The organism is Microbacterium sp. NPDC056003 (assembly GCF_042274785.1).
GTDB lineage: Bacteria > Actinomycetota > Actinomycetes > Actinomycetales > Microbacteriaceae > Microbacterium.
In genome coordinates this window covers 225,565-283,235 of sequence record NZ_JBHJXQ010000001.1, presented here as the reverse complement: position 1 = coordinate 283,235, position 57,671 = coordinate 225,565, and the positions used below count along the sequence as shown (strand labels likewise).

Below are 57,671 nucleotides of genomic sequence, written 5' to 3'. Positions count from 1 at the left end.
TCGCGATCTAGGTTCTCGGCCAGCGCCCGGGTGTAGGTGGTGAGAACGATGGATGCCTCGCCATCCCTCGACGCGAGCATCCGGGCACGGTGCAGAAGAACGACCGTCTTTCCAGTGCCGGCGCCGCCCGTGAGACGGAATGGTCCTGCAAAGTCCCGCGTGGCGTAGCGCTGCTGTTCCGGGTGCAAGAAGACTCGCCAGGCTCCGAAGTCACCGCCTTCGATGATGCGCTCCAGCGCTTCGTCACTCTCGACGTAAGCGAACTGCATCTTTGCCGCGGGATGACCTAGTGCCCGGAGGATCCGGTCGTCTTCAGTCGCGCTTTGGTCAGGTTCGGGAGCAGCGGCGAATCCGAGTTCGAGTTGAATCTTGCCGAGTTCCTGGCCCACGCCGAGGGATAGCGCGGCATGTTGTTGCCATGCGTTCGGGAACGCGGCAGCGATAGCTAGGAGCTCATCCTCGTCCATCGCGCCCAGCAGCGCGTCCGCTGCGGATGCATCGAACCCAATCACTTCGATGAGGTCGGACCTGCTGTAGTTGAAGCTCGTAGTCAAGAACGACATCGTCGCAGGGTTCGTGCCCGCCGCATATCCGGGCGCCGAGGTGGATTTCGCAACCGAGGTGTCGACGAACTCACCGATCCCGTTGATCGGGTTCCCCTGGAGCAAACGTGACTTCGCAATACGGATGCCCTCGTCGTGTGGCCAGGTGCCCGCGTAAACGTAGGTCCGTACACCGTCGCTGCCGTCCAGACGGAAGAGCACTGCCCGCCACCCCTCGGTTACCCGACCCGTGCGCGCGCGCGAATCGGCCGCACCGTGCAGCGGCTTGATCCGCAACCCGTCGGATGTGTCGTCTACGCGAAGCTTCTTGATGAATGCTGCCTCGCGCATCTCGACCATCTTGTCGAGTTTCGGCGGCTTCAATCCCTTGACATCAGCCCACAAGACGTTCGGCATCGGCTACCTCAGTTCAATGGATGGCGCGGTCGCCATTGAACTCAATGGAGTGGAGCGCCACCGCCAGGCGAGCGTCCGAAGGAAATGGGCTAGAGCGCTGCTGGCTGGGTGCGCCTGCCTAGATCTCAACCGAGTCGAGAAGCTCAGTCAGTAGCCCGGATTCCGGGTCACCCCATGAGCCGATGATCGTGACCCTGTCGAGGAACTGATTGCGGTGTTCGCAACTGGTCTCGGGAAGTAGGAGGCACGCGTGGCAAGCGGCGAGATTTAGCCCGTCGCTACCGGAGGGGCCAGACTCGCCACATACTGGGTCGTTCGAGCACCAGCTCGCACGCGACAACGACCGGATGATTGCGTCCGCCAGCACATCAGATCTCGATAGCGCCGCCAAGCCACCGAGACTGCCTGCGGCGTCCGATGACGCGGTGTAGATGAGCACTCCGGCGTGACCAGAAGCTGCGAACACACGCTCACGAAGGGACCCGACCGGGTACCCTGCATCAAGGCTCAGTTCCTGAAGTAGGGCGTGTGCAAAAGAGTGAATGGCCACGAATCGCGCTGTTGGCGCTTCTGGTTGGGGGAGATCGGACTCTCTAGCCCGCAAGCGTTGTGATTCCACCAGCTTTGCAATCCGTGCCCTAGCGAGCTCCGTTGCCTCCCACCGTGCGACGAAGTCCTCCTCGAGTCGGATGAAAATACCCTCGCCGAGGACTTCGGTGGCGGGCAGCCAAGACGGGGTCTGCTCGCTGAGCTTGGCGGTGCGCGGTGAGACCGACGCCGTCGGGCTCGATGTCACACGGGTGAATCCAAACAGAGCTCGGACCTCCCGGAGGCGCGAAACCTTCGACACCTGTTTGATCACACGATGAAGCCTGTCGTCGACATCGACTTCCACGCAGCGGAATGTGTCAAGGCGCCCACCGTCGTTGCCTCCGATCAGGGCAAAGTACTCTTCCGCGCGCAGCTCAGCTTCGGTCGGTTCGGAATTAGATTGCAGCCCCTTGCGCCGGCGCACCGTGTCGAGGATGCCCGTGACGTCCAGCCCGGGCCTACCCGCGATCATCGCAGGGAGCGCTCGTTCCAGGCCGTCTTCGGGAAAGTGCTGCAGAACAGTCCAGTTCTCTGTCACAAACTGCGAGTTCGGGCTCGACCAGGGCGGGATTGAGATCGTCGACCTCACCTCGGCGAACCACACATTCGACGAGCCGCGTTGGAGAGCCCGTAGCGGCTTCTCGCACGCCTCATCCGGTGAGTCGGGCAGCCATGGACGCTTGCCGCCGCACGATTTGATGGTCCGAAGCGCGTTCCGCCCGAAGGAGCCTTCGAGGGAATGGGGCTTCGCTCCGCATGAACAGGCGATAACGATGTCGGAGAGTGAGGACGAGGCGCCGAGCGACTTTAGCGACAACGTGTGCGTTCCACCCGAAAGGTTCTCCCCACGGTGCACCCACTGGAAGAAGGGAAAATCCTCGATGTGCCCGTCCTCGCAGCATGCGACGAAGCGCGAGGGTGTGATGTCTCGCTCGCAGTCGGCACAAACCATGCGCTTCGAGTCGAACTTCCAGAACGGAGCAAGTTTCCGACACTGCGGGCAATAGTGGTAAGCCGGAAAGCGGACGGCGGGGATGTCACCGGTCTTCCGTCCCGCGGAGGGTGCATAGAAGCCGTTGACTCTCAGCGACCGCGCGAGTCGTGGCTCCTCGACCCGCAGGCTGTCGCTTGTGTACCAGTCGTCAAGTCCGCAGATCATGAAGCTCTGATCTCCGGCTGGAAACAGTGATCCGATCCCGTAGGTGCTTACCAGTTGGCTCTGCCGAGCTCTGGGCCGCTCATTCGTCGCCATGCTGCGTCGCTGCTTTCCTCGTAGGGCTGATGATCTTCAAGGTACTTTCCTGGTCCACATTTCTGAGGCTTGTGAGCGTGGCCCAGGCCACCTCGGTCGGCGGGAACTCCGCGGCGAGACCACCGTCGCCACCGCTGCTCGCCGAAAGGATGCCAGCGGGCACCATCAGCGATCTGACGTTGGAAAGGCCCTTCCAATTCGCGTACACCACAACGTCGTTGTTATCGACTGCGCGACTCCAAGTGAGCACGAGTTCTTCCAGCGCCTCTTGCACTTGCTCGACAGCTTCCGGGCTGACGTCCGCCGCCCGGGCGGAGATGATCTCGACGACCTGCCGCAGGAAATCCGCCTGGACGGGGATCGCGACTGACTTGTCACCTGCGGCTCCGCCGGTCAGGTGTCGAGCCAAGATGATGAGCACCCCGTGCAGGCCTCGGTCCAGTGCTCGCTCGGCGAAGGGAGTTGCACCGGTTGCTTCCACTTGCTTGTAGAGCGCCCGGTGGTAGGTGGTGAAGCCCTCGTAATGCGAGAGATCTCGGGAGCGCTGCGCGTTGAAAAGAGTGAATACGAGTCCCGGGTGGCGGCGGCCGACTCGACTCGTCGATTGGATGTACTCGGCTGTTGTCTGTGGCTGGCCCATCACCGCCATGAGTCCGAGGCGATCGACGTCGACGCCGACGGAAATCATGTTCGTTGCGAGCACGATGTCCGGACTGTCAGGGTCAGGGATTGACTTCTGGAGAATGCCCAGTTCCCGTGGAATATCGCTCGATTTGATTCGAGATGTGAGCTCTCCAGGATCGCGCGTCTGGCGCATCGGGCGACCGCTGCGCTTCGCGACCACCTTGATGCGGTCACGCACGTCGTCGATCGACTGGATGTAGGCGGCGCCGAGGACCCGAAGACTGTTGAAGTAGCCGAGAAGCGTCCAGTACGCGTCCCTCACATCGTCGGGAGCGTCGAGGTCGCTCGCGGCCTGCAGTAGCGCCGCATAGGTCCGGACCAGCAGCGTCGCGTGGCTCGTCGTCGGGGCCAACAATCCGACGTAGCGCCGAGTTCCCTTCTCGTCAGCAGACGCATCCACGGCGAAAAACGAGTCCGTCGCGTCAAGGCCCGGCGGGGGGAACTGCCTTGACTCACGCGCGAACACCGCCTTGACCTGACCAGTTGCTCGGCGGATAGTTGCCGTCGACGCCACCAGCTTGGGTCTCGCGCCGGTCTCGTCGTCGGTCGACAGCCGATCAATTGCGGTCTCGTACAATCCGACCAGCGTGCCGAGCGGCCCGCTGATCAGATGAAGTTCGTCCTGGATGATGAGATCCGGCACGTCATCGCCCGCGGACCCGAAGAGACGTCCGCTGCGTTCGTTCCATGCCAGCATCGCGAACTTGTCGACCGTGCCGATGACCAAAGACGGTCGGACTGCATAGACGTCGGAGTCGATGAGATTCACGGGGAGGCCGCTTCGGAAGCGACAGTCGCTGCTCGGGCATTTGACCAGCATCCGATCTTGCTGTCTGTCGATGTGATAGTCATCGGGGGTCAGTTCGGCGCCACACCACGGACACCTCAGCAGCTGCACCGGATCGCCGTTTTCACCGGCATCCTCGCCGGCCCGGCGCTTCCGCAGTGCAGCTGCAGCCTTGGCCAAGTCGTTCGGCGTCGCACCTTGCCCAACCCAGAGACCGATCGAGAACGGCGCTCTCGAAGCGAGGTCTTTTCCGTCTGGGCTGGCGCGGTAGTCCTCGAGCGCGCAGATCAAGCCAGCCGCGCGCTCGAACTGCTGCAAGGTGAGCAGGCGGAGGGTGTATCGCATGATGACGCCGACGCCGGATCCGCTTTCGACTCCGCGTTCTTCGCGGAGTCGGCGAAGCACGAGGGTGAACGCGATGAGACCCAGATAGGCCTCGGTCTTACCGCCGCCGGTAGGGAACCAGAGCAGGTCAGCAAGATCGCGCTCGGAACTCGACGGATCCACGAGGCCTTCGAGATTGATCAGCACGAACGCGAGCTGGAACGGCCGCCATTCGGGCGTGATGTCCCCGGGCGGCGCGTCCAAGTGTCGGCGGATCATCTCCTGCCGAAGCCGCTGCTGCCGCATGACCGAGTTCATAACACGGAAGGCGCGTTCCGCCTGAGGGTCGGACTCCAGCAATGCGATGCCGCGACGCATGCGGTCTGCAGCGGCCTGGGCGTCGCGGAGGTTTGACGCCGCGGTCGCAACGAACTCCGGCTCAAGATCCGCGGCCTCGTGACCCTTCAGCGCTATCCACGACTCGTACGAATCGACCATCGCGTGAAGAGGTGCGAACTTTCCCGAAACGGAGAGGTCCGCCATTCCGAGCGCTGGCACGTCCGCTCGCTCCGCCTTCGCCAGCTTCAAATCGTGCTGCGGAAAGAAGGTCGTTGTCACCTCTGTGACGACGTCACCCTCAGTCCAGTCCACGGCCACTCCATGACCGATCGCCAGATGCCGCTGCTCCCGGTACAAGAGATCACCGCTTCTCTCGTCTGCGTCGAGATGCATGAAGTAGTCGGTCCGTCGACGGTCAACAAACTCGCCGTCGAACGCTCGCACGCGAAGGACGGGACGGAACCAGCACAAGGCGTCCGTGCCTCCCTTCTCAGGGCGCGGGAAGGTGTTCTGGAGCACCACTGTGCAGCTGATGACACCGTCCTTAGTGGGCCGAAGCAAGACGCGCAGTGCGAGCCCATCCGTGACCTTGAGATGGGCCAACCGACCGTCGTCTATCACGTCGACCTCGGTCGGCGCATGTTGCGTGGGTACTCGCCGCCACGTGCCCTTCGGCGCGCGGGCGCTCCGCGTCACGCTCTCCTCCGCTCTGTCTTCAGATGCGCTTTCGACCAGTTCATACCGGTCTGCCTCAACCTCGATCACCAGGCGCTGGGTCGCGGCCGCCAGTCCGAACGTCATGCCGATCGTGGAGGGATACCGCATATGGGTCAAGGACACGCCCGGGTCGAAGTCAGCGTCGGGAGCTGTGCCCGCCTCATCATCCGGTTGCTCGTTGGCAAGCTCGGCCGGCTCGAGACCTCCTTCGACCGTAGGGTGCAGGATGCCCACGACGAATCGATCGAGCGGCGGTTCCGTGAGCTCGTTGTCGGCTGAGCTGCCGTATAGGTCCGAGATGACCGCTTCGACGATGAGGTCGCGTGCCTCGTACCAGGGGTCAAGCTTTGACATCGTCTGTACCTTTCCAACTCACCTTCAGCATTCCTACGGCGAAGGGCGCCAGCCATAGACCGTGACGACCGACTGTTCCCGACTGTGGAGCGCCCGCGACTGTGCCGACGCTCTCAACCCGCGCTCCCGCCAACGCCGGCCAAGGCGAACGCGACTTGTGTCTTGTGCGCACTCGTCGAGCCAGGGACTCCCCAAACTCGACAGACGTCCGCGCGATGACCAAATCTTGGTGGAGAACGTTGTATGACGGTATGTCGAGGGTCGATCGCATCGAGTCAAGTCGAAACTCAAGTTGATCCCCGATGCCGATCGCGCGATCAAGGTGCGCTTGCACCGCCGCTTGATCCGTGCCTCCTGGCCGGCTCAAGTCAAGGTCATTGACGCCCAACTCGATCCCGAAGGTCTGCCAGGAGGACCTCCCCCTGACGATCCATCGTGACGCTGGACCGCAGCTGACGAGACTGAGAGAACGGTCGTCGGGCCCGTCCGACCGCACGATGAGGTTCTTCGCCCTCGTGATCGCGACAAACCGGCGCCTGCTCTCATCTGCGGGCTCCCCGCGCTCAACCCATGGCTTCGAAGGAAAGTCGACAAGGACGACGTTCTCGAACTCTAGACCCTTCGCTCGGTGCACCGTGGAGACCACGAAGTCCGCGCCGGGGTTGTCCATGAAATCGGGAGGGACGGCGCGCTGAGATTTTAGCTTCGAAGCGAGTCTGAGGACGTCGATCTCCGTCCCCCTCCCGCCCATGAGACGACGAAGACCGAGCCAGGTGCGGTGGGCATCGATGCCCGGTCCAAGCCTGCTGATCATCTCTTCGAAGTCTGGACGAGCGACAGTTCTCTTCGGAGCATCGGCCAGCAGTCGAGCTATCCAGCCCGCAAGTACCCGTTGATCTGCACTCCGACGCAGCTCAACCGACGCGCCAGTCGCGGCGATCTCACCCGCCACCAGCAGTGCCTGACCGTTGTTCTCCGTCAGGAATACGGTCTGACCCGGCCATCGCCTCGCCGCGGCGAGCACATCTCCCACCTGTCCCGCCCGAGCTACGTGGACGAGAAAGTCCTCAATCGCGCTGGGACCTTCGGGTAAGAGCACCTGGTCGCGCAACCGCGCCGCTGCGATCGCGTCTCGGCTTCGAGCCCGGTATTGGCCACGCAATACCCGCGCCGCGGCTCCATGAGAATCGATCAGATTCCTCACGAGTTGCTGCGACGACGTGGCCGACCTCGGCTGCCGCCCGTTCGAGTCAGGCAGTATCTGGAAATCGTAGATTCCTTGGGCTGGATCACCGAGTGCCGTGAACCCGGAATCCTCGGGCAAGGCTTCGATCACGCGGCCCAGAAAGTCCGCACGGACTCCGACCACATCCTGGACTTCATCGACGATCAGATGCTTGATTCGCTCGAGCCGATCCCACCCTTCGTTGGCGATAAGTCGGGCGGCCAGCTCGACTCGCCCGTCAAAGCCCAGCCCCTTCGTCTCGAACTCGGCGAGATCGTGCAGGACTTCGCCAGCAAGGCTGTCCATGGTCTGAACGGCGACGAGGCTCGCCCCTGATTGGCGCAGTCTTCTCTCGACAGCGAACACAGCTGCGTTGGAGAAGCTGAGCACCAGCACGCCATCGTCGGCATCAACCCCCTCTACCTGCACCAGACGCTCGACCAGCGCGGCAACCACCTCCGTCTTTCCCGCACCCGGACCAGCGATGACTACCTGGCGATCGCCGGGACTAATTTCGACGACCTCGCGCTGACTATCGTCGAGATTCACGGGGGTTCCACAGATACTCGAACTGGTTGAACGCGAGCCGGTCCCCGTACTTCGAGAAATTGTCGCGGACATTCACGATGAGGACCTCTTCCGATCCTCCATTACGCGGACCTCGCAGCCCCCGGCCAACCATCTGCTGATAGACGTTCGGGCTGAATGTCGGTCGTGCGAGGACCACCGCCTGCACCTTCGGCGCATCGAAACCCTGCGCGAGGACGCCAAAATTGGTCAGGACGCGAATGCGTCCGGCTTTGAACTCGTCGATGTAGTAGCGGCGGGCTGCGGTTTCGGTGTCGGAGGAGATCGATACGGCCGGGACGCCCCGATGCGAAAGTAGCGCGGCGAGTACTCGCGAGTTCTCCACGGACGGCGCAAAGGCGAGTACCGTCCAGTCGCCTGGCAGTTCGGCGATGGCGTCTGCCACGCGGAGCGTTCGGAGCTCGTTGGCGCCCAGGCTTTCGGCGATGCCGACGGGAATTCGTCCGAGTCGCTCGATCTCCTCAACGTCACCTGGGGACAGGTTCACGTCGACACCATCCAAGATGGTCTGCCGGACGTTCGCCAGCACCCCCATTTCTTGCAACTCCTCGTAGGGGTCCTCGCGCAAAAACGCCCCGCGGTCAAGCCGATTGGAGTCGTAACGGGCCACCAAGCGCTTCGTCTCGACATCCGAATCGACGCCACGGAACGGCGTCGCTGTGAGGCCGATGAGAGGCCGTCGCTCATCCTTGGAGCGCCCCCTCGTCTTCCGGCCGAGCCACTCGAGAACTGACGAATACGAGCTCGTGATCGACGCGTGTGCCTCATCGATCACGACGACGGACGGATCGCGGAGCCAGTCATACTCTGAGCCACCGCGGTCTACGATCGCGTCGAGTTTCTGGATTGTTGCGATGACCAGTTGGTAGACGCCAGGCTCCTCCGGGACCTCGTTGGTGGCCCAGAGGCGGCCCAGCCGCATCGGGAGCTGAGGTCCGATGGCTCGCCATACATAGGTCCACGTCTCCGCGGCTTGCTCGCACAGTTCGTCTGTTTGGGCAATCCACATAAGCGGGACATCGGTAGAAATATCGCCGTCGCGAATTCCGTCGATGAGCGCTTGAACGGTTACTCGAGTCTTTCCAGCGCCGGTCGGCAACGAGACCATGCCTCGATCGGAACCGATGCTCCGGAGCAATGCCGTGATCCGTTCGGTCACGAACTCCTGGTAATTGTGGAGGCCCCCGAGGACAGCTGGCCCGTCGATGAACTCAACCGCTGGCCTCGCGCTACTTGCAAAGCCCGCCCACTCGGGGGGGAACCCCAGGGAGTCGACCCATTGTCGCGTGACGCGTCGCCCTGCCCACTCTTTCGGTGGTTGCAAGCCTTGCTCCTCCAGTGCGGCCCGCAGCTGCTTCAGGATCGTCACACCGTGTACGGAACGAGCAAGTGCCGCGACCTCTGTCGGCGCAATTCCGCCCGGGCGCTGCTCGAGGATGGATAAGGCTTGCGCAGGGACCGTGCGACGGAGGGCCTCAACACCCACTGCCTCGAGCAATCGGTGGTCGTCATCCGCCGCTGCTCTGACCCTTGCCCGGTGCTGATCCACCGCCATCGCGTTCAGGTCCTCGAGAATCTTGCCGATCTGCTGCGTCTCGAGTCCGAGCGCGAGAACCGTCGAGACCTGCTGCAAACGCCCGAAGTCATCGCTCGCAGTGACGAAGATCACATCACCGTCGCGACGTGCGGGTATTGGGCGTGGTACCTGGCCATTCGGTGTCGCGACCATTTTGACGATCCGCGTCGCCGACTGGATTTTGATGTCGGCGTCCGTGAAGTCAATAAAAAGCTTGAGAGGAGGAAACTCGTCCGTGAGGTAACTCGCTTCGCCAAGCGGCTCGACAATAATCTCTTCCTGGAGCAGATCCGTCGCCTTCGGCATTCCCCAGAGCTCGACGAACCGGTCGGCATCTTCGCTTGAGTTCGCGAGGAGTACGGGAATTTGCGCCTCAAGCATCGATTCATACACCGAGGCGTCGGCGGTGACACCGACGTTGAGTGCCTTTACTCGCTGATGTCCGCGTCCGACTCGGACCACGAGCTCGCCTGGCTCGATGTTGCCCGGAAGCCATGAGTAGAACTCGGCGCGGCGCACATCGTCTTCATCGGATCGCGTCCACCTGTCCGCGGTCGACTTGAGGATGTTCCAGTCGTTAACCGTGTAGTCGGACGGGTCTTCCCTGAGGACGAGTGCCTGTGCGACTGCTTCGGAGAGCTCGATCGCCGGAAGCACACGAGGGTCTATCGACTCCTGGGCGCGAAGAACTCGATTCGGCTTCATCAAACCGAACTCGGTCCGCAGCAGTCCATGCTTTCGCAAGAACCAAACCACTGGCGCAACGACCGCGGCCTGACCGTAACTGCGGTTCGTCTCGTGTTTCACGGTCCACTTTGAATCGAGACCTCTGGCGAGAAGGTACTCGGTCACCGCGGCCCGGGCCTCTTCGGACATCGATGTCAGTGGCTGCATCGGCCAGGGAGGCGGTGGGCCGTCGAATACCAGCTTGTTCGGGTCCGGTTTACTGCCCTTCTGCTTGTCGATGAACGCATCGGAGGCCATCTGTCGGAAGTCATCCATCCAACGCTCGCCAGGCGCTCCGTGCCGCCGGCCCGGAGCCTCGACAGCTCCGAGTTCACGAAGCAGTTCGTCGTCTGCGCCATGGGCGACGGGATCGATGAGGAATGCGCGGTCGCGCGTGCCCTCAGCGGGGACGATTATGCCAGCGAGGAAGGCCCGATCTATCGTCACCCAGTCGCCTGAGGCAGCCCTGACCCGAACTGTGGACTCCAGCGGAACGCCCAGATCCTCCCGAAGAATTCGGAGCGCGGTGTCGACCGGCAGCTCCCGCAGGATGGGCCAGATGGTGGCCCATGCGGACGCCAGCGCGGAGGGCGAGGACTTCACGCGGTCCAGCAGGGCGCGAAGTTCGCCAGCCCGGTCCATGACGACGACACCGAGCTTTGCCAAATTCTCGCGGACACCCGGCATGGCCGCGAGCTCCGCATCGACGAACTCCACACCGTCGCGTGTGTCACCGTCGACCCGCACAAAGACCCGTCCTCGGTGAGGGGCCGCGAGAGTGCCGTTCTCCAACCTGATCAACCGAGCCTTCATGACCCCGTTGCGAACGACGGCTTGTCGGTCGAAGTCCCGCGTCTTGTCATTGTCGTCGAGAATCTGCGCCGCGAGTGCGATCGCATTCGCTGACCGCTCCACGGTGCCCTCATGCACGAGCGCGGACAGCCAAACATCGATTCCGACCGCACTCTGCGGCTTATCGGTGCGTTGCCAGTTCGTGCGCTTCAAGCGGTCGACCTTTTGAATACGCTCCGTCGTTCGGTACGCATGCGGGTGTACCCACTTGTCGAGCGGCGCGCCCGGCATTGCAGCCCAAGACTCCAACCAGTTGTTCTCGATCTCGTTCGAGGCGTTGAGGTTGACCCAGTTGAGGGTGCGAGGCACACAAAGGTCATCGTCCCCGTTCGGCAAGGAGGGAATTGAGCGCAGGCGGTCATACACGAGGTCGTTGATGTAGTCGTCGGCCCAGTTCCTGCCCTCGTCTCCGCGCGCGGGATACAGGTCTAGGACGGTCTTGGCATGCTCGCTACCCGTGAACAGCTGAACTGCGTCGCCGACCAGCTCAGGTACGCGGTTGAGCATCTCCATATTGAAGCGGCCTTCGAGAAGCCCGGTCCGATCGTCACTCAGCTTGAACGGCGCATTGATCAGGCCGGACAACGTCGTGGCGAAGCGCGTCGGGAAGTAAGCCCAGAATGATCCCAGTCGGTCTGTGCTTGCAGGAGGAATCCGAGTTGCGTACTGGAGCTCTACCTGAGAACGTCCGGCGACGTATCCGCCGTCCTCAATCTCATCGGGCGACGGGTTGTACGAGCTCCTCGCAACCGCCCAACGAGTCGCCGGATGGCCTTCGACCCGAAGGGTCACCAAACCATCACTCTCGAGGCTTTGCGTAATTTTACGGATGCGCAGTCGAGGCTTCCCGGGCCGCGGTTCACGCCCATCTCCAGTCTCGTTCCTCAGAGTCGCGCTCTTGACGTGCTCGGAAAACAGAACGAACTCGGAGCGGAAGTCGAAGAGCCTGTGGGAGATCTCGGAGTGGCCTGTGGCGAGCGGCGCGACGATGATGGTGCTTGCCCAGCTCATGAGCGGGGGAAGGTTTGGATCCTTCTCCGCCTCCGTATCAGCATCAATCGTCTTCGCGAGTCGCATCGTCGGGTAGGCGTCGAAAGAGTATCCCTCGCCTCGGAGCGTCGCTTGAGCCCAGGACTTATCGAACGCGAACGACACGGATCTGCTCAGCACTTTGGGGTTCTGTGAGATCGCGAGCACCGACTTGAAACCGATTCCGAACTTCCCGATTCGCTCGTCGTCCTTCGTGGACACGTCGGATGCCATGACTGAGCGCACACCGTCTTCGTCGAACGCTGCTCCATCGTTTGCTACGTAGAGTGCCTCCTGTGTCAGTAGCACCTCAATGTGTCCACCGCCTTTGGAAGCAGCGTCGACGGCGTTCTGAATGAGTTCCTCAAGCTGCCGAGTCGCGTAACCGCCCTCGGAAATCCGACGCTCATTGTTTGCGTCCTGGAGCACTCGGCTCGGATCTCTCGCATACACCTTGAGGCAGATGTCAGTCTGATCCCGGACGACTTGAGCCAGTGTGGGATTCGACGGCCCCCACACCTTCACGATCGCCCCGTTCGCGCACGTGGAGCGCGCAAAAGCTCCGGCCAGCTCATTACAAATTCTCCCTGGTCAGCTAGGCGGACTGCTCCGCGCCCGAACTGCTCGGCCCAGCCGACAGACGTTACGAATATCCTCCGACATCGGCGGCGGTCAGCCACGTCGCCGATCCGTGCAGCTTAGAGAATCATGAGGGAAACTTGATCACGCGCAGCGGTGGTGTCTGTCTGACTAGACGAGGGCGGGTGCGGGCGCCTGCGGACACCATGATGAAGACTACTTAGTTCAATGGGCTTCGTCCTGCAATGCCGTGTTACGCGGCACCGCTCGTGGGGGTCGTCGCCGCGTCGACGTATAGCGACACAACCGACCTTCAAGCGGGCGGTCTACACCGATTGCCGTTCATGCATACCGGTTCGCGGGATCACGCTCCGAAAGGGATACGCCCGTCGGCATCGGTCCGGCACCGACACGGGTGCCGCGGGCGCATCTGATGAAGATGCTGGTGTGCTTCATCCGTCTGGGGGTCTCGTTCGTGCGGCGTGTGTTCAAGGTCGCGTATCAAGCGTTCCCCGCGCGGCGGTCACGGTATCGACGATCGACGTGACAACGTCGTCAGGAGCACTGTTCACTTGGTGTTCCCAGAACCGCAACACGGTCCACCCGGACTCGAGGAGCTTGGCGTCGGTCTCCGCATCCCGTGCACGGTTGCGAACTCGCTTTTCAAGCCAGAACCCGCCGTTTCGGACGGGGGCCTGGTAGTGCTCCGGACATCCGTGCCAGAAACACCCGTCGATGAATACAGCAACGCGTGCGCGGAAGAACACGATGTCCGCGGTTCGTCGTAGGTTCGGAACCGGACGAGCCGACACACGATAGCGGAGGCCTAGCGCATGCAGACGACGTCGAATCGCAAACTCGGGGGTGGTATCTCGACCGCGGTTCGACTGCATGGACGCACGCGTGCCCGGTGTGCTAGCCCAAGATTCGTCTCGGCGAGGCGCGGTATTCGACTCGCTGTCCGGCGTCCGCTGAACCTCCACCCCTTCACACTAGATTTGTCACGATGACTTTGCAGGCGCCGGGGCACGTCGAGACCGCGACGACGGGCTCGAGCGCGACCCGTACCATCTCTGTACTCGACCTATTCGCTGGCGCTGGCGGCCTCACCGCCGGGTTCCATTCCGCGTCGAACCGCTATCGGGTAAAGCGTGCGGTCGAGCTCGACACCGCGGCCGCCGCGACTTTCGCCGCCACGTTCGGACCCGATCTCGTCTACCGCGGCGGCATCGAGGTGTGGCTGAAGGAGGAGGCCGTCCCTCAGGTCGACGTCATCATTGGGGGTCCGCCCTGTCAGGGCTTCTCGACGCTCGGCAAGCGTGACGCCGGCGACCAGCGTAACTACCTGTGGCAGGAGTACGCGGCGACCATCTTGCGTGCGCAGCCCAAATACTTCGTCGTGGAGAACGTCGCGGCATTCGCGAAGTCCCAGCAGTTCCGCGACTTCAGCGAGTCGACACAGCCAGACGGACTCTTGAGCGACTACACCTTCGAGTGGGACATCCTCAACGCGGCAGACTACGGCGCCTTTCAGGCGCGCAAGCGCGCGATCCTGATAGGCCGCCACCGCGATCTGCCAGCAATTGGGATGCCCCAGCCGACGCACTCAGGCAGGCACCGCACCGTGGCTGAGGCATTCAAGAACATTCCTCGCAAGGTCACCGAGACCCGTCTCGCCCGGCGAACGAAGTCATTCTTCGGATCGGAGTTGCCCGGCGTTTACCGACCATTCGAGCTCCACGTAGGACGCGACTACTCAGACCTTTCGATGGAGCGGTTCGCCGAGATTCCCGCTGGCGGGAATCGGTTCAATCTGCCCGACCGCCTCCTCGCGCCATGCTGGCGAGGTCACACGAGCGGATCCGGTGACGTGATGGGGCGGCTCCACTGGAACAAGCCGTCGGTAACGATCCGGACCGAGTTCTTCAAGCCCGAGAAGGGCCGCTACTTGCATCCCATCGAGGATCGAGCGATCACGCACTACGAGGCAGCTGTGCTGCAAGGGTTTCCCGACACGCACAGGTTCGTGGGCTCCAAGACGGCGATCGCGCGGCAGATCGGGAACGCCGTCCCCATTCCCCTTGGTAGCGCCATCGGCGGACTATTGCTGCAGGCACTATGAGATTTGTCAGTGAGCGGGCAACACCACTGTTCGACCCGACTTCACTCAACTCGGACACCTGACCCTCACCAGTCCACATCGGTCTCGCCGTTATCGACATCGCGCGGCGTCATGAAGTGTGCGATGTGGGGAACATCCGTATCCGGATCTGAACCGGACGAGTGCTAATCATCGTTTCCTCGGCGCAGCACCGTGGAGAAGTACTCGCGTAGACCCGGATCACAGACGTAGACGTACGTGCCCAGGATTCCTCGCGTGAGTAGGACTCCGTAGATGTTCTGGACAAGGGCGAGGAGATCGTCGTCCGTTGTTGGCCGTCTAAGCTGCGCGAGGTTCTCCTTGCCCTTCTTGTCGCGATATGCGGCGCGGTCGACGAGCACCTCTCGCGTGAGCTCGTCGTAACGGAGGTCCGGGCCGATGATCACGCCGGCGTAGTTGAGGTCGTAGCCCTGCACGGTGTGAATCGAGCCGACCTCATCGATCGAGCCCTTCGAGTTGATCCAGTCCTTGTCGGTGCGGTTCCAGACGAACCCAGTTCCCTCGAGTTCAAAGTCGAAGCCGGGTCTGTTGCCGCGGGTCTTCCAGTCCCAGGCGTAGCCAGCCACAAGCCGGGCCAACCCCACCTCGCGGTCGCGTTCGCGGATGGCCCGCTGCATTTCTCCGACACTCTCGAAGAACCGCAGGTCGTACTCACCGAAGTTCGGGCGGCCCCCTGCGCGAAGTTCACCTCGAAGCAGCTGGCGGACGAATCCCACGTAGTCTGCGTCCGCGCGCACACGCATCTGCCTTGCCAACGGAAACCACCGATGCACTCGCTTTGCTTCGGCGATCTCAGCGGCGAGAGTCTCACCTGGGAGGTCCGCTGGCCGTACGCCTTGCTGCTCGTCGATGAGCAGGATCTGATGCGTGCTCTGGGCGCGGATCCAGTCAAGCTGCGTCCTGCTGAGGTCATCTGATCCGAAGAGTCGTTCGTTGATGCCCGCGAAGTCGCGGTTCCGCATACCCGAGGATTGGTTAGCGCGGCGATTGAGTCGGTGCGTCTCGTCGACGATGAGCAGGTCGAACGGCACAGACGACTTGCCGACGTCGAACGGGTTCAAGACGAGGTTCTCACTGACCTTCGGCGTCTTCTTGAACACCTTCTTGATCGAGTCGCGAAGCGACTGCTGAGGTACGACCAGTCCGACGCGAGCGTTTTCCAGCAGCTCGCGGTTCTCTGGGACGAAGAACTCAGAGAAGAGTGAGTCCTGCTCGATCTCATCCGTGTCTTCGTAGTCGCGGATGTCTGCCAGCAGCTTCATGAGGAAGATCGCCACGATGGTCTTGCCCGTACCGGGATTGCCCTGGATGACGCTGGTCGATCGCGTGCCTGTCCTGAGGTCCAAGAGGAGCGCCTCGACGATCTGCTCGACGGCAATGGCCTGTTCCCGTGTGAGGACCTTGAAGGGTGAGAGCTTGAACAGGTCGCTGTTCTCGATCTCAGGGATGGTGCGCTGAAAGATCCCTTCCGAGCGCAGCTGCTCGAAAATGTCACGGAAGCTCTCGCGGTACTGGTCGCGCTCGTAGTACCGCGCATCGATGATGCCCTCGTTCCCGTTGAGCACCGTGAAGTGCCCGTCGCCAGCGAGCCAGCGGATGAGGTGCGACTCGAGGTCGAGACACGCCGACTTGTTGAACGTCTCGTCGATGACGACACGGACGCGGCGGAAGCCTGCCTTCGATGGATTCTGGAGGTGCTGACGGATTCGTGACACAGCGCTGACCGTCTCGCCGACGTAGACGGATGGCGCATCCGGGGACCCGGCGCTGTCGAGAACGTAGACGACGGGCCAGTTCGTCCGCCGTTCATCGCCGGACGCCCAAGTGGAGATCGCAGGCGTGGTGAAGTCGAGCCGTTCGATCTCAAAGGGCGTCATACTTCGTGCTCCGCCCTCTTGATCGATCGGCGGGGTACTTCGAGCCTGTTACCGCGAGCTTCTCGAGAACGATCTCGTCCAGGTCGACTCCCAGTTGATCGGCGAGCAGTGTGCAGTATGTGACGACGTCGGCGAGTTCATCGCGCACGCGAACCTCGTCTGCATCGTCGCTCCACTGGAAGCACTCGAGCAGTTCGCCAGCCTCGATCGAGATGCTCTTCGCGAGGTTTGCCGGCGTATGGAACTGAGCCCAGTCGCGCTCGCGCACGAACTCCGACAAGGCTTCACGAACTCGCTCACTCGTCACGGTGTGACGGTATCGCACAGCGGCCTCCCCTCCGACAATCAGCCGTCCCAGCGCTCGGGCGCGGCGCAGTGCTCGTCATCGAACGGCTGCTAAGGGACGCGTGCCAGCGCGGAGTCTGCAAGGAGTGAGTGGCGAGAACGGAGCCGCGACAGATCGCTAGACTCTCGGCGTCGGAGGAAGGCGCCGCTTCAACCCAACGCCAGTTGACGACGTCTTCCGCCATCTATCCACATCTGTCATCGACCGCGTTGACGGCATCCGTTCGGTGTCCGACACTGGCCCGATACCGGCCATCGACCCGGCGAAGATCGGAGGTCGAGATGGGCACCATCGCCCCGTACGAAACAGCGAAGGGCCGCCGCTACCGCGTGCGCTACCGCAAGCCTGATGGCACCGAAACGCAGAAGCGCGGCTTCACGACGATACGCGAGGCGAAGCTCTACCTGTCCATGGTCACCGTGTCCAAGTCGAAGGGCGAGTACATCGATCCCGTGGCATCGCGGGTGCCGGTCCGGATGTTCGCGGACAGCTGGCTCCGGTCGAAGCAGCCGCCGATGTCGAAGCCTTCGTACTACATGACGCTCGAGCGGGCGTGGAAGAACCATGTCGCTCCAGTCTGGGCAGACAGGGAGATCTGGTCGATCCGGCGGTCTGAAGTTCAGGACTGGGTGTCAGAGCTCGCGACGCAGAAGTCGCGCACGGTCGTTCTTCGCGCGCTGGGAGTCCTCGCAGGCATCCTCGATGTCGCCATCGATGATCGTCGCCTTGCGAACAACCCGGCGCGACACATCCGCAATCTCCCTCGGAGCGGACCGAGCAAGCGCCGCGTCTATCTCTCGCACGACCAGGTGGCGACGCTGGCGGCATGCTCCGCGCATCCGACAATGGTCCTGACCTTGGCGTACACCGGCCTGCGCTGGGGTGAGGCGACGGGGCTGCGCGTGCGGAGTGTGAATCGACTGCGTCGACGCTTCGTGATCGAAGAGAACGCGGTGATGATCGCGTACGAGATCCACGTCGGCACGCCAAAGACGCACGAGAAGCGGTCGGTGCCTTACCCCGCGCGGCTTGCTCCGATGATTGAACAGGCTTGCGCCGGCAAGGGCCCGGAAGGACTGCTCTTCGGCGACGGCGTCAACCACATGCGCAACTCAGGCGCACAGGGATGGTTCGCGAACGCGGTCCGCCGCGCGCAGGCCGTGGACCCATCGATCCCGAGGGTGACCCCTCACGACCTCCGCCACACCGCCGCGTCACTCGCGATCAGCTCTGGTGCGAACGTGAAGGCCGTGCAGCGGATGCTCGGCCACGCGTCGGCGGCCATGACGCTCGACACCTACGCCGACCTCTTCGACGACGATCTGGATGCCGTCGCATCGCGCCTCAACGACGCGATGCCGCTCGTGGCGCTGCCGTCAGGTCCGCAAACCCGCTACGCCCGACCGACGTAACGCCGGAGAGCAGACTGCTCAACTTTTCTACGAGGCTCAGGACGCCCGGAATGCTCGATTTCGTCGTTCTGAGGCGTCGCACGACGCTCCGTGAAGGGCGTCGAAGCCGCCTTGGTTTCGGCTCATAGCTTTCTCAAATGCGGCCAAAAAACGGCCAAAAAGACATTCTGAGTGGTCTGACCACAAAAGAAATACCTGGTCAGAGGCAAAAAGAGACTGTGCCCCTGGAGGGACTCGAACCCCCAACCGTTTCCTTAGGACGGAACTGCTCTTCCATTGAGCTACAGAGGCTGGCCACGAAAGTCTACCCTCGACGCCGACTCCGCCCAGGAAGCGGTAGCGTCGCAGCGATGAGAGCACCCAGCCGCGTGGCATCCGCTCTCTGCGTTGTCATCGCGACCACAGTGCTCGCCGGCTGCACGACGAATCCGCCGACCGAGATCGCCCTTCCGCCGGCCGGTGCAGCGCCCGACTACCAGCTCGGCGGCGCCTACCCGCCGCCGGCCGACGTCGAGATCGTCGTGCGTGACCGCGCCGAGCCTCCCGCCGACGACGTGTACTCGATCTGCTACATCAACGCGTTCCAGACCCAGCCGGCCGAGCTCGCCGACTGGCCCGACGAGCTGCTCCTGAAAGACGACAAGGGCAACACCGTGTTCGATCCGGCGTGGCCCGACGAAGCGCTGCTGGACGCGGCATCCGATCACAACCGCGACGCGATCGCCGAGGTCGTGCGGCCGTGGATCGAGGGATGCGCGGCCGCGGGCTACGACGCGGTCGAGTTCGACAACCTCGACACCTACGCCCGCAGCGATGGCGCGCTCACGTTCGACGACAACCTCGCGCTCGCCGAACAGCTCGTCGCGATCGCGCACGACGCGGGACTCGCGGCCGGCCAGAAGAACGCCGCCGAAGACGCAGCTGCACTGCGCAACGGCGCAGGCTTCGACTTCGCGATCGCCGAGGAATGCGCCGCCTTCGACGAGTGCGACGCCTACACCGACGTCTATGGCGACCTCGTGGTCGCCGTCGAGTACTCCGAGGCGGGAGAGTTCCGCGCGGCGTGTGAAGACGAGCGGATGCCGCCCTCCGCCGTGCTGCGCGACCACGAACTCGTAGCGCCTGGGGAGATGGGCTACGTGTTCGAACTCTGCCGCTGACAGCGCCCGGAAACGGCAGCGGCCCCGACGCCGAAGCGCCAGGGCCGCCGAAAAGCCGAGAGGAACTCAGTCCTGGAGGCCGAGCGCGAAGCGCACCGAGCCGTCCTCTGACAGTTCCGCATCGAGCACGCGGTCGTCGAGCGCCGTTGCGGCGGTCTCGTCGAGGAACACTCGCGCGCCGTCTGTGACGACCACCGTGTCGAGCGGCTGCGGGTCGCCCGCGACGCTCAGCTCGAACCCGGTGTCATTGCCTGCGTCGCGGATGCGCACGCCTCCGTCTTCGACCTGCGGAACCCGCGCGACGATCTGCTTGACGGCCTCAGCGGCGGTCTGGGTCATCGTGAGCATGATGTTCTTCCTTCCGTAGCGGACTGCGGACCGGCCACGATTCCGAGAATCGGCGCGAGGGGCAAGGTGAGAGCGGCATTTGGAGGGGAATGCCAGGTTCAGGATGCTGCGCGGGCGGGGCTTCTCGGGAGTTCGAGGGGTTTCGATACGGCGCTTCGCGCCTACTCAACCGGCGGGGGATGGCGGGAGGTCGGGGAGCGGGAGTTGAGACGGGCGGGGCGCGGGTTTCGCGATCTGCAAAGATCGGGGATTCTTGCCGCGGCGCGGGGTGTAATGCGAGGCTGATCGTCCCTGGCCTCTGCCAGGGTGGACGCGAACCAGCACCTGATCCAGAGGAACGCATGACCCGCATCGGCATCGTCGCCGAGGCCCCCGGTGAGAACCGGGTGGCTGCGACTCCCACCACCGTCCCCAAACTCATCGCACTCGGCTACGACGTCGTCGTCGAATCCGGCGCGGGCGCAGCCTCCTCGTTCCCCGACGCGGCCTACCAAGAGGCCGGGGCATCCGTCGTCGACAGCGCCGAAGCCTGGGCGAGCCCGATCATCCTCAAGGTCAACGCGCCGACGCCGGCCGAGATCGACCGCCTCGCCGACGGAGCGACCATCGTCGCAACCCTCAGCCCGGCGCTGCGCCCCGACCTCGTCGAGGCGCTGGCCACGCGCAACATCACGGCGATCGCGCTCGACGCCGTGCCGCGCATCTCGCGCGCGCAGTCGATGGATGTCCTCAGCTCGATGGCCAACATCTCCGGCTACCGCGCGGTCGTCGAGGCGGCGCACGAGTTCGGGCGCTTCTTCACCGGCCAGGTGACGGCGGCCGGAAAGGTGCCGCCGGCGAAGGTGCTCGTCGCGGGCGCCGGCGTCGCCGGTCTCGCCGCGATCGGCGCGGCGTCGAGCCTCGGCGCGATCGTGCGCGCGACCGACCCGCGGCCGGAGGTCGCCGACCAGGTCGCGTCGATCGGCGGCGAGTACCTCGAGGTCGTCGTGCCCGACGAGCAGAAGGAGGTCTCGTCCGACGGCTACGCCAAGGCGACCAGCGACGCTTACAACCGTCGCGCCGCCGAGATGTACTCCGAGCAGGCCGCCGACGTCGACATCATCATCACCACGGCGCTCATCCCGGGCCGCGCGGCGCCGCGCCTCATCACGGCCGCCGACGTCGCGAGGATGCGTCCGGGCAGCGTCATCGTCGACATGGCGGCCGGCCAGGGCGGCAACGTCGAGGGCTCGGTCGCGGGGGAGCGAGTCGTGACCGACAACGGCGTGATCATCCTCGGCTACACCGACCTTCCGGGGCGCCTGCCGCAGCAGGCATCCCAACTCTTCGCCACCAACCTGGTGAACCTGCTCAAGCTGCTCACCCCCGGCAAGGACGGCGAGCTCACCCTCGACTTCGACGACGTCGTGCAGCGCACGGTCACGGTCGTGCAGGACGGCACAGTCACCTGGCCGCCGCCGCCCGTGCAGGTCTCGGCCACTCCCGCGAAGGCAGCAGCCACACCCGCCGCCGAAGTCGCACCGAAGAAGACCATGTCGCGCGGCGCGAAGACCGGCCTCGTCGTCGCGGGCATCGCGGCGCTCTTCGCGATCTGCGCGTTCGCGCCACCACCCTTGCCACAGCACTTCCTCGTGCTGACGCTCGCCGTCGTGGTCGGCTTCTACGTCATCGGCCACGTCGCCCACGCGCTGCACACGCCCCTCATGAGCGTGACGAACGCCATCTCGGGCATCATCGTCGTCGGCGCCATGGTGCAGATCACCTTGCCCGACCTGACGGTGCAGATCCTGGCCGCGGTCGCCGTGCTGCTGGCATCCATCAACATCTTCGGCGGCTTCGCCGTCACGCGGCGCATGCTCGCGATGTTCCAGAAGGGTGAGACCCGATGATCGCCGTCGCGGGCCAGGTGGCCGGAGCGGCCTACATCGTCGCCGCACTCCTCTTCATCCTGAGCCTCGCCGGACTCAGCAAGCACGAGACCAGCCGCCGCGGCGTCACCTACGGCATCGTCGGCATGACGATCGCGCTGCTCGCGACGGTGTGGCTGGTCGCCGCCGACGCGTGGGCCGACCCGGCGGCGACCCTCGGACTCGTGCTGCTGGTCGCGGCTGTTCTGATCGGCGGTGCGATCGGTCTGTGGCGCGCACGCATCGTCGAGATGACCGGGATGCCGGAGCTCATCGCGCTGCTCCACTCCTTCGTCGGTCTCGCCGCGGTGCTCGTCGGCTGGAACGGCGCGCTGTACGACACCGGCCTCGAAGGCGCGCTCGCCGACATCCACCACGCCGAAGTCTTCATCGGCGTGTTCATCGGCGGCGTGACCTTCACCGGGTCGATCGTCGCGTTCCTCAAGCTGTCGGCGCGCATCTCGTCGAAGCCGCTCATGCTGCCGGGGAAGAACGCGCTCAACCTCGGCGCCCTTGCCCTCTTCCTCGTGCTGACGGTCTGGTACGTGATCACGCCCGAACTGTGGCTGCTCGTCGCCGTGACCGCACTCGCCCTGGCCCTCGGCTGGCACCTGGTCGCCTCGATCGGCGGCGGCGACATGCCCGTCGTCGTCTCGATGCTCAACAGCTACTCGGGCTGGGCGGCCGCCGCGGCGGGCTTCCTGCTCAACAACGACCTGCTCATCGTGACCGGCGCGCTCGTCGGCTCGTCGGGTGCGTACCTGAGCTACATCATGTGCAAAGCGATGAACCGCTCGTTCCTGTCGGTCATCGCCGGCGGCTTCGGCATCGAGGCGCCCAGCGGGCCCGAGGCGGAGTACGGCGATCACCGCGAGATCGACGCCGAGAGCGCGGCCGACATGCTGACCAGCGCATCGTCGGTCGTCATCACCCCCGGCTACGGCATGGCGGTCGCACAGGCGCAGCACGGGGTCGCCGATCTCGTGCAGCGATTGCGCGACCGGGGGATCGACGTGCGGTTCGGCATCCACCCCGTCGCCGGCCGTCTGCCGGGGCACATGAACGTGCTGCTGGCCGAGGCGAAGGTGCCCTACGACATCGTGCTCGAGATGGATGAGATCAACGACGACCTCTCGCGCACCGACGTCGTGCTCGTCATCGGCGCGAACGACACCGTCAACCCCGCCGCGGCCGAAGACCCGGGCAGCCCGATCGCCGGCATGCCGGTGCTGCGCGTGTGGGAGGCGTCGAACGTGATCGTGTTCAAGCGCTCGATGGCGTCGGGATACGCGGGCGTGCAGAACCCGCTGTTCTACCGCGAGAACGCGCAGATGCTGTTCGGCGACGCGAAAGACAAGGTCGACGAGATCCTCGCGCAGCTTTCACGCGTATGACGTCCGCGAGGCGGCGTGCGTCAGTGCGCCGCCTCGTAGGCTTCGAGAACGGATGCCGGCACCCGGCCCCGCTCCGACACCTGGTGGCCGTTCTTCTTGGCCCACTCGCGGATGGCGCCGTAGTCCTGCTGGCCGGTGCGGCGCCGCTTGCGTGCGGCCCCTCCGCCGCTGCCGCTGCCGCCGCGCGATGAGCCGACGCTGCGTCCGGCGGCGACGTAGGGGGCGAGCGCGTCGCGGAGCGCCGCGGCGTTGCCCTCGGTGAGGTCGATCTCATAGGCGACGCCGTCGAGGGAGAACAGGACGGTCTCACCCTCTCCGACTTCGAGGACGGACCCGTCGAGGTCGTCGACGAGCTGATGCACAATTCTGCGGGCCATGAAGGGCACATTACGCGCTTTCAATCCCTTTTCGCACGCGGATTATGAATCCGGGAAAATCGGATACCCTGCAGAATTCGGACCGAATACTCCGACTCGGCGCGAATTCCGCCCGCACCTCCGAATTTCCCGGGTGCTGCGCTACGGCAGGAGGCCGGCGCGGCGGGCCTTGGCGACCGCGGCGTGGCGGGTCGAGGCATCCAATTTCGCCATTGCCGACTGCAGATACGACTTGACCGTTCCCTCGCGCAGGGAAAGGGTCGCTGCGATCTCGGAATTCGTCGCGCCGAGTGCGCAGCACGCGAGCACGTCGATTTCGCGCGGTGAAAGGCGCACATCGAGTGCGAGCGTCGGCTCTTTCTCGGACTGCGACAATGCCGCCAGCCGCTTCTCGAGACGCGCGAGCCGTTCGCGCAGCGAGGAGTCTTCGACGTCGGCCGCGATGCTGCGCAGCTCCGCATAGGTCTGGCGCAGTTCTTCTCGGGCGGCAGGAGCGAGAGCGGATGCCTCGGCCGGCGCGGCCGCGGGAGCCAGAGCGAGCCGGCGGTCGACCTCTTCGCGGATGCGCAGCTCGCTGGAGAGTTCTTCGGCGACCGCGAACGCGGGACGCGCCGCGACGTCGCCGACAGGGGAGGACGACCAGGAACCGCAGTAGATGACGCCGCGCGCCCGCGCGCCGACGAGCACCGGGATCGCGAACAGCGTCGCGATGCCCTCACCCAGCACGGCGCGGTCGTAGTCGTGCGTGATGCTGCGCGACGAACGGTAGTCGAGGGCGAGCCGGGGGCGCTTCTCGACGAGGGCGCGTCCGCCGAGTCCGCGGGATGCCTGCACCACGAGCCCCTCGAGGCTGCGCGTGCGAGCGCCGGCGATCGAGGTGACATGGATCGCGTCGCCGCGTTCGAGGCCGCCGAATGCGACGGGGAAGTGGGTGCGACGCACCAGGTCGTTCACCGCGCGGGCGAGCAGCTGCGTGTCACCGTCGGTGCGGTTCGACTTCTCGCCTGCGGTTGAGCCGCTCACGCGGTACCTACTTCCGGGGGTGACGGCGTCCTCGCCGATTTTCGTAGCGTCGACCCTACCACCCGGGTTGAGCGCTCGTCCCGCCGCTCGGAGACCCCCACCCGGCGCGAAGAAGCGCCCGTTCATGAGGCAAGGAGGCCACATGTCCGATGCCCGGACAGACACCGCCCCACCCGGCGGAATCGACTACATCGAGGTCGAGGAGTCGCCCCGGTTCACAGAGCTCAAGCGCAAGCAGCGCGGCTTCGTGTTCCCGATGGCGGTCGCATTCCTCGTCTGGTACTTCGCGTACGTGCTCCTCTCGTCGTTCGCGCCGGAGTTCATGGCGCAGCGCGTGTGGGGCGACATCACCGTGGGCCTGGTCTTCGGTCTCGGCCAGTTCGTGACGACGTTCGCCATCACGATGACGTACGTCTGGTACGCCAATCGCAAGCTCGACCCCATCGCTGAGGAGATCCGTGAGGACCTCGAGGCACGTCAGGAGGCCTCCGTATGAACGACGTCTTCGCTGCGATCTCGGCCGCCGTCGACACGGTCGAGAACAACCCCGTCTTGAACATCTCGATCTTCGGGGCGTTCGTGGCGGTGACCCTGTTCATCGTCATCCGCGCGAGCCGCAACAACAAGACGGCGGCCGACTACTACGCCGCCGGGCGCTCGTTCACCGGCCCGCAGAACGGCTTCGCCATCTCGGGCGACTACCTGTCGGCGGCATCCTTCCTCGGCATCTGCGGCGCGATCGCGATCAACGGCTACGACGGCTTCCTGTACTCGATCGGCTTCCTCGTCGCGTGGCTCGTCGCCCTGCTGCTCGTGGCGGAGCTCATGCGCAACACGGGCAAGTTCACCATGGCCGACGTGCTCTCGTTCCGCCTGAAGGAGCGTCCGGTGCGCATGGCCGCGGCCATCACCACGCTGGCGGTGTGCTTCTTCTATCTGCTGGCGCAGATGGCCGGTGCGGGCGGTCTGGTCTCGCTGCTGCTCGGCATCACCGAGACGCTCGGGCAGTCGATCGTCGTCGCCGTAGTCGGCGTGCTGATGATCGTGTATGTGCTCATCGGCGGCATGAAGGGCACGACGTGGGTGCAGATCGTGAAGGCGTTCCTGCTCATCGGCGGTGCGCTCGTCATGACGATCTGGGTGCTGGCGATCAACGGCTTCAGCCTCAACACGCTGCTCGAGAGCGCGGTGGCGGCGTCGCCGCAGGGTGAGGGGGTCCTCGGACCGGGCCTGCAGTACGGCGCGAACCCGTGGGACTTCATCTCGCTGGCGATCGCCCTGGTGCTCGGCACCGCGGGTCTGCCGCACGTGCTGATGCGCTTCTACACAGTGCCGACGGCCAAGGAGGCGCGTCGCTCGGTGGTGTGGGCGATCTGGCTGATCGGCCTCTTCTACCTGCTGACGCTCGTGCTCGGGTACGGCGCCGGCGCCATGGTCGGCCCGGAGGTCATCGCGGCGGCGCCGGGTGGCGTCAACTCGGCTGCACCGCTGCTCGCGCTCGAACTCGGCGGGCCCCTCCTGCTCGGGTTCATCTCGGCGGTCGCGTTCGCGACGATCCTCGCGGTCGTCGCCGGACTCACGATCACCGCCGCGGCCTCGTTCGCGCACGACATCTACGCGAACGTCGTGAAGAAGGGCAACGTGCCGCCCGACGGCGAGGTCAAGGTCGCCCGTCGCACCGTCATCGTGATCGGCATCCTCGCGATCATCGGCGGCATCGGCGTGCAGGGACAGAACGTGGCGTTCCTCGTCGCCCTCGCCTTCGCTGTGGCAGCGTCGGCGAACCTGCCGACGATCCTGTACTCGCTCTTCTGGCGCAAGTTCACCACGCGCGGGGCGGTGTGGAGCATGTACGGCGGTCTGGCCGCCGCGATCATCCTCATCTTCCTGTCGCCGGTCTTCTGGGGCACGGAGACGAGCGTGTTCAAGGTGGGCACGGCGATCTGGCCGCTCAACAACCCGGGCATCGTCTCGATCCCGCTCGGGTTCTTCCTGGGCTGGCTCGGATCGGTGACCTCCACGAGGGCGGAGGACCGGCGCAAGGCGGCCGAGATGGAAGTGCGGTCGCTCACCGGCTTCGGTGCCGAGAAGGCGACGCACCACTAGCCGCGATTCACGGGTGAATCGGCACGGCCCGGGCGGGAACGCCCGGGCCGTGCTTCGCGCGGACGGGGGAAGGTCTGCGCGGATGCGCCGCGGGCGGCCTACACGCCCGCGGGGCGTTCTCGCTCCGCCACGCGCGCGGGGCCCTGCACGCGCGCGGGGCGTTCGGGGACCTCCGCACCTGCGGGGCGTTCGAGGTCGATGAGGTACTTCTTCACGTCGGGCCGGCCGCCGTATTCGCCGAGCGAGCCGTCGGCCCGCACGACCCGATGCACCGGCACCACGATCGAGAACGGCGTCGTCGCACACGCGGTGCCGACGGCCCGCGCCGCGCGGGGGCTGCCCGCCGCGATCGCCACCTCGCCGTACCCGGCTGTCTCGCCGTAGGGGATCTCGCGCACGGCCTCGAGCGCATCGCGCGTGAAGCCGCGCACCAGCCGCCAGTCGAGCTCGAGGTCGAACGACCGGCGATCGCCGTCGAAGTACTCGTCGAGCTGCGTGATCGCCGCATTGAAGATCGCGCTCGCCGCGGCATCCGCCCCCTCGTCATCGGGCACCGGCACCGCCCTGAGGGCGAGGGACACCCTCTCGAGCTCGGCGCCCAGCGGACCGTCGAAGGGGTGGAGCGTCACGATCCCCTCGTGGGTGGTGACGATGAGGATGTCGCCCACGGGGGAGGGATGAACGCGGAAGCGAGGCGAGTCCGGGGAGGTCATAGGACCATCCTGGCCCGGGCCCTCCCCGCTCCGACCCCGACGACCGCCGACTGTGCACGCCCGGCCCGGAGGCGACTATGGGGAGGAAGGGCTGATGACCCGGCGTGTCCAATACCGCGAAACTCGGCTCCGTTGCAAGTGGCATCCGGACACGCCGCTTAGTGTGGCTTGCGTGTGGCGAGCAGAAGGCAGCGTCGTGGCCGGCGCAGAGGACGCCGTGCCCGGGAGCGTCGTGACGCCGGGCGATCTCGGCCTCGCCGAGCCCGATGTGGTCGTGGCGCACATCGCCGACCCCGAGCGCGAGCGCCTGCGCGTGCAATCCGCCGACTTGGGCGGCCGCTCCACTCTGCTGCACTTCACCGACGCCGGCGACTCGTCGATCGAGATCACCAAGGCGCACCCCGGCAGCCTTCCGCAGTTCATCACCGGCCGCTCGACGCTGCTCTCGAACCTCTTCCGCGACGAGGTCGCGCTGCGCAACGCGCGGCTGGCCGCCGAGCGGATCACCGCGAAGAACACCGAGCTGCGCACCACGCGCGGGCTCGAGCCGGTGCACCTCGCCGTCGGGCTCGCGAACTGGCGCATCGGCGGCATGGAGTGCTCGGCGCCGATCCTGCTGCGTCCGCTGGCGATCCGGCGTCACCACTCCGACTTCGAGCTCAAGCTCCACGGCTCGTTCAGCGTCAACCCCGAACTCGTCCGCGCGATGCTCACGCACTTCGGCATCGAGCTCGACGGCGCAGGGCTCGCCGCGCTCGCCTATGACGGCGGCGTCTTCAAGCCCCAGCCGGTCATCGACCACCTGCGCGCCCTCACGTCGTGGGTCGAGTCCTACGTGGTCAAGCCCCGCCTGCTGGTGTCGAGCTTCGCCGATGTCGGCGATGCGATGGCGCGGGATGCCGCAGACCTCGACCACCCCGTACTGAATGCGCTCGCCGGCCATCCCGCCGACCGCGAAGCGCTCGCGCTGCGCCGCGTCGCGCCCGAGCCGACCAGCCCCGACGAGCGTCCGCCCGCGGCCGACACGCTGCTGCTCGACGCCGACTCTGAGCAGGAGCGCGTCCTCGCGCGCATCACCGCAGGACAGTCTCTCGCCGTGCACACTCTGCCCGGCACCGGCGGCACCCAGACCGTCATCAACGCCGTGGGGGCCCTCGTGCGCGACGGCAAGCGCGTGCTCGTCGTGAGCGCGCGCAGCTCGACGCTCGACGGCATCCGTCACCGCCTCGCCGGCATCGGCCTGCCCGGACTCGCCGTGTCGCCGCGCACGCTCCAGCGCGACCTCATCCGCGCCATCGGCCGGAACGAGAAGGCCGAGGCGCCGAAGATCGCCGACATCGACGACGCGCTCGTGAGGCTGCGCGGCGTGCTGCGCGACTATCGCGGAGCCGTGACGGCGCAGCATCCGTCGCTCGGTGTCTCTGTTCTCGAGATCCTGCGTGCGCTCGCGACCCTCGCCGCACACGATCCGGCCCCGTCGACCGCGGCGCGCTTCGACGCCGTCACGCTCGAGCGGCTGGCCGACGGACGCGCCGAGGCCGCAGAGAAGCTCGCCGCCGCCGCGCGGCTCGGCGAGTTCCGCTTCGGGCCCGACGACTCGCCCTGGTACGGCGTCTCGTTCGCCAAGCCCGAGCATGCCCGCGCCGCTCATGCGCTCGCCGGCAAGCTGCACCGCAGCGATGTGCCCAGCCTGCTCGAGCGCGGGTACGAGCTGATCGCGCAGACGCGCATGCGGCCGTTCCAGACGATCGCCGAACTGGGCGCGTACCTGCGGCTGCTGCAGGGCATCCGCGACTCGCTCGACCGCTTCAGCCTCACCGTCTTCGAGCGCCCGCTGGGCGAGCTCATCCAGGCGCACGCGCCGCGGCGCGACGCGCCGAACATGAGCGGCCCCAACCGCCGCCGGCTCAAGCGCCTGTCGCGCGAGTACGTGCGCCCGGGCGTGCACGTGCCCGACATGTACGAGGCGCTCGTGCGCATCCAGCAGCAGCGCACCGAGTGGCAGCGTTTCGTCGATTCGGGCGTGACCCCCGAAGTGCCGCTCGGCCTGGCCGACGTGCACGTCGCCTGGGCGCGCGTCGACGCGGAGCTCGCCGAGCTCGACGGCGTGCTCGGACGCACCGGCGCCGACAAGCTGGCGACGCTTCCCGTGAAGCACCTCGTGCGCACCCTCGCCGGCCTCGCCGCCGACTCCGACGTGTTCGACAACCTCAAGGAGCGCGCGACCCTGCGCACCGACCTCGCCCGCCTCGGCCTCGATCCGCTGCTCACCGAGCTCTCGGTGCGCCACGTGCCCGAGTCGCAGGTCGCCGACGAGCTCGAGTACGCGTGGTGGCAGTCGGCGCTCGAGATGCTGCTGCGCACCGACCGCGCGGTGCTCGGCGCGAACACCGCCGTGGTCGACCGCCTGGAGCGCGACTTCCGGCTCGTCGACGAGGCGCATGCCGCGGCATCCGGCCCTCTTCTCGCCGCTCAACTGGCCACGCAGTGGCGCATCGGCATCGTCGATCACCCCGACGAGGCGGCGGCTCTGAAGACCGCGCTGAAGAACGGCGCGGTCACCCCGGCCGACCTCGTGCACGCCGCCCCGCACCTGTCGCGCGTGCTGGCGCCGGTCTGGCTGTCGTCGCCGTACGACGTGCCCGAGATTCCGGCGTCGCCCGAGTTCGATGTGGTGATCATCGCGGATGCCGCGGCCCTGTGCATCGCCGAAGCCGCACCCGCTCTGCGGCGCGGCCGGCAGGTGGTCGTGTTCGGTGATCCGGTGACGCAGAAGCCCACGCCGTTCCGCGTCGCCGCCGGCGCACCTCTTGACGAGGAGCCGGCCGACGGGGCCGAGCCGTTCGACTCGACCAGCGTCTTCGAGCGCCTCGCCGAGCTGCTGCCGGTCGAGACGCTGACCCGCAGCTACCGGGCAGGCGGCGAGGATCTCGCCGAGCTCGTGAACGACGCTTTCTACGGCGGCGAGCTCGTGTCGCTGCCGTGGGCCGGCTCGTACCTCGGCCGCGGCAGCCTCGGCGTCGACTACGTCGAGGGCGGCACGGGAGCGCCCGACCCGATCACCGGCGCGGTCGAGAGCCCCGACGCCGAGGTCAATCGCGTCGTGACGCTCGTCGTCGAGCACGCCGTCAACCGCGGCACCGAGTCGCTCATGGTCGTGACGGCCAGCGTGCGGCACGCGGAGCGCATCCGCGCCGCGGTCGAGCGCGCCTTCTCGGGACGCTCCGACGTCGCCGACTTCGTCTCGCGCGACACGGCCGAGCCGTTCGCGGTGCTGACGCTCGAAGAGTCGGTCGCTGAGAGCCGCGACCGAGTGATCTTCTCGCTCGGCTTTGGCCTGACCAAGCACGGCCGCGTGCTGAGCGACTTCGGCGACCTGTCCACGCCCGACGGGGAACGGCTGCTGACGGTCGGGATGACGCGCGCCCGCCGCTCGATGGTGATCGTGTCGTCGATCCGCCCGTCGGCGTTCGATGACGGTCGGCTCGAGCACGGAGCTGCGACGCTCATGTCGATCCTCGGGGGGATCGCCGCCAAGGCGCGCGATGCCCGCCTCGAAGACCTGGCCGATCCGCTGACACTCGCGCTCGCGCGCGAGCTGCGCCGCCTCGGCCTCTCGGTCGACGTGCACTACCGCGGGCTCCTGCCGCTGGTCGCGCAGTACGACGGCAAGGCGGTCGTGGTCGAGAGCGACCCCGAGACGATCGGCGAGTCGCTGCGCGAGTCGCTGCGGCTGCGCCCGCAGATCCTCCGCCGACTCGGCTGGCACTACGTGCGCGTGCACTCGTTCGACCTCTACAGCGACCCGGCGGGCGTGGCCCAGCGGATCGCCGCGATGCTCGGCGTGCCGCCCGAGGCGCCGCGCGTCGAGGCCGACACGCAGCCGATCGATGTCACCGACTGACCGCCAGCGCATCGAGCGGGTCCCCGGCTCGCGCCGCGTGAAGCTGACGCCCGCGCCCGGAACCGACCTCGAGCCGGTGGTGGGGGATGAGGACCCGGATGCCGCGTCCCCGGCCGACGCGGGCGCGTCAGGGCCGAACGACGAGCGCCTGAAGCGCGACGTCCCCCCGCACTACTGACGCGACGTCCCCCCGCATTACTGAGGCGTCGGCTCCTCGCTCAACCGCGCCGAACTGCGGTGTACGGGTGGGCGCGAGAGCGCTTCGGCGCGCTCGAACCGGGCAGCGTGAGACGAGGCCGCGCGCGGTCGAACCGGGGCAGCGCGAGAGGAGGCCGCTCCGCTATGCCTTGGGCTGCGCCGACAGGAGGTCGCGGATCTGCACCAGGAGTTCCTGCTCGGTGGGAAGCTCGGCGGCCTCCTCCTCCGAGATGCCGGCACGAGCGGCAGCGCGCTCCTTCCACTTGTTCATCGGGTAGACGAACACGAAGTACACGACCACCGCGACGGCGAGGAAGTTGATGATCGCGCCGAGGATCATGCCGAAGCCGAAGAACACCGGATCACCGCTGAGGTTGGTCACCGTCCAGCCGACGGCGTCGAGACTGCTCGCGTTGAACACGAGCGCGATGAGCGGGTTGATGAGGCCGGCGACGATCGCATTGACGATCAGCGTGAACGCCGCGCCGATGACGACCGCGACCGCCAGGTCGATGACGTTTCCGCGGAGGATGAACTCCTTGAAGCCCTTGATCATGTGAATTCCTCACTGTCTCCGGCTTCCGCCGGCTATGACCCGGACGAGGCGGGGGAGGACTTCGCCTCCGACTTCGATGATGTCGAAGGGGCGGACGACCCGCCAGTAGACGAGGCCGAAGATGTGGAAGTTGCGGGGGGCGCGGCATCCGTCCCCTTCTTCTCTCCTGCGCGGGAATCGGTGCGGTAGAAGCCGGACCCGTTGAAGGTCACACCGATCGAGCCGTACTCCTTGCGCAGCGGACCGCCGCACTCGGGGCATTCGGTGAGCGCAGGATCGGCGAAGGACTGGACCGCGTCGAAGCGGTGTCCGCACTGCTTGCAGGCGTAGGCGTAGGTGGGCATTTCTCTCTCGGTCGTTCAGCGCCGGGCGGGCGCGAGGACGATGGTCTGCGTCGGTGTCACGACGCCGCTGACGGGCTGGTCGTGGAGGTCGCTCGGAACCTCGTCGAGCACCTCGGAGTCGAATACCACGGCGTACACGGGCGGGCAGCGCTCCATCGACCCGATCGTCTTGTCGAAGTAGCCGCGACCCCACCCCAGGCGCATGCCCGAGCGGTCGACGGCGGCGGCAGGGATCACGAGCAGGTCGACGTCGTTGACGGCGATGGGTCCGAGCAGCTCGCCGACGGGCTCGGGGAGCCCGAACATGCCCTCGGCGATGTCGAGGTCGGGCGTCGCGACCGACCAGTCGAGCAGGCCGTCCGTGCGTGTGACGGGAAGGAGGACCCGGATGCCGCGTGCCACGGCCCCGGCGACGAAGTCCCGCGTGCCCGGCTCGGTCGTGGTCGAGAGGAAGCACGAGATCGACGTCGCGCCGTGGGTCTCGATCAGCGCATCGAGCTGTTCGGTGATCCCGGCCGCTGCGACATCACGGGCCTGCGGGGTCAGCAGCTGCCGTCGCTCCCGCAACTCTGCTCGGAGCGCGCGCTTCGCGTCGGCGATGGCGTCGGACATGCCCTCGATTCTAGGCGTCGCCGGGTGCGCCGATCGCCGATGCCGTGCAATATCGGCGGCGGAACGGGTGTCAACCGGCGGGAGCGGGTCGGTGAGGACCCTAGAATGCTCGCATGCCTCATTCCTCCATCAAGGCCGTGATTCCTGCGGCCGGACTCGGAACACGCTTCCTTCCTGCGACGAAAGCGATGCCCAAGGAGATGCTGCCGGTCGTCGACAAGCCGGCCATCCAGTACGTCGTGGAGGAGGCGGCGCAAGCGGGTATCGACGACATCCTCGTCATCATCGGTCGCAACAAGAACGCGATCTCCAATCACTTCGACTCGGTGCCAGAGCTGGAAGAGAAGCTCAAGGACAAGGGCGACACCGATCGCCTGCACCGGGTGCTCGAGTCGAGCGACCTCGCCGACATCCACTTCGTCCGCCAGGGCGAGCCGAAGGGCCTCGGTCACGCGGTGCTGCGCGCCAAGGCGCATGTGGGCGACTCCTCCTTCGCGGTGATGCTCGGCGACGACCTCATCGACGAGCGGGACGAGCTGCTGACCACGATGATCGCCGAGCACGAGCGCCGCGGCGCCACCGTCATCGCCCTGATGGAGGTCGACCCCGAGCACATCCACATGTACGGCGCCGCCGCCGTCGAGGAGACCGACTCCGAGGGCATCGTCAAGGTGACCGGACTGGTCGAGAAGCCGAAGAAGGAGGACGCGCCGTCCAACCTCGCGATCATCGGCCGGTACGTCCTGAGCCCTGACGTGTTCGAGATCCTCGAGCGCACCGAGCCGGGCAAGGGCGGCGAGATCCAGCTGACCGACGCCCTCCAGGAACTGGCCGCCGACGCCGACGGACCGGGCGTCTACGGCGTGATCTTCCGGGGCCGCCGATACGACACCGGCGATAGGGTGGACTACATCAAGGCCATCGTGCAGCTCGCCGCCGATCGTGACGATCTCGGACCCGATCTGCGTCCCTGGTTCAAGGAGTTCGCGGCGACGCTGTAGCGCCGCCCGTACGAGGGGGTCACGTGGACCTGACGGCTCCCCGCAGGCACGGACCGGTGTCCATCCGGCTCGTGCGACAGCGCGATGCCCGGCAGCTGCAGACCGAGCTGCTGTCGAACCGCGACTGGCTGCGGCCATGGGAGGCGACGAGCCCCGACGGCCCCGTCTCGTTCGACATGCGGCTCGGCGTGCGGCGCCTGTTGCAGCAGTACCGCGATGGTGCCGGCGTGCCCTTCGTGATGGAGCACGACGGCAACATCGCCGGTCAACTGAACGTGTGGGGCATCGCGCGGGGATCCCTCGCCTCGGCCACGATCGGCTACTGGGTGAGCAAGCGGTTCGCCGGACGCAACATCACCCCGACGGCGGTCGCGATGGCGACCGACATCTGCTTCACCGAGCTGCGCCTGCACCGCATGGAGATCTGCATCCGCCCCGAGAACCAGGCGAGCCTGCGCGTGGTCGAGAAGCTCGGCTTCCGCTACGAGGGCCTGCGCCGCCGCTACATCCACATCGACGGCGACTGGCGCGACCACTACGCCTTCGCGCTCGTGCGCGAGGACGTGCCCGAAGGCGTGCTGCAGCGCTGGGTGTCGGGGCATGCGCCGCACGACGCGGCGACCGTGCCGCCCGCCGATCGTCTGCACGCGTAGAGCGACACGCGACGGGATGCCTCGGCCGAGGCATCCGCTCACATACCGTTATGCACATGGGCGGGCAAGTGTTGGGTGGCGGGGTCATCGTGCTCGTCGCCGTGCTGTTGTGGCTCGTCTATCTGCTTCCGTCGTGGCACAGCCGCCGGCAGTTCGACGCGGCTGAGCGGAACGCGGTGCGACTGAACCAGGCGCTGCGCGTGCTCGCCGAGACGAGCGAGATGCCGCAGGAGGTTCACCTCGAGCTCAACGCGCGCACGGCGATGGCGCAGCAGCGCCTCGCCCGGCAGGCTCTGGCGCAGCGCGAGTCGGCCGCCCTCGAACAGGCGAAGGTCGACCTCGAGCGCGCGCGCACCGAGCGCGAGCTCGCCGAGGCGTCCGCGCGAGTCGAGCGGGAACGGGAGCGCGCCGAGCGTGAGCTCGCCGAAGCCGCCGCCCGCGTCGAACTGGAGCGTGCGCGCGCGGAGCGCGCCGCCGCACAGGCACAGGCTCGGGCCGAGATCGAGGCCGCGGAAGCTGCCGCTCGCGCGGAGGTCTCTGCTGCGCGGTCGGCCCCTGCTGCGCGGCGTGCGCGGGCTCGGCGCCGGTTCCGGCTGACGGCCACTCTGCTGTGCGTGCTGGGGCTCGCGGTGTCGGGCTTCGGGGTGTTCGAAGTTCTTTCGTCGGGGGTGCAGACCTGGCTCTGGGCGGGCGCGGCTGTGGCCGCGGCATCCGCTCTCGTACTTCACCGCCTTGCACGGGTCGCGGCGCGGGCGACCGTGCAGGTCGAGGTTCCGGTGGCGCGGCCCGACGTGCGCGTGCAGGACGTGCCTCTCGAACCGGCATCACGCGAGTGGGCGCCGCGCGAGCTGCCCCGGCCGCTCACCGCGTCGGCGGGGTCGCGGGCCGCGGCGATGCTCGACGTCGAGGCAGCCCGGGAGTCGATGCGCCAGGCGGCGCTCGAGGAAACCATGCGCGAGCGGGCCGAGGCGCAGCGTCCGCCGTCGATCGACACGGCGCGCGTCGCCCGGGCGGACTTCGCGGGAATGGGCTACGTCGACGACGCCGAGATCGAGGCCCACGTGCGCGGGCTGCTGGCGCGGCGGGCGTCCGGGCAGTAAGGGGCCGGCGGGGGCCGGGCTCTGGATTTCGGGGCCGTCGGGGGTCTCGGGGGCTGGGCCGTCGGGCCGTCGGGGTCTGGGGTCCTGCGCCGAAGGCTGGGGCGGAGGGGCCCGTCGTCCCGGTCGCAAGATCGGAGATCGTCCGCGGCGCGCCGGGGCGCGGCATCCGGAACCCGGCGTGTCGGTCGCGCGGTCCGATGTTGCGGCGCATGGGCCTCGTCCCGCTTGGTTGTCGGCTCGGCGCGCCCAGACGGCGAGTTGCCAGTTCGGGTGGGGTGGGCCGCCGTAGACCCACCGCGAGTGGCAACTCGGGTGGGTCTGAGTCGGGCCGAAGTTGGGGCTGGGAGCTGGGGTCCTGGGCCAAGCTGGGGCAGAGGGGTCGGCGCCTCGGTCGCAAGATCGGAGATCGTCCGCGGCGCGCCGGGGCGCGGCATCCGGAACCCGGCGTGTCGGTCGCGCGGTCCGATGTTGCGGCGCACGGGCCTCGCCCAGGGCGAGGCGCGGGCCTCCACCCAGGGAAGGCTGCGGGCTCGGCATGCGGCCTAGCCGCGCGGGCGTTGGCTCCGTGCTTCCGGGCGGCGAGTTGCCGGTTCGGGCGGGCTGGGCCGCCGTGAACCCACCGCAAGGGGCAACTCGGCGGTCTCAGGCCTGGTGGAGGACTCGCCCGGCACCCAGCACGAGTTCGCGCGCGGGCATCCGGACCAGCGCGTCCATCGCGTTCTCGGCGTCGATCAGCACGAGGTCGGCTCGGTCGCCTGTGCTGAGGGTGTTGCGTCCGATGCCGGCAAAGGGGACGCCGTCGGTGGTGGCGAGTTCGACGACGCGGCGCAGATCCTCGTCGCGCACGAGGCTCGACGAGCGCGCGTACTGCCACGCGATGCCGAGCAGGTCGCCGGTGCCGTACGGGCTCCACAGGTCGCGGATGCCGTCGGTGCCGAAGCCGAACCGCACGCCGGCGGCGTCGAGCTCCTGCAGCGGCAGCTGGGGCAGCCGCAGAGGAGCGACGGTGGTGAGGGTGACGTCGAGCTGCGACATCCGCTGCAGGAGATCCCGGCGGCGCGCGGCGTCGACCTGCGCGAGTGCGAAGCCGTGGGCGATGTTGACGCGGCCGGCGAGTCCGAGGGCCTCGGTGCGGTCGAGGATGAGGTCGAACTGGAAGGCGCCCAGCTCGGCAGGATCGTGGAGATGGATGTCGATTCCGACGCCCGTGTCGGCGGCGATCTCGAACAGCCCGTCGAGCTGCCCGACGGGGTCACGGTCGATGCTCGCAGGGTCGAGCCCGCCGATGTGCTCGACGCCGGACTCGGCGGCCGCGCGCAGGAGGTCGAGCACGCCGGGGCGGCGGAGGACGCCGTCCTGCGGGAAGGCGACGACCTCGGCGGTGATCGCTCCGTCGTACTCGGCGACGGCCTCGCGCACGACCTCGATGCCGCGCAGCCCGAGCCCGAGGTCGACGTCGACATGCGTGCGGACCGCGGTCGTGCCGAAGCGGACGAACTCCGCCAGCACGCGACGGGTGATGTCGAGACTCGGGATGCCGAGCTCGTCGCGCCGCGCACGCTCATGGCGGATGCGGCCGTCGGTGCCGCCTTCGCCCCCATAGGACTGCCAGGGGTGGCCGATCCACGACTTGTCGATGTGCGCGTGGGTGTTCACAAAGCCGGGGAGGGCGAGCAGGTCGCGGCCGTCGAGCTCGCCGGGGCCTGCCGGGATCCCGGTGGCCGGTTCGACTGCCGTGATGAGGCCCTCAGCGTCGACGAACACGTCGTGCGGGGAGCCGCCGCGACCTCCGGTCTCGAGCCGGACGCTGCGGAGCACGGACACGCGATTCGGTGTGACGGGGAGCATGCTTCCATCCTCTCGCGGGTGCGGTTCGAGGGGCTCGCAGCCGGTCGGGGAGGCCTGTCGTAGCGTGATAACCTAACTGAGGTTCACGGGCCTGTAGCGCAGTTGGTAGCGCGCCTCGTTCGCATCGAGGAGGTCAGGGGTTCGATTCCCCTCAGGTCCACCATCACCGAGAAACCCCCGACAGGTCGGAGGTTTCCCTATGTCCACCCTGTGCGCGGGGCGAGCTCCGGCTGCGTCGGCGTGCGCAAGATCGGAGATCCTGCGCAACGCGACGCCGCGACGAGCCGTCGGCAGGCGGCGCGTCGGCCAAGATCTCCGACGTTGCGCACGCGAGGCCGGAAGAGGTCAGCCGGCCGAGCCACCGGGTCGAGCCAGGCGGCGCCGGCGTGCGCAGGATCGGAGATCCTGCGCGACACGCCGCGGCGAGCCGACGGTGAGCGGCGCGTCGGCCAGGATCTCCGACGTTGGGCTTCCGGAGAGCGGATGCCGCGGCATCCGCTCTCCATGCCGTGGCACGGTCGATGCGGGCGTAGCGTCCGCACTGAGGTGGTCGAGGCACCCCGGAGGCCGGGGACGTCAGTCCGGCGCGGCCGCGGGCCGAACCCGGCTGCGTCGGCGTGCGCAAGATCGGAGATCTTCCGCGACACGCCGCGACCAGCCGTCGGCGAGCGGCGTGTCGGCCAGGATCTCCGACGTTGCGCACCCGGGCGGGAGAGGTCAGTCCGACGCGGCGCACCCGAGCCGGAAGGACAGCCTGGCCGAGCCCGGCGACGCCTGCGTGCGCAAAATCGGAGATCCTGCGCAACACGCCGCGACGAGCCGCCGGCGGGCGGCGCGTCGGCCAGAATCTCCGACGTTGCGCACCTGAGGCTGGCAGGTCAGCCCGGTGAGGCATCACCCGAGGCCGGAAAGGGCAGCCCGGCGTCGCCTCGGCCGGGGCAGAACAGCAGCCCTGGCTGCGTGGCGTGCACAACGTCGGCGTTTCTGCGCGACACGCCGCGACGAGCCGCCGGCACGAGGCGGGCGCCCAGGAACGCCGACGTTGTGCACCTGAGGCTGGCAGGTCAGCCCGGCGAGGCCCCGGCCGCGGCCCGGGCGGCGGCGGGAAGCGCGTCGATGATCTGCCCGACGGCCTCGTCGTCGTGCGCGGCCGAGACGAACCACGCCTCGAACACCGAGGGCGGCAGCGAGACGCCCTGGTCGAGCATCGCGCGGAAGAACGGCGGGTACCGGAACGCCTCCTGCGCCTTCACCGTCTCGTAATCCGTCGGCGGCTCGGCCGCGAACTGGATCGAGAACAGGTTCCCCGAGCGCTGGACGACATGCGTGACGCCGGCTTCGGAGAGAGCGGATGCCGCGGCATCCGCGATCCGCGCGGCGGCACGGTCGATCCGCTCATACGCCGCGGCGTCGAGGTGGTCGAGGGTCGCGCGCCCGGCGGCGACGGCCAGCGGGTTCCCGCTGAGGGTGCCCGCCTGGTAGACCGGGCCGAGCGGGGCGAGCAGCTCCATGAGCGCCGCCGATCCGCCGATCGCGGCGAGCGGGAGACCGCCGCCGACGACCTTGCCGAACGTGATGAGGTCGGGGGAGAAGGGCACCGGGTCGATGCCGTACCAGCCCGCCGTGCCGACGCGGAAGCCCGTGAGCACCTCGTCGAGGATGAGCAGCGCGCCGTGCGCGTGCGCCAGGTCGGCGATCGCGGCGTTGAAGCCGTGCGCCGGCGGCACGATCCCCATGTTGGCCGGGGCGGCCTCGACGATGATCGCGGCGATGTCGTCGCCGCGCGCGCCGAAGACCTCGCGCAGCGCGTCGAGGTCGTTGTAGGGCACGACGAGCGTCTGCGCGGCGATGGGCGCCGGAACGCCCGCCGAGCCCGGCATCGCGAGGGTCGCGACGCCCGAGCCGGCTTCGGCCAGCAGACCGTCGGAGTGTCCGTGGTAGTGCCCGGCGAACTTCACGATCAGGTCGCGGCCGGTCGCGCCGCGGGCGAGGCGGATCGCCGTCATCGTCGCTTCGGTGCCCGTCGACACGAGGCGCACGCGCTCGACCGGTCGCGCGCCGTCGCGGCTCACACGGGCCTCGATGAGCTCGGCCAGAGCGGTCTCGCCGGGGGTCGACGCGCCGAAGCCGAGGCCGTGGGCCGCGGCATCCTGCACCGCCTTCACGACGGCGGGATGCGCATGCCCCAGAATCGCGGGACCCCACGAGCCGACGAGGTCGACATACTCGCGGCCCTCGACGTCGGTCACGCGCGGTCCCGAGGCCGAGACGAAGAAGCGGGGCGTGGTGCCGACCGAGCCGAAGGCGCGGACGGGCGAGTTCACGCCGCCCGGCATGGCCGCGCGAGCGCGCGCGAACTCCGCGGCGTTGGAGGCCGGCGAGGTGTGCGTCGTCTGCGTGGTCATCGGATCCATCCCGCCAGCTCGACCGCCCAGTAGGTCAGCACGGCATCGGCGCCGGCCCGGCGGATACCGACGACCGACTCCTCGATCGCACGGCGGCGGTCGATCCAGCCGTGGGCCGCGGCGGCCTCGATCATCGCGTACTCGCCCGACACCTGGTACGCCCAGACGGGGACGGGGCTGGATGCTGCGGCATCCGCCAGCACGTCGAGGTAGCTCATCGCGGGCTTGACCATCACGATGTCGGCGCCCTCGGCGAGGTCGAGCTCGACCTCGCGCAAGCCCTCTCGGCGGTTCGCGGGGTCCTGCTGGTAGGTGCGGCGGTCGCCCTCGAGCGAGGACTGCACGGCCTCGCGGAACGGTCCGTAGAAGGCCGACGCGTACTTCGCCGCGTAGGCCAGGATCGGTGTGTTGCCGAACCCGGTCGCGTCGAGCGCGTCGCGCACCGCGGCGACCTGGCCGTCCATCATTCCGCTGAGTCCGAGCAGCTGCGACCCCGCCTCGGCCTGAGCCACGCCCATGTCGCGGTAGCGTTCGAGCGTGGCGTCGTTGTCGACGTACCCGTTCGCATCGAGCACGCCGCAGTGGCCGTGGTCGGTGAACTCGTCGAGGCACAGGTCGGTCTGCACGACGAGCGCATCCCCGGCCTCCGCGACGGCGATGCGCGTCGCGACGTTCAGGATGCCCTCGGGGTCGGTCGCCCCCGAGCCGATCGCGTCCTTGTGCTCGGGAACGCCGAAGAGCATGATCCCGCCGATGCCGGCGGCCGCGGCATCCGTCACCGCCTTTTTGAGGCTGTCGGTCGTGTGCTGCACGACGCCCGGCATGGACGAGATCGGCACGGGGTCGCCTGCGCCCTCGCGCACGAAGACGGGCAGGATCAGGTCGGCGGGATGCAGGCGCGTCTCGGCGACGAGCCGGCGCATCGCAGGCGTCGCGCGCAGCCGGCGGGGCCGGGGGTGCCCGAGGGGGCGGGCCCCCTCAGGCCTGGGGTGCCCGAGGGGGCGGGCCCCCTCGGAATGAGCACCGTTCATGGGCGCTCTCCGGTCAGGCCGGCGGCACCGGCGTCGAGCAGTTCACGGGCGACGGATGCCGCGACCTCGCGCGACGGATCGCCGTCGTCGTCCGGCCAGGCGGTGGCATGCGATGACGTCAGAGTCGTGGTGCCGTCCAGGCTGTACACGCTCGCCGAGAGCAGAAGCAGACCGGCGTCGACCACGGCGCGGGCGCCGACGGGGGCGGAGCAGCCGGCCTCGAGCAGCGCGAGCACCTCGCGCTCGGCCTCGACGGCGGCGCGGGTTTCGGCATGGTCGAGCTTCTCGACGAGGTACTCCTCGCCGCGGCGGACCTCGACGCCCAGCGCGCCCTGGCCGGGCGCGGTCGGCCAGCGGTCGGCGTCGAGGTACTCGGTGACGACGTCGGTGCGGCCGATACGGTTGAGTCCGGCGGCCGCGAGGATGACGGCATCCAATTCACCGCTCGTGACTTTGCCGAGGCGGGTCTCGACGTTCCCGCGGATGTCGACGACCTCGATGTCGGGCCGCTTCGCACGCAGCTGCGCCATGCGGCGCGGCGAGCCGGTGCCGACGCGTGCGCCGGCGGGAAGCTGCTCGAGCGTGAGGCCGTCGCGCGCGCACAGCGCGTCGCGCGGATCTTCGCGCGCGGGGATCGCCGCGATGACGATGCGATCGTGCGGCGCGGTGGGGAGATCCTTGAGCGAGTGCACGATGACGTCGCACTCGTCGGCCAGAAGCGCGTCGCGCAGCGCGCCGGTGAAGAGCCCGGTACCGCCGGCGCGCGACAGCGGCTCGTTCGTGCGATCGCCGTGCGTGGTGATGCGGACGATCTCGGTCTTGACCCCGGTCGCATCGGCGAGGTCATCGGCGACCATCCCCGTCTGCGTGAGCGCGAGCGTGCTGGCACGCGTGCCGATGCGCAGGCTGGTCACGCCAGCACCTCGGCGATCTCGTCGAGGCCGATGCGCCGCCCGGTGAAGAACGGCACCTCTTCGCGCACGTGACGGCGGGCCTCGGTCTGGCGCAGATGACGCATGAGGTCGACGAGGTCGACGAGCTCGGGGGCCTCGAGCGCGAGGATCCATTCGTAGTCGCCGAGCGCGAACGACGCGACGGTGTTGGCGAGCACCTGACGGTACTCGGCGCCCTTGCGGCCGTGGTCGGCGAGCATCTGGCGGCGCTCCTCGTCGGGGAGGATGTACCAGTCGTACGACCGCACGAACGGGTACACGGTGAGCCAGGCCTCGGGCTCCTTGTCGCGCATGAACGCCGGCAGGTGGCTGGCGGTGAACTCGGCGTCGCGGTGCACGCCCATCGCGTTCCATACCGGCAGGAGCGAGGCGAGCGGCTCGGCGCGACGCAGCGTGCGCAGCGCGGCCTGAAGGGACTCGGGAGCCACGCCCGTGCCGTGCAGCCACACCATCAGGTCGGCGTCGGCCCGTAGGCCCGAGACGTCGTAGAACCCGCGGACGGTGACTCCGGATGCCTCGACCTCGGCGACGGCGGGAGCCAGATCGCCGGCGGGGGCGGGGTGGTGCGGGTCACGGCGGAACACGGCCCACAGGGTGTAGCCGAGCGTCTCGCTCTCGGACGGGGGGACAGCCGAGGAATCGCTCATGACCTCTATTCTTCCACCCGCCCGGGGACGGGCCGGTCGGGCAGGCGCGCAGCGCCGTCCCACCGCGCGGGGCCTGGACTCGGTGCGGGGCGGCGGCCGGGCGCCGGGGCCCGGGGTCAAACGGTCGGGAGAAACGCCGCGGAGGCCGGGCCATGCGGGCGTGTCGCGCCGGTTCGTCCCGACCGTTTGACGGGGAGGGCGCGGCCCGGCGGGTTGCGGTGCGGTGTCAGGAGACGCGTCAGCGGGCGAGGAGCTCGGCGGCGGTGCGGTCGGCGTGGGCGATGATCCCGGCGAGCCCCGAGCCCGCGACCGTCTCGCCCACCACCACCAGGTCGGATGCCTCGGCCGGGGCCGGCCGGGTCCACGTGACGACAGCCGCATCGACCACCACCGGCAGCTCGACGCCGAGCAGGGTCTCGGCATCCTGCCGCGCAGTCTCGACAGGGCCGGACGGCGTCACGTCGTAGGACAACCGCAGCACGTGCTGGTCTCCGGCGGCCTCGCGCAGCCAGTCCCACTTCGCCGTGGCGTGGGTGAGCGCGCGGGCGGCAACTGGGGCTCCGGCGGCGACGAGAAGTCCGGAGCCGCGGGGTGCGGCATCCAACTCCCGCTGCTCCACCACCAGGGTGACGAGGTCGATCCGGCGCCCGGTGCCGGCGGGGGACGCCAGACCGGGCGCCGCGGTCACGACGGTCCCGTCCAGCGTCGCAGGGTCGTCGACGCGCACGCCGAGACGCACGACACCGCCGCGGCGCTCGAGGTCGGCCGCGAGGGCCGGCACGATGCGGTGGATGCCGCCGCGGATCCCGGCCACCGCCGCCCCCGGGGGAGCATCCGCACGCAGCCGCGCGACCGCGGCGCCGAGCGAGCCCGCCGACACGAGCGCGTCGGGCAGCCCCGGATGCGCCCGCGCGAGGGGAAGCTCGTCCGGATGCGTCGAGTGCACGCCGTGCACCACGGGCGCCACCAGCCGCTCGAGCACCGCATCGCCGTACCGCTCGCGCACGAGCGCGCCGAGTGACTCCGGCACCGCCGTGACCGGGCCGCGTTCGTCCAGGGCCGAGGCCCGCCGTGCCGCGTCGTCCCCGACCACGCGCACGACGTCGTCCGCGAGCGGGTCGGCCGGGATGCCGAGCACCGCCGTCGCGGGCAGCGGCACCGCCGGTCCGGTCACCGGCTGCAGCCAGGCGGGTCCGGGTCGCGGGTCGACGATGTCGTCGGCGAGCCCGAGCTCGGCGAGCAGGGCCGCCACCACGCCGCCGCGCACGGCGAAGCTCTCGGCGCCGGCATCCAGCCCGATCCCCGCGACATCATGGCGCGCGACCGTGCCGCCGAGGCGATCGGATGCCTCGTACACGACCACGTCCGCACCCGACAGCGCGAGCCGCCGCGCGACGGCGAGTCCTGCGACGCCGCCGCCGACGACGGAGAAGTCAGCCATGCGCGTGGACGAACTCCACGACGCGCGTCAGCACCGTCGGGTCGGTCTCGGGCGGCACGCCGTGCCCGAGGTTGACGACGTGGGCCTTCGCCGCACGGCCGCGCTCGAGCACGTCGACGATGTGCGCCTCCAGCACCGGCCAGGGCGCGGCCAGGAGCGCCGGATCGATGTTGCCCTGCAGGGGCACGTCGGCTCCGAGACGGCGGGATGCCTCGTCCAGCGAGATCCGCCAGTCGACGCCCATCACATCGACGCCCACACCGTGCATCGCCGCGAGCAGCTCGCCGGTGCCGACGCCGAAGTGGACGAGCGGCACGCCGAGGGCCTTCGCGCGCTCGAGGGCGCGTGCGGAGTGAGGTGCGACGTGCGCGGTGTAGTCGGAGAGGCTCAGCGACCCGGCCCACGAGTCGAACAGCTGACCGGCGGACGCGCCCGCCTCGAGCTGGGCCTCGAGGAACGCGCCGGTGATGTCGGCGCACCACGACAGCAGCGCCGCCCACGTCTCGGGGTCGGAGTGCATGAGGGCGCGCGTGCGCAGCTGCTCCTTCGACGGACCGCCTTCGACGAGGTACGAGGCGAGCGTGTACGGGGCGCCGGCGAAGCCGATGAGCGGGGTGCCGCCGAGTCCGGCGACCGTGAGCCGCACCGCCTCGCGGATCGGCTCGAGCGCCGCAGGATCGAGCGGGGGGAGTGCCGCGACATCCGCCGCCGTCCGCACCGGCTGCTCGAGCACCGGACCGCGCCCCGGCACGATGCGCACGTCCACGCCGGCGAGCTTCACCGGGATGACGATGTCGCTGAAGAAGATCCCCGCGTCGACGCCGTGACGGCGGACGGGCTGCAGCGTGATCTCGCTCGCGAGCTCGGGATCGAGGCACGCGTCGAGCATGTCGGTGCCCACGCGGAGCTCGCGGTACTCGGGGAGCGACCGCCCAGCCTGCCGCATGAACCACACCGGGGTGGTCTCGGGACGCTCGCCGCGATACGCGCGGATCAGCGGCGGAACAGCGTAACTGTCGGCAAGAGTGGGGTGGGACGATTCCAGCGGCACGCAGTCAACCTTAGGCTCCCCCTCCGCGGCCCATCGGGCCTCGCTTCGCTGATGGTCGGCGCGGTGCCTTAAGATGGACCAGTGCTCCTCTGTCTGACCGCGAACCATCGGAACGCGAGTCTCGACGTCTTGGAGCGGCTGTCGCAGGGTGCTCCCGCAGCCACCCGGACCCTCGTGGACGACGAGATCTTCGTCGCCGGAGCGGTCGTCCTCGCGACGTGCAACCGGTTCGAGGCCTACCTCGACATCGACGAGCCGCTCACGGGCGGCGAGGCCGTCGCGGTGGAATCCGTCGTCGAAGCCATGGCCGAGGCATCCGATATTCCGGTCGAGAGTCTGCGCACCTCGGTGACCGTGCATTCGGGAGCGGATGCCGCGGCCCACCTCTTCGCGGTGACCAGCGGACTCGAGTCGATGGTCGTCGGCGAAGACGAGATCTCGGGTCAGGTGCGGCGCGCACTCGACGCCGCTCGCGAAGAGGGGACCACGAGCGGAGAGCTCGAGCGACTCTTCCAGAAGGCCACCCACACCAGCCGCGGGATCCGCAACAACACGGGTCTGCGTGGCACGCACCGCTCCCTGGTGCGGTTCGCCCTCGAACTCGCGTCCAGCCGCATCGCCGACTGGGCCGCATCGCGCGTCGTGATCGTCGGCACCGGCCGCTACGCCTCGCGCACCGTCGAGGCCGTGCGTGCGCGCGGTGCCGCCGACATCCGGGTGTTCTCGCCGTCCGGTCGCGCCGCCGCCTTCGCGGTGAAGCACGGCCTGCAGCCGGTGGAGGACTTCGCGGATGCCGCGGCCGCCGCCGACGTCGTCATCACGTGCACCGCCGATGCCGTCGTGCATGCCGACGCCTTCGTGTCGGGGCGCCGCGTGCTCGTCATCGACCTCGGGCTCCCGCGCAACGTCGACCCCGCCGTGGGTCACGTCGACGGCGTCGAGCTGCTCGACCTCGAGACGATCCGCCTGCACGCTCCGCTCGAGGAGTTCAGCGCGCACGCCGACGCGCGCATCATCGTCGGAGACGCGGCGGCCGAGTTCACGGCCGACCGTGCCGCGGCCCCCGCGATCACGGCGCTGCGCAGCGACGTGCTCGCGATCGTCGACGCCGAGATCGCACGGGCACGCGCTCGAGGCGCCGGCGAAGAGACCGAGGCCGCGCTGCGGCACCTCGCGGGCGTGCTGCTGCACCGTCCGTCCGTGCGCATCCGCGAGCTCGCCGTCGAGGGCCGTATCGACGAGGTCAACGCCGCGCTCGAGACACTGCACGGGCTGTCCCTCGATGGAGCGGCGGATGCGGCGAGCGACGACGAGCAGGACTGGACAGCCTCGGCCTGAGCCCGCTCTTCCGCTTGACTCTCACGCTGTGTCAGGGTCGAACGTGGTCTCCACCATGTACACCATCGGAGAGTTCGCCGCCCACGGACGAGTGAGCGTGCGGATGCTGCGGCACTACGACGAGATCGGCATCCTGCAGCCTGCGCGGGTCGACCCCCGCACCGGCTACCGCAGCTACGCCGACGCGCAGCTCGGGGCACTGCTGCGGCTGGTCGAGCTTCGCGACCTCGGCTGTGGGCTGGACGAGATCGGCGCCGTGCTGGCTGCGGAGGATCAGGATGCCGCGCTGCACGAGCTGCTCGTCCGCCGCCGTGCCGCGCTCGAGGCGTCGATCGACGCCGACCGCGCGCGGCTCGATCGCCTCGATGAACGTCTCCGTCGCTGGGAAGGAGCCGACGTCATGTCGGATGTGGAGTATCGCCCTCTCGAGTCTGTGGCCGTCTACGCCGTCGAGGGACGCGCAGCCGGGATGGGGCCGGAGAACGTCTCGCCCGTGATCGATCCGCTGCTGGAGCGACTGGTCGGCGCGATCGAGGCTGCGGGGAGGGAACCGCGGGAGCCGGGCGTGTTCTGGTACCACGCGGTGCCCGACAGCGAGGACCTCGCTGTGCACGTGTCGTTCACGGCGGACGAGACGCCGGTCGCGGCGGAGGGCTACACCGTCGTGGAGCTGCCCGCGATCGAGAGGGCAGCGGTGCTCACGCATCGCGGCGACATGCCCTCGATCGGCCGTTCGTGGATGACGCTCATGGCGCAGGTCGTCGAGGACGGGTACCGCATCGCAGGTCCGACCCGCGAGGTCTACGTCCACGCCCCCGACGACCGCCCGCAGTCCGAGTGGGTGACGGAGCTCGTGGCCCCGGTCGAGCGGGCCTGAAGCGCTCACTCACCCCGCGGCGTCACCCTGCGAGCTCGTGCAGGAGGAAGGCCGCCAGGAAGCCGACCGTCGCGTACAGACCCGTCAGCGCGCGCTGCTCCTCGAAGGCCTCCGGGATCATCGTGCTACACACCATCGCGAGCAGTCCGCCGGCCGCGACCGTCGTGATGAGGGCGACCAGCTCCGCCGGCGCGCTCTGGAAGGCGACGTAGCCGAGCACGGCCGCCACCACCGTCACCGCGGCGATGCCGCCCCACAGCAGGGCGACCCTGCGCCCGCTCGAACCGCTGGCCTTGAGTGCGGCCGTCGAGCCGAGACCTTCGGGGAAGTTGCTGATCGCGATCGCCGCGACGATCGGGACGCTAATCCCGCCCTGCAGCACCGACAGACCCATCACGATGGACTCCGGGATGCCGTCGATCAGCGCACCGATCGCGATCGCGGCTCCCGTGCCGCCTGCGAGCTTGGCGCTCTGACGACGCGCCACGATGTTCGCCGGCAACGACGACCGCGACACCTTCGGCCGAGACACCAGCCAGTCCGCGACGATGTAGATGACCGCGCCGGCGAGGAATCCGATCGACGTCGGGACCAGCCCGCCGACGCTCGCGGCCTCCTCGACCAACTCGAACGCGAGGGTGGAGATCAGCACACCCGCGCCGAGCGCCATGATGCCCGCCACGACCCGCTGCGGGATGTCGACGAACCACGCGACGGCGGCGCCCACGAGCAGAGTTCCCCCGCCGATGAGTCCGCTGATCGCGGCGAGCCACACCCCAGCCATGGCGCAAACCTAGCCGTGCGGGACCGGATTCACGCCACCCACTCCGGTCCGCACCGATGCACGCACGTCCGCCCGGGCCCGCGGCCGAAGAGAAGAGCCCCGGAGAGGTCCCGCGACCTCCCCGGAGCCCCACCCCGAACCGAGCGACGCGCGGACGCGTCAGACGGCGAGTGCGTGCCCGCGCTCGCCGGCGGCGAGACGCTCGGCCGCGAGACCCTCGGCGGCCTCGAGCGGCGTGATGCCGCGCGACTCGGCCTCGTCGAAGATGCGGCGCACGGTGTCGCCGATCTGGGCGACGCGCCCCATCACCTCGGCGCGTGTGCCGATCTTCTTCGCCTCGAGGTCGAGGTAGATGACGCCGCCCGCGTTCACGACGAAGTCGGGCGCGTACAGGATGCCGCGCGAGGCGAGGCGGTCGGCGCCGGAACGGGCGGCGAGCGGGTTGTTCGCGGGGCCGCAGACGGCCCGCGAGTCGAGGGCGTCGATGACGTCGTCGGTGAGGAGTCCGCCGATACCCGCGGGTACGAACACGTCGGACGGCACGAGGTGCTCCTCGCCCGGCAGGGTCCAGTCGGCACCGAGCTCGCGCGCGAGATCGCGCTTGGCCGGGTTCACGTCGGTCACGGTGAGCGACGCGCCCTCGGCCGCGAGCCGCACGGCGAGGCGACTGCCGACCTGGCCGAGGCCCGAGATGGTGATGCGGCGGCCCGCGATGTCGCTCGACCCGGTCACGCGCTCGAGCGTCGCGCGCAACGACTCGTACACGCCGAGGCTGGTGGGGCCGGCGGGCTCTCCTGAACCGCCGACGGCGTCGGGCAGACCGACCACGTGCTCGGTGCGCTCGCTCACGACGAGCATGTCCTCGGTCGTCGAGCCGACGTCCTCCGCGGTGCGGTACAGGCCGTGCAGGGACTCGACCGCGTCGCCGAGGTCGAGGAAGGCCGCGCGGCGACGCTCGTCATCGAGCACCGTGCCTTCGGGAAGCGCGATGACCGACTTGCCGCCGCCGGCGTCGAGCCCGGCCGCCGCGTTCTTGAGGGTCATGGCCGCCGACAGGCGCAGGGCGTCGCCGAGCGCGTCGCTCCAGTGCGGGTATGTCCACAGGCGCGCGCCGCCGAGGGCGGAGCCGAGCACGGAGGAGTGAAGCGCGACGGTGATGAACAGGCCGCTGCGTCGTCCGGTGATCACCTCCACGCGTTCGTGCGTGAAGTCGGGCAGGGGCAGGGTGTGCGTCATCGCGTTCTTCCTTCGGCGGGCCTTGTGGGCAGTGCGCTGCGGACGCCGCGGCGTTGCGGCATCCACCTCTATTGCACCATCACCTCGCGAAGTGTTCAACCACCGCGCGCACAATGATGCAGATTGCGCCACCTGCTCAAGGCTGCGTCACATTCCTGCGGCACAGTGCACAGCCGAGTACGTTCGATCCATGCCCGATGCGTACACCCACGGCCACCACGAGAGCGTCCTGCGCTCCCACCGCTGGCGCACCGCCGAGAACTCCGCCGGCTATCTGCTGCCGCACCTTCGCCCTGGCGTGTCGGTGCTCGACGTCGGCAGCGGTCCCGGCACGATCACGGCGGACGTCGCGGCCATCGTTGCGCCCGGCAGAGTCGTGGGAGTGGATGCCTCGGCCGACATCGTCCGCGAGGCCGACGCCGATCACCGAGCGTCGAACCTGTCGTTCCGGACGGCCGATGCGTACGCGCTCGAGTACGCCGACGGGGAGTTCGACGTGGTCCACGCGCACCAGGTGCTGCAGCACCTGGCCCGGCCGGTCGACGCGCTGCGCGAATTCGGTCGCGTCGCCGGACCCGGCGGCCTCGTCGCCGCGCGCGACGTCGACTACGAGGGCACGATCTGGTATCCGCTGCTTCCGGCGCTCGCCGAGTGGCGCGAGCTCTACCTCGCCACGCATCGCAGCGTCGCGGGCGAACCTGCCGCGGGCCGCCGCCTGAAGTCGTGGGCGCTCGAGGCCGGTCTCGCCGACGTGCGCGCGACGGCCTCGGTCTGGCTCTTCGAGTCGCCGGCCGACCGTGAGTGGTGGGGCAGCTCCTGGGCGGACCGCGCGCTGAAGTCGTCGTTCGCGACGTCGGCGCGGGCGATCGGAGCCACCGACGCCCAGCTGCGGCGCATCGCGGACGGCTGGCTCGAATGGGCGTCCGCCGATGACGGCTGGCTGCTCATGCCCCACGGTGAGATCCTCGCCTCCGGTGTTTCGCGCACCGCTCCCGCGTCCTTCTAGGCTGGGCGGATGACCGCGCCTCATGAGCTGCCCACGCGCAGCCGCCTCGTCCACGACTCGCTGCGCGCCGTCGGCATCCCCGGCGAGATCGTCGTGCTCCCGGATGCCGCGCACACCGCCCCGCTCGCCGCGGCCGCCCTCGGCATCGAGGTCGGCGCCATCGCGAACAGCCTCGTGTTCTGGTCCGACGGTGAGCCGCTCCTCGTCATGACCAGCGGCGCCCATCGGGTCGACACCGCAGCCCTCGCCGAGCGGCTCGGGCGCGAACGCATCCGGCGCGCGACGCCCGAGCAGGTGCGGGACGCGACCGGTCAGGCGATCGGGGGAGTGGCGCCCACCGGGCATCCCTCCGCCCTCCTCACGATCATCGACGAGGACCTCGCCGCTTTCGACGAGATCTGGGCCGCGGGCGGCACGCCGCACACCGTCTTCCCGCTGACGTTCGACGAGCTGGTGCGTCTCACCGGCGGCACGATCGCGAAGGTCGACTGACCCTCCCCGTCGGCACTCGACGCGGTCGCTCAGTCCTCGAGGATCTCCAGGCACACCACCGCCGCCGCGGCAGACCACGCCTGCGGCCGGCACGCCGCCGGGTACGGCGTCGGAACCGACGTCTCGGTCGCCGGGTCGCCCGCATGCAACTCGGGCACCCGGTAGCCGAACCCCTCGGCTGCGGCGAGCAGCCCTTCGGCGACGACGCGGGCGGCGTCGTCGAGGCCGGCGCGATGAAGTCCCTGCGCCACGATCGCGGTGTCGTGCACCCACACGCTCCCGCCGTGGTACGACAGCGGCCAGTACCCGTCCGCGTCTGTCGACATGGTCCGGATGCCGTACCCCGACGACATCGAGCCGCCCAGCAGCAGCTCGGCCACGGCCCGCTCCTCGTCGGGGTCGAGGATGCCGGTTCCGAGCAGATGTCCGATGTTGCTCGTCAGGGTGTCGACGGGCCGCTTGTGCCGGTCGAGGGCGATGCCGGGGTAGCGACCCTCCGGTGTCTGCACCCAGTACGCCTCGCGGAACCGCGTCCGCAGCGCCGCGGCCCACTCGCGCAGCGCCGCGGGGGCGAGCGCGCCTTCGTCGGCGCCGCCGAACGCTTCCAGCAGGTCTGCCCCGGCGAGCGCCGCCTCGTATGCGTAGCCCTGCACCTCGCACAGCGCGATCGGTCCCTCGGCGAGGCGCCCGTCGCGCCACTGGATGGAGTCGCCCGAGTCCTTCCAGCCCTGGTTCGCGAGGCCGCGTCCGCTGCGGTCGATGTAATCCAGGAAGCCGTCGCCGTCGCTGTCGCCGAAGTCGAGGATCCAGTGCAGCGCACGCCGCAGCGCCGGAATCAGCTCCCGCACCTCCGGCTCGGGCATTCCGGCCCGCCACGCGTCGGCGAGCAGGCACACCCACAGCGGCGTCGAATCGACGCTGCCGTAGTACCGCGGCGGCAGCACGACGCCCTCGTTGGGCAGCTCGAGCGCCGACGATCGCAGCTCGTGCAGGATCTTTCCGGGCTCCTGCGCGGTCGCGGGATCGTGCTGGTCGCCTTGGAGGGCGGCGAGGACACGGAGCGTGGATGCCGCGACCCCGGCGCCCAGCGGCAGCACGAGGCGCGCCGCCCAGATCGAATCGCGCCCGAAGAGCGTGAAGAACCACGGCGCACCCGCGGCGAAGAAGACGTCGTCGTCGTCCGCCAGGGTGAGCCGAAGCGCGTCGAGGTCGCCGAGCGCGACGTCGAGCCAGCGGTCCAGTCGTGGATGCGACGTGGCGCCCGGTCGAGCGCCGGCGCCCGACCACGGTTCGGCGGCGCCGTGGACCACGAGCGTCGGGTCGCGCAGCTCGATCGTGAACGAGACCTCGGCCTCGCCGCCCGGCTCGACCCGCACGGGCCATTGCGCGGTGAGCGCACGCCCGCGTCCGCCACCCGCGACGGTGGCTCCCGGCGCCCTCAGCGTGAACTCCTGGTCTGCGGAGCGCGCGGTGGCCGCGGCATCCGTCGTCGTCATCTCAGCCGGCTGGGAGGCCGCCGTACCGGCCTTCACATCGTGCAGCGAGCCGAAATCGGGCTCGAGCGTCAGCGTCAGCACGGTGTCGACCGGCTCGGTCAGACGTGAGAGCACCGTCCACGTCTCGGTCACGGCCCCGTCCATGACTGCGCGCTCGCGCAGCAGTCTCACCTTGGGGTCGGGCGTCGCGTCGTCGAGCCCCCGCAGCAGCCCGCCGAACACCGCTCGCGACGGGCCGTGCGCGGCCGTCGAGATCCACTCGACCTCGGAGTCGCGGCATGAGAGCCGGAGAGAGCGGACGTGCCGCACGTCTCCGTGGTACACGCCGTCTATCGGCTGCGCGCCCAGTTCGCCGTCGCGTGCCGACCAGACCTGGGTGGGCGCGCGCAGCACGATGAGGGCATCGTCGAGCAGCGGCTGGAGGGGCGTGTCGTCGGTGGCGCTCATCCCTTGACGGCTCCTTCGGAGGTGTTCATGATCTGCCGCTGGAAGATGAAGAACATCACCGCGACGGGAATGGTCATGATCGCCGCGGCGGCGAGCTTGAGCGGATACTGCTGGCCCTGGCCGAGCTGGTTGGACGCCAGCGAAGCGACGCCCTTGGTCAGCGTGGTGAGTTCCGGCGACTGCGTCGAGACGATGAAGTGGGTCAGCTCGTTCCACGACCCCTGGAACGACAGGATCACGATCGTGATCAACGCGGGCCGTGCCATCGGGAGCACCACCGACCAGAACGTGCGGAAGGTGCCGGCTCCGTCGATCCGCGCCTGCTCCTCGACGGAGACGGGGATCGACTCGAAGAAGTTCTTCATGATGAAGACCCCCGCCGCGTCCACCAGCAGAGGGATGACCATGCCGGCGTAGGAGTCGTACATGGCCAGCTGATTGATCACGAGGAACTTGGGGATGAGGAGCACCACCCCGGGCACCGCCATGACGGCGATGACGGCGGCGAACACGATGCCGCGACCCCGGAAGTGCAGGCGTGCCAGCGCGTATCCCGCGAGAGAGACGAAGAACACCCGGCCGAGGGTCACGCAGATCGTGACGATCGCGGAGTTGGCGAACCACACCGGGTAGTCGCTGTTGCCGAACAGCCGCTCGTAGGCAGCGAAGGTGATGGTCTGCGGAATGAGCGAGATGGGGTCGGCGGCGGCCTCGGCATCCGTCTTGAACGACGTCGCCACCTGCACCAGGAACGGGTAGATGTAGATCAGCGCCAGGACGACGAGCAGCACGTAGAGCAGGATCTGCCACACGATCCGCTTGGACAGGATCCGCTGGCGCGTGGGCGTGGAGCCTCGCGGCTGCTCCTGGCTGAGCACCAGCGACTCGGACAGCGTGGTACCGGTCATCGCCCGGCCTCCTCATCGGTCTTGCCGGTCGGATCCGGGACGGTGGGAACCCGAGCGGATGCCGCGACGGCGGGCGTCGCCGTTGCGGGGCGGGTCGGCAGCTGGTACTGCCTCGCGCGCCGCTTGGAGACGGGGCGCTCGCGGAGGACCCAGCGCTGGAAGACGGTGAACACGACGATGATCGCGAACAGGATGAACGAGATCGCGGCGCCGACGCCCCAGTTCTGGTCGAGGAATGCAGAGGTGTACGAGAGGTACGCGGGCGTGATGGTGGTCTTGCCGGGCGCGCCCTGTGTGCCGGTGTAGATCTGCTCGTACACCTGCCAGCATCCGATGAGGCCGAGGGTGATCACCGTGAACAGCGTGGGTCGCAGCTGCGGCAGGGTGACCCGCCAGAAGCGCTGCCAGCCGTTGGCGCCGTCCATCATCGCCGCTTCCTGGATCTCGCCTCCGATGTTCTGGAGTGCCGCGATGAACAGCAGCATGAACGTCCCGCTCGTCGTGAACACCGCCATGAAGATGAACGCGGTCATCGCGACGGAGGGGCCCGCGAACCACTGCCACCAGGAGAGGCCCAGGAAGTCGTTCTCGGTGAGCACCGCTGGTCCCTGCGTGATGCCGACCGACGCGAGAGCGTTGTGGACGATGCCCGTCGGGTCGCTGAACCAGTTGGGGCCGTTGATGCCGATCCACGACAGGATCTCGTTGACGACACCCGTTGCGGAGAAGAGGAACAGCCACAGCACCGTGATCGCGACGGTGCTCGTCACCGACGGGAAGTAGAAGGCCGTGCGGAAGAAGCCGCGGCCCCGGAGGATCGCGCGGTTGACGAGGATCGCCAGGAACAGCGAGAGGGCGGTCTGCAGCGGGACGACGAGCAGCACGTACCACGCGTTGTTGCGCAGCGCGATGCCGAAGTCGCGCGTGGGCAGCCCGCCGTCGACGGTGACGGCGGCGTAGTTCTCGAGCCCGACGAAGCTCACATCGCTGGAGAACGGGCTGCCGCGCCCGCCCCAGTCGGACAGGCTGACCCACAGTGCCATGAGCACCGGGATCAGGAGGAAGACGCCCAGGATGGCGAGCACGGGACCCGTGAACAGCCATCCGGCGAGCGCCTCCCCGCGCCGGAGCCCCTGGCGGGGGCTCCGGGCACGGGAGGGCGCCGTCGCTGTCGCGGTCATGGGGTCAGCCCACGACTGCTTCGGTGTTGGCCTGAACAGTGTCGAGGATCTGCTGCGGGTCGCCGGTCTTGAGGCTCTCGAGCGAGGCGTTGAAGTCCGTGATGACCGCCGCGATCCCGTCGTTCGTCGGCACGCCCTGGGCGTACTCGGCGCCGGCGAGGAAGGCCGCGAGTTCGGGGTTGTCCTCCGTCCACTGGTCGGCGGCCGACTGCACGGACGGCATCGGCCCGAACGCGGCCGAGAACGCGAGCTGCTGCTCGGCGCTGGTCAGGTACTCGACGAGCTCCAGAGCGGCCTGCTGGTTCGGGCTGTCGGCGGCCATGCCCCAGCAGTTGGTGAACTGCATCGTTCCCTTGCCGGCCGGACCCGCGGGGAGCTCGGCGACCAGGTACTCGACGTCGGGGTAGTCGTTGGACATCGCGCCCGTGATCCAGTTGCCTTCGATCGTCATCGCGGTCTTCTCCGTGCCGAATGCCTCACCGCCCCAGCCCGAGCCGAGGTCGATCGTGGCGTACGCGAACGATCCGGCATCCATCTGCTCCTGGACGTAGGTGAGCGCCTCGACGTTCTCGGGGCTGTTCGCGACCGCTTCGGTGTCGTCGTCGCTCACGAGCTGGCCGCCCGCCTGCGCCATGAATGCCCCGAGCCGCTGGTACTCGGCGCCGAACGCCAGGCCCGTCACGCCGTCGGTGGTGAGTGTCGCTGCGACGTCGGCGAGCTCGTCCCACGTCGTCGGTACGTCGTCCTCGGTCAGGCCGGCCTCCTCCCACAACCGGGTGTTGATGATCAGCTGCAGCGTCGAGAAGTCCTTGGGGGCGCAGTAGAACTGATCGTCGACCGTGAAGTTCTGCACGAGCGACGGGTAGAAGTCGTCCTTGTTCTCGAGCATGTCGCCGTACGCGATGACCGAGCCGTTTCCGGCGTACCCGGCGAGCGCCTCGGACGCGAGGTAGAACAGGTCCGGCGGCGATCCTGCGGCGAAGCCCTGCGACAGCTGCTGGGGCAGGTCATTGGCGACCTGGACGGATGCCTCGACCCCCGAATCCTCGGACCACGCCGCGACAGCCTCTTCGACGGCGGCCGTCTCAGCGGCGCCGGACGACCCGATCAGGATCGTCAGCGCGTCATCGGAGGACGTGAGCTCGGTCGCGTCTCCGTTGCCGGCGTCACCGCCGCCGCCGTCGTCGTCGAATCCCGAGCCGCAGGCGGTGAGCGCGAGCACCCCTGTGATGAGCAGCGCGCCGGTGCCGAGCAGCGCGCGCGTCGTGTGCCGTGTCATGTCTCTTCTCCTTCGATGAGCGGTGACGAGTCGTCGATGACCCCGATCGTCCATCGTCGCGAGGGCGAATTTGAACGATCAAACTGTTGATGCGAGACATACGGTAGAAAGCCGGCGGCCATCCTGTCAAGGGGGTCGACCGGCGCATAGGATGACGTCTCGTATCGCGAAAGAACCGGCGAGGAGGGTCCGGATGGCGAAATTGCCGACCGTCGACGACGTCGCCGCCGTTGCGGGGGTCTCGCGTCAGACGGTGTCGAACGTGCTGAACACGCCGGGCATCGTGCGTCCGTCGACGAGGGAGCGCGTCGAGCGCGCGATCGCCGACCTCGGCTATCGCCCGCATGCTGCGGCGCGCCGCCTGCGCACCCGCCGCAGCTCGACCATCGGCATCCATCTCGACCCGTACGCGGGCGGAATCTCGGGGGTGGTGCTCGACCGCTTCGTGCATGCGCTCGCCGAGCGGGCGAGTGAGCGCGGCATGCGTCTGCAGCTCTACGCCGCGCGCAGCCCTGCTGAGGAGATCGCCCGTATGGGCGAGCTCACCGACGGCGGCGAGATCGACGCGGTCGTGATCACCGGCACGTTCCACGGCGATCCGCGCACGCGCTGGCTCGATGAGCACGGCATCCCGTTCGTCTCGTTCGGGCGGCCCTGGGGTGAGGACGACGTCTCGTCTCCGGCCCACCTGTGGGTAGACGTCGACGGAGCGGCCGGCACACGCTCCGCGACGGAGCATGTCCTCGGCATCGCCGGACCTCGCGTCGCGTTCCTCGGCTGGCCGAGCGGCTCGGGCACCGGCGATGACCGCGAACGCGGCTGGATCGAGGCGATGGCCGCGGCCGGCGCTACCGGGCGGCGCCTTGCGTGCGAGGAGAGCGTCGGGCTCGCTCGCGCCGAAGTGGCCGAGCTGCTCGCCGATCACAGCGATGTGGACGGCATCGTGTGCGTGAGCGACTCGCTCGCGATCGGCGCGCACCTGGCGGCGGCCGCAGCCGGTCGTGCCGACCTGCCCATCGTCGGCTTCGACAACACCCCGGCAGTCGAGGCGATCGGGCTCAGCAGCGTCGAGCAGCTTCCCGAACGCGTCGCGGCCGGCGTGCTCGACCTGCTGATGGGGCCGACAGGCAGTGTGGTCGACCCGCGACCGGCGGCTGCCGGCGCCGCGCACGTGCTCGTCGAGCCGCGGCTCGTCGTGCGCTGAGTCGCGGACGTTGGGGGCCGAGCCGCGGACCTTGGGGGCCGAGCCGCGGCCCTGGGGCTGAGCCTTCGCGTCGGCGGTGCCGGGCCCCGGCCGTCGGGCGGGCCGATCCGGCGGGGCCGCTAGGCCCGCCCGACTGGCGGGCAGCCGGGCCGGCCGATCCGGCGGGGCCGCTAGGCCCGCCCGATCCGGCGCTCGAGCTCGGCGGCGGCCTCGGAGATGAGCGCCCCGAGCGCGGCCTCGTCACGCGCGTCGTCGGCCGGCCACGTCAGGGCG

At 68.4% G+C, this 57,671-nt stretch carries 46 protein-coding genes and 2 tRNA genes (2 of these 48 only partly in view); 18 read left to right on the top strand and 30 right to left on the bottom strand.

Annotated features, from left to right (window positions below; all coding sequences use genetic code 11):
- From ACFC1W_RS01275 to ACFC1W_RS01250, 6 genes are all read right to left on the bottom strand, one after another.
- On the bottom strand, nt 1-959 hold the 5' portion of the coding sequence (locus tag ACFC1W_RS01275) for a UvrD-helicase domain-containing protein (protein ID WP_375987702.1). The gene continues 1,252 nt to the left of window position 1, outside the view; only the first 959 of its 2,211 coding nucleotides appear in the window; it begins with the start codon at nt 957-959; its stop codon lies beyond the left edge, outside the window.
- Between the two features lie 118 nt (nt 960-1,077).
- Entirely contained in the window at nt 1,078-2,802 is a 1,725-nt protein-coding gene (drmB, locus tag ACFC1W_RS01270; RefSeq protein ID WP_375987700.1) for a DrmB family protein, read from the bottom strand.
- Nucleotides 2,789-6,007, bottom strand: coding sequence for a helicase (locus tag ACFC1W_RS01265; RefSeq protein WP_375987698.1), 3,219 nt, complete (start codon nt 6,005-6,007; stop codon nt 2,789-2,791). The genes drmB and ACFC1W_RS01265 overlap by 14 nt, the downstream gene beginning before the upstream one ends.
- Complete coding sequence (locus ACFC1W_RS01260; protein WP_375987696.1) at nt 5,994-7,781, bottom strand: UvrD-helicase domain-containing protein; 1,788 nt, start codon at nt 7,779-7,781, stop codon at nt 5,994-5,996. Before ACFC1W_RS01260 ends, ACFC1W_RS01265 begins: the two co-directional genes overlap by 14 nt.
- A complete protein-coding gene (locus ACFC1W_RS01255) occupies nt 7,765-12,528 on the bottom strand; it encodes a sacsin N-terminal ATP-binding-like domain-containing protein (protein ID WP_375987694.1) in 4,764 nt (1,587 codons plus the stop codon). Before ACFC1W_RS01255 ends, ACFC1W_RS01260 begins: the two co-directional genes overlap by 17 nt.
- 542 nt (nt 12,529-13,070) lie before the next feature.
- A complete protein-coding gene (locus tag ACFC1W_RS01250) occupies nt 13,071-13,475 on the bottom strand; it encodes a very short patch repair endonuclease (protein ID WP_375987692.1) in 405 nt (134 codons plus the stop codon).
- Nucleotides 13,476-13,588: 113 nt separating this feature from the next.
- On the opposite strand from ACFC1W_RS01250, the gene ACFC1W_RS01245 reads away from it, so the two are divergent.
- The gene (locus tag ACFC1W_RS01245; RefSeq protein ID WP_375987690.1) at nt 13,589-14,704 is read left to right on the top strand and encodes a DNA cytosine methyltransferase; all 1,116 of its coding nucleotides are present in this window, start codon (nt 13,589-13,591) and stop codon (nt 14,702-14,704) included.
- Nucleotides 14,705-14,868: 164 nt separating this feature from the next.
- Here the strand turns inward: ACFC1W_RS01245 and ACFC1W_RS01240 are convergent, their stop codons facing one another.
- Both ACFC1W_RS01240 and ACFC1W_RS01235 read right to left on the bottom strand, forming a co-directional pair.
- Nucleotides 14,869-16,620 carry a DNA/RNA helicase domain-containing protein gene (locus tag ACFC1W_RS01240; RefSeq protein ID WP_375987688.1) on the bottom strand — a complete coding sequence of 584 codons (1,752 nt, stop codon included), beginning with the start codon at nt 16,618-16,620 and terminating at the stop codon, nt 14,869-14,871.
- Nucleotides 16,607-16,927, bottom strand: coding sequence for a nucleotide pyrophosphohydrolase (locus tag ACFC1W_RS01235; protein ID WP_375987686.1), 321 nt, complete (start codon nt 16,925-16,927; stop codon nt 16,607-16,609). Before ACFC1W_RS01235 ends, ACFC1W_RS01240 begins: the two co-directional genes overlap by 14 nt.
- 128 nt (nt 16,928-17,055) lie before the next feature.
- Here ACFC1W_RS01235 and ACFC1W_RS01230 point away from each other — a divergent pair, with 128 nt between their 5' ends.
- Nucleotides 17,056-18,378, top strand: a complete 1,323-nt coding sequence (locus tag ACFC1W_RS01230; RefSeq protein WP_375987684.1) for a tyrosine-type recombinase/integrase — start codon at nt 17,056-17,058, stop codon at nt 18,376-18,378.
- Between the two features lie 219 nt (nt 18,379-18,597).
- Here the strand turns inward: ACFC1W_RS01230 and ACFC1W_RS01225 are convergent.
- Nucleotides 18,598-18,669, bottom strand: a tRNA-Arg gene (locus ACFC1W_RS01225).
- A gap of 59 nt (nt 18,670-18,728) precedes the next feature.
- On the opposite strand from ACFC1W_RS01225, the gene ACFC1W_RS01220 reads away from it, so the two are divergent.
- On the top strand, nt 18,729-19,538 hold the full coding sequence (locus ACFC1W_RS01220) for an endo alpha-1,4 polygalactosaminidase (protein ID WP_375987682.1): 810 nt from the start codon (nt 18,729-18,731) through the stop codon (nt 19,536-19,538).
- A gap of 66 nt (nt 19,539-19,604) precedes the next feature.
- Here the strand turns inward: ACFC1W_RS01220 and ACFC1W_RS01215 are convergent, their stop codons facing one another.
- Nucleotides 19,605-19,886: a Fe-S cluster assembly protein HesB gene (locus ACFC1W_RS01215; RefSeq protein WP_191767194.1), complete on the bottom strand. Its 282-nt coding sequence runs from the start codon at nt 19,884-19,886 to the stop codon at nt 19,605-19,607.
- A 341-nt stretch (nt 19,887-20,227) separates the two neighbouring features.
- On the opposite strand from ACFC1W_RS01215, the gene ACFC1W_RS01210 reads away from it, so the two are divergent.
- The gene (locus tag ACFC1W_RS01210; protein ID WP_375987680.1) at nt 20,228-21,775 is read left to right on the top strand and encodes a Re/Si-specific NAD(P)(+) transhydrogenase subunit alpha; all 1,548 of its coding nucleotides are present in this window, start codon (nt 20,228-20,230) and stop codon (nt 21,773-21,775) included.
- Entirely contained in the window at nt 21,772-23,187 is a 1,416-nt protein-coding gene (gene pntB, locus ACFC1W_RS01205) for a Re/Si-specific NAD(P)(+) transhydrogenase subunit beta (protein ID WP_375987678.1), read from the top strand. Before ACFC1W_RS01210 ends, pntB begins: the two co-directional genes overlap by 4 nt.
- A gap of 20 nt (nt 23,188-23,207) precedes the next feature.
- On the opposite strand, the gene ACFC1W_RS01200 is transcribed toward pntB, so the two are convergent.
- On the bottom strand, nt 23,208-23,564 hold the full coding sequence (locus ACFC1W_RS01200; RefSeq protein WP_375987676.1) for an Lsr2 family protein: 357 nt from the start codon (nt 23,562-23,564) through the stop codon (nt 23,208-23,210).
- A 141-nt stretch (nt 23,565-23,705) separates the two neighbouring features.
- Nucleotides 23,706-24,587, bottom strand: coding sequence for a response regulator transcription factor (locus ACFC1W_RS01195; RefSeq protein WP_375987674.1), 882 nt, complete (start codon nt 24,585-24,587; stop codon nt 23,706-23,708).
- 142 nt (nt 24,588-24,729) lie between these two features.
- Between ACFC1W_RS01195 and ACFC1W_RS01190 the strand changes: the two genes are divergently transcribed.
- Together ACFC1W_RS01190 and ACFC1W_RS01185 are read left to right on the top strand one after the other, a co-directional pair.
- Nucleotides 24,730-25,083, top strand: a complete 354-nt coding sequence (locus tag ACFC1W_RS01190; RefSeq protein ID WP_375987672.1) for a DUF485 domain-containing protein — start codon at nt 24,730-24,732, stop codon at nt 25,081-25,083.
- The gene (locus ACFC1W_RS01185; RefSeq protein ID WP_375987670.1) at nt 25,080-26,693 is read left to right on the top strand and encodes a cation acetate symporter; all 1,614 of its coding nucleotides are present in this window, start codon (nt 25,080-25,082) and stop codon (nt 26,691-26,693) included. Before ACFC1W_RS01190 ends, ACFC1W_RS01185 begins: the two co-directional genes overlap by 4 nt.
- Nucleotides 26,694-26,791: 98 nt before the next feature.
- Here the strand turns inward: ACFC1W_RS01185 and ACFC1W_RS01180 are convergent, their stop codons facing one another.
- Complete coding sequence (locus ACFC1W_RS01180) at nt 26,792-27,406, bottom strand: methylated-DNA--[protein]-cysteine S-methyltransferase (RefSeq protein WP_375987668.1); 615 nt, start codon at nt 27,404-27,406, stop codon at nt 26,792-26,794.
- Nucleotides 27,407-27,602: 196 nt separating this feature from the next.
- On the opposite strand from ACFC1W_RS01180, the gene ACFC1W_RS01175 reads away from it, so the two are divergent.
- Both ACFC1W_RS01175 and ACFC1W_RS01170 read left to right on the top strand, forming a co-directional pair.
- Nucleotides 27,603-31,310 (top strand): AAA family ATPase, encoded by a 3,708-nt coding sequence (locus ACFC1W_RS01175; RefSeq protein ID WP_375987666.1) that lies wholly within the window; start codon nt 27,603-27,605, stop codon nt 31,308-31,310.
- Nucleotides 31,297-31,488, top strand: a complete 192-nt coding sequence (locus ACFC1W_RS01170; protein WP_375987664.1) for a hypothetical protein — start codon at nt 31,297-31,299, stop codon at nt 31,486-31,488. Before ACFC1W_RS01175 ends, ACFC1W_RS01170 begins: the two co-directional genes overlap by 14 nt.
- Before the next feature lie 162 nt (nt 31,489-31,650).
- Here ACFC1W_RS01170 and mscL read toward each other — a convergent pair whose 3' ends face one another.
- From mscL to ACFC1W_RS01155, 3 genes are read right to left on the bottom strand one after another with little or no spacing between them, the layout of a single operon-like run.
- Nucleotides 31,651-32,064, bottom strand: a complete 414-nt coding sequence (gene mscL / locus ACFC1W_RS01165; RefSeq protein ID WP_375987662.1) for a large conductance mechanosensitive channel protein MscL — start codon at nt 32,062-32,064, stop codon at nt 31,651-31,653.
- Between the two features lie 32 nt (nt 32,065-32,096).
- Nucleotides 32,097-32,408, bottom strand: a complete 312-nt coding sequence (locus tag ACFC1W_RS01160) for an FmdB family zinc ribbon protein (protein ID WP_375987660.1) — start codon at nt 32,406-32,408, stop codon at nt 32,097-32,099.
- A gap of 15 nt (nt 32,409-32,423) precedes the next feature.
- Nucleotides 32,424-33,020, bottom strand: coding sequence for a 5-formyltetrahydrofolate cyclo-ligase (locus ACFC1W_RS01155; protein ID WP_375987658.1), 597 nt, complete (start codon nt 33,018-33,020; stop codon nt 32,424-32,426).
- Between the two features lie 113 nt (nt 33,021-33,133).
- Here ACFC1W_RS01155 and galU point away from each other — a divergent pair, with 113 nt between their 5' ends.
- The 3 genes from galU to ACFC1W_RS01140 are packed head-to-tail and all read left to right on the top strand — an operon-like array spanning nt 33,134 to nt 35,774.
- Entirely contained in the window at nt 33,134-34,021 is an 888-nt protein-coding gene (gene galU / locus ACFC1W_RS01150; RefSeq protein WP_375987656.1) for a UTP--glucose-1-phosphate uridylyltransferase GalU, read from the top strand.
- Between the two features lie 23 nt (nt 34,022-34,044).
- Nucleotides 34,045-34,674 (top strand): GNAT family N-acetyltransferase, encoded by a 630-nt coding sequence (locus ACFC1W_RS01145; RefSeq protein WP_375987654.1) that lies wholly within the window; start codon nt 34,045-34,047, stop codon nt 34,672-34,674.
- Nucleotides 34,675-34,730: 56 nt separating this feature from the next.
- A complete protein-coding gene (locus tag ACFC1W_RS01140) occupies nt 34,731-35,774 on the top strand; it encodes a large exoprotein (protein WP_375987652.1) in 1,044 nt (347 codons plus the stop codon).
- A gap of 642 nt (nt 35,775-36,416) precedes the next feature.
- Here ACFC1W_RS01140 and ACFC1W_RS01135 read toward each other — a convergent pair.
- Complete coding sequence (locus tag ACFC1W_RS01135; RefSeq protein ID WP_375987650.1) at nt 36,417-37,622, bottom strand: amidohydrolase family protein; 1,206 nt, start codon at nt 37,620-37,622, stop codon at nt 36,417-36,419.
- Between the two features lie 87 nt (nt 37,623-37,709).
- Between ACFC1W_RS01135 and ACFC1W_RS01130 the strand changes: the two genes are divergently transcribed.
- A tRNA-Ala gene (locus ACFC1W_RS01130) sits at nt 37,710-37,785 on the top strand.
- Between the two features lie 901 nt (nt 37,786-38,686).
- Here ACFC1W_RS01130 and hemL read toward each other — a convergent pair.
- The 6 genes from hemL to hemE form a co-directional block, all read right to left on the bottom strand.
- Complete coding sequence (gene hemL / locus ACFC1W_RS01125) at nt 38,687-40,027, bottom strand: glutamate-1-semialdehyde 2,1-aminomutase (protein ID WP_375987648.1); 1,341 nt, start codon at nt 40,025-40,027, stop codon at nt 38,687-38,689.
- Nucleotides 40,024-40,950 (bottom strand): porphobilinogen synthase, encoded by a 927-nt coding sequence (gene hemB / locus ACFC1W_RS01120; RefSeq protein WP_375987646.1) that lies wholly within the window; start codon nt 40,948-40,950, stop codon nt 40,024-40,026. The genes hemL and hemB overlap by 4 nt, the downstream gene beginning before the upstream one ends.
- A gap of 104 nt (nt 40,951-41,054) precedes the next feature.
- Nucleotides 41,055-41,972, bottom strand: a complete 918-nt coding sequence (hemC, locus tag ACFC1W_RS01115) for a hydroxymethylbilane synthase (protein WP_375987644.1) — start codon at nt 41,970-41,972, stop codon at nt 41,055-41,057.
- Nucleotides 41,969-42,658, bottom strand: a complete 690-nt coding sequence (gene hemQ / locus ACFC1W_RS01110; protein WP_375987642.1) for a hydrogen peroxide-dependent heme synthase — start codon at nt 42,656-42,658, stop codon at nt 41,969-41,971. The genes hemC and hemQ overlap by 4 nt, the downstream gene beginning before the upstream one ends.
- 238 nt (nt 42,659-42,896) lie before the next feature.
- A complete protein-coding gene (locus tag ACFC1W_RS01105; RefSeq protein WP_375987640.1) occupies nt 42,897-44,099 on the bottom strand; it encodes a protoporphyrinogen/coproporphyrinogen oxidase in 1,203 nt (400 codons plus the stop codon).
- The gene (gene hemE / locus ACFC1W_RS01100) at nt 44,092-45,150 is read right to left on the bottom strand and encodes a uroporphyrinogen decarboxylase (RefSeq protein WP_375987638.1); all 1,059 of its coding nucleotides are present in this window, start codon (nt 45,148-45,150) and stop codon (nt 44,092-44,094) included. Before hemE ends, ACFC1W_RS01105 begins: the two co-directional genes overlap by 8 nt.
- An 81-nt stretch (nt 45,151-45,231) precedes the next feature.
- Here hemE and ACFC1W_RS01095 point away from each other — a divergent pair, with 81 nt between their 5' ends.
- Both ACFC1W_RS01095 and ACFC1W_RS01090 read left to right on the top strand, forming a co-directional pair.
- On the top strand, nt 45,232-46,488 hold the full coding sequence (locus tag ACFC1W_RS01095) for a glutamyl-tRNA reductase (protein ID WP_375987636.1): 1,257 nt from the start codon (nt 45,232-45,234) through the stop codon (nt 46,486-46,488).
- Nucleotides 46,489-46,531: 43 nt separating this feature from the next.
- Nucleotides 46,532-47,365 (top strand): MerR family transcriptional regulator, encoded by an 834-nt coding sequence (locus ACFC1W_RS01090; RefSeq protein WP_375987635.1) that lies wholly within the window; start codon nt 46,532-46,534, stop codon nt 47,363-47,365.
- A gap of 22 nt (nt 47,366-47,387) precedes the next feature.
- Here the strand turns inward: ACFC1W_RS01090 and ACFC1W_RS01085 are convergent, their stop codons facing one another.
- Together ACFC1W_RS01085 and ACFC1W_RS01080 are read right to left on the bottom strand one after the other, a co-directional pair.
- Entirely contained in the window at nt 47,388-48,149 is a 762-nt protein-coding gene (locus ACFC1W_RS01085) for a ZIP family metal transporter (RefSeq protein ID WP_375987633.1), read from the bottom strand.
- A gap of 159 nt (nt 48,150-48,308) precedes the next feature.
- Nucleotides 48,309-49,385 (bottom strand): Glu/Leu/Phe/Val dehydrogenase dimerization domain-containing protein, encoded by a 1,077-nt coding sequence (locus ACFC1W_RS01080; protein WP_375987631.1) that lies wholly within the window; start codon nt 49,383-49,385, stop codon nt 48,309-48,311.
- 190 nt (nt 49,386-49,575) lie between these two features.
- Here ACFC1W_RS01080 and ACFC1W_RS01075 point away from each other — a divergent pair, with 190 nt between their 5' ends.
- Nucleotides 49,576-50,391, top strand: coding sequence for a methyltransferase domain-containing protein (locus ACFC1W_RS01075; protein WP_375987629.1), 816 nt, complete (start codon nt 49,576-49,578; stop codon nt 50,389-50,391).
- Nucleotides 50,392-50,400: 9 nt separating this feature from the next.
- A complete protein-coding gene (locus tag ACFC1W_RS01070) occupies nt 50,401-50,883 on the top strand; it encodes a YbaK/EbsC family protein (RefSeq protein WP_375987627.1) in 483 nt (160 codons plus the stop codon).
- 29 nt (nt 50,884-50,912) lie between these two features.
- Here the strand turns inward: ACFC1W_RS01070 and ACFC1W_RS01065 are convergent, their stop codons facing one another.
- The 4 genes from ACFC1W_RS01065 to ACFC1W_RS01050 are packed head-to-tail and all read right to left on the bottom strand — an operon-like array spanning nt 50,913 to nt 56,194.
- Complete coding sequence (locus tag ACFC1W_RS01065; protein ID WP_375987625.1) at nt 50,913-52,826, bottom strand: glycogen debranching N-terminal domain-containing protein; 1,914 nt, start codon at nt 52,824-52,826, stop codon at nt 50,913-50,915.
- On the bottom strand, nt 52,823-53,734 hold the full coding sequence (locus ACFC1W_RS01060) for a carbohydrate ABC transporter permease (protein WP_375987623.1): 912 nt from the start codon (nt 53,732-53,734) through the stop codon (nt 52,823-52,825). The genes ACFC1W_RS01065 and ACFC1W_RS01060 overlap by 4 nt, the downstream gene beginning before the upstream one ends.
- Nucleotides 53,731-54,915 (bottom strand): carbohydrate ABC transporter permease, encoded by a 1,185-nt coding sequence (locus tag ACFC1W_RS01055; RefSeq protein ID WP_375987621.1) that lies wholly within the window; start codon nt 54,913-54,915, stop codon nt 53,731-53,733. Before ACFC1W_RS01055 ends, ACFC1W_RS01060 begins: the two co-directional genes overlap by 4 nt.
- A 4-nt stretch (nt 54,916-54,919) precedes the next feature.
- Nucleotides 54,920-56,194, bottom strand: coding sequence for an ABC transporter substrate-binding protein (locus ACFC1W_RS01050; RefSeq protein ID WP_375987619.1), 1,275 nt, complete (start codon nt 56,192-56,194; stop codon nt 54,920-54,922).
- A gap of 193 nt (nt 56,195-56,387) precedes the next feature.
- Between ACFC1W_RS01050 and ACFC1W_RS01045 the strand changes: the two genes are divergently transcribed.
- Nucleotides 56,388-57,398: a LacI family DNA-binding transcriptional regulator gene (locus tag ACFC1W_RS01045; protein ID WP_375987618.1), complete on the top strand. Its 1,011-nt coding sequence runs from the start codon at nt 56,388-56,390 to the stop codon at nt 57,396-57,398.
- Between the two features lie 170 nt (nt 57,399-57,568).
- On the opposite strand, the gene ACFC1W_RS01040 is transcribed toward ACFC1W_RS01045, so the two are convergent.
- A protein-coding gene (locus ACFC1W_RS01040) for an IclR family transcriptional regulator (RefSeq protein WP_375987616.1) crosses the window boundary here: on the bottom strand, nt 57,569-57,671 show its end. It continues 668 nt past the right edge of the window; 103 of the gene's 771 nt are visible here — the last part of the coding sequence; its start codon lies off the right edge, out of view; it ends in the stop codon at nt 57,569-57,571.

Excerpts from the sequence above, each read along its gene's own strand:
- ACFC1W_RS01135 (WP_375987650.1), bottom strand. The coding sequence starts at position 37,622 with ATGCTCCCCGTCACACCGAATCGCGTGTCCGTGCTCCGCAGCGTCCGG.
- ACFC1W_RS01065 (WP_375987625.1), bottom strand. The coding sequence starts at position 52,826 with ATGAGCGCCACCGACGACACGCCCCTCCAGCCGCTGCTCGACGATGCC.
- ACFC1W_RS01045 (WP_375987618.1), top strand. The coding sequence starts at position 56,388 with ATGGCGAAATTGCCGACCGTCGACGACGTCGCCGCCGTTGCGGGGGTC.
- ACFC1W_RS01250 (WP_375987692.1), bottom strand. The coding sequence starts at position 13,475 with ATGCAGTCGAACCGCGGTCGAGATACCACCCCCGAGTTTGCGATTCGA.
- hemQ (WP_375987642.1), bottom strand. The coding sequence starts at position 42,658 with ATGAGCGATTCCTCGGCTGTCCCCCCGTCCGAGAGCGAGACGCTCGGC.
- pntB (WP_375987678.1), top strand. The coding sequence starts at position 21,772 with ATGATCGCCGTCGCGGGCCAGGTGGCCGGAGCGGCCTACATCGTCGCC.
- ACFC1W_RS01050 (WP_375987619.1), bottom strand. The coding sequence starts at position 56,194 with ATGACACGGCACACGACGCGCGCGCTGCTCGGCACCGGCGCGCTGCTC.
- hemL (WP_375987648.1), bottom strand. The coding sequence starts at position 40,027 with ATGACCACGCAGACGACGCACACCTCGCCGGCCTCCAACGCCGCGGAG.
- hemB (WP_375987646.1), bottom strand. The coding sequence starts at position 40,950 with ATGCGCCGGCTCGTCGCCGAGACGCGCCTGCATCCCGCCGACCTGATC.
- ACFC1W_RS01200 (WP_375987676.1), bottom strand. The coding sequence starts at position 23,564 with ATGGCCCGCAGAATTGTGCATCAGCTCGTCGACGACCTCGACGGGTCC.
- ACFC1W_RS01105 (WP_375987640.1), bottom strand. The coding sequence starts at position 44,099 with ATGGCTGACTTCTCCGTCGTCGGCGGCGGCGTCGCAGGACTCGCCGTC.
- ACFC1W_RS01210 (WP_375987680.1), top strand. The coding sequence starts at position 20,228 with ATGACCCGCATCGGCATCGTCGCCGAGGCCCCCGGTGAGAACCGGGTG.
- ACFC1W_RS01170 (WP_375987664.1), top strand. The coding sequence starts at position 31,297 with ATGTCACCGACTGACCGCCAGCGCATCGAGCGGGTCCCCGGCTCGCGC.
- ACFC1W_RS01155 (WP_375987658.1), bottom strand. The coding sequence starts at position 33,020 with ATGTCCGACGCCATCGCCGACGCGAAGCGCGCGCTCCGAGCAGAGTTG.
- ACFC1W_RS01190 (WP_375987672.1), top strand. The coding sequence starts at position 24,730 with ATGTCCGATGCCCGGACAGACACCGCCCCACCCGGCGGAATCGACTAC.
- mscL (WP_375987662.1), bottom strand. The coding sequence starts at position 32,064 with ATGATCAAGGGCTTCAAGGAGTTCATCCTCCGCGGAAACGTCATCGAC.
- ACFC1W_RS01080 (WP_375987631.1), bottom strand. The coding sequence starts at position 49,385 with ATGACGCACACCCTGCCCCTGCCCGACTTCACGCACGAACGCGTGGAG.
- ACFC1W_RS01180 (WP_375987668.1), bottom strand. The coding sequence starts at position 27,406 with ATGACCTCCCCGGACTCGCCTCGCTTCCGCGTTCATCCCTCCCCCGTG.
- ACFC1W_RS01160 (WP_375987660.1), bottom strand. The coding sequence starts at position 32,408 with ATGCCCACCTACGCCTACGCCTGCAAGCAGTGCGGACACCGCTTCGAC.
- ACFC1W_RS01245 (WP_375987690.1), top strand. The coding sequence starts at position 13,589 with ATGACTTTGCAGGCGCCGGGGCACGTCGAGACCGCGACGACGGGCTCG.
- ACFC1W_RS01265 (WP_375987698.1), bottom strand. The coding sequence starts at position 6,007 with ATGTCAAAGCTTGACCCCTGGTACGAGGCACGCGACCTCATCGTCGAA.
- ACFC1W_RS01070 (WP_375987627.1), top strand. The coding sequence starts at position 50,401 with ATGACCGCGCCTCATGAGCTGCCCACGCGCAGCCGCCTCGTCCACGAC.
- ACFC1W_RS01185 (WP_375987670.1), top strand. The coding sequence starts at position 25,080 with ATGAACGACGTCTTCGCTGCGATCTCGGCCGCCGTCGACACGGTCGAG.
- ACFC1W_RS01075 (WP_375987629.1), top strand. The coding sequence starts at position 49,576 with ATGCCCGATGCGTACACCCACGGCCACCACGAGAGCGTCCTGCGCTCC.
- ACFC1W_RS01215 (WP_191767194.1), bottom strand. The coding sequence starts at position 19,886 with ATGCTCACGATGACCCAGACCGCCGCTGAGGCCGTCAAGCAGATCGTC.
- galU (WP_375987656.1), top strand. The coding sequence starts at position 33,134 with ATGCCTCATTCCTCCATCAAGGCCGTGATTCCTGCGGCCGGACTCGGA.
- ACFC1W_RS01085 (WP_375987633.1), bottom strand. The coding sequence starts at position 48,149 with ATGGCTGGGGTGTGGCTCGCCGCGATCAGCGGACTCATCGGCGGGGGA.
- ACFC1W_RS01055 (WP_375987621.1), bottom strand. The coding sequence starts at position 54,915 with ATGACCGCGACAGCGACGGCGCCCTCCCGTGCCCGGAGCCCCCGCCAG.
- ACFC1W_RS01240 (WP_375987688.1), bottom strand. The coding sequence starts at position 16,620 with ATGACGCCCTTTGAGATCGAACGGCTCGACTTCACCACGCCTGCGATC.
- ACFC1W_RS01060 (WP_375987623.1), bottom strand. The coding sequence starts at position 53,734 with ATGACCGGTACCACGCTGTCCGAGTCGCTGGTGCTCAGCCAGGAGCAG.
- ACFC1W_RS01220 (WP_375987682.1), top strand. The coding sequence starts at position 18,729 with ATGAGAGCACCCAGCCGCGTGGCATCCGCTCTCTGCGTTGTCATCGCG.
- drmB (WP_375987700.1), bottom strand. The coding sequence starts at position 2,802 with ATGGCGACGAATGAGCGGCCCAGAGCTCGGCAGAGCCAACTGGTAAGC.
- ACFC1W_RS01140 (WP_375987652.1), top strand. The coding sequence starts at position 34,731 with ATGGGCGGGCAAGTGTTGGGTGGCGGGGTCATCGTGCTCGTCGCCGTG.